The sequence below is a fragment of the Pseudomonas sp. RA_15y_Pfl1_P11 genome, from assembly GCF_963970975.1.
Taxonomy (GTDB): Bacteria; Pseudomonadota; Gammaproteobacteria; order Pseudomonadales; family Pseudomonadaceae; genus Aquipseudomonas; species Aquipseudomonas tritici.
This window is the reverse complement of record NZ_CAXAOY010000002.1, coordinates 344,705-402,222: the sequence shown is the minus strand read 5'-3', so window position 1 is coordinate 402,222 and position 57,518 is coordinate 344,705. Positions and strand designations below refer to the sequence as shown.

At 60.3% G+C, this 57,518-nt stretch carries 50 protein-coding genes (1 of these 50 cut by a window edge); 39 read left to right on the top strand and 11 right to left on the bottom strand.

The window, feature by feature from the left end; genetic code table 11:
• The 7 genes from AACY44_RS03930 to AACY44_RS03900 all read left to right on the top strand — a co-directional run.
• A protein-coding gene (locus tag AACY44_RS03930; protein ID WP_339415484.1) for an OFA family MFS transporter crosses the window boundary here: on the top strand, positions 1–1,162 show its 3' portion. The gene continues 500 nt to the left of window position 1, outside the view; only the last 1,162 of its 1,662 coding nucleotides appear in the window; its start codon lies off the left edge, out of view; the stop codon is at positions 1,160–1,162.
• Positions 1,163–1,346: 184 nt separating this feature from the next.
• Positions 1,347–1,940, top strand: a complete 594-nt coding sequence (gene hisB, locus AACY44_RS03925; protein WP_003218037.1) for an imidazoleglycerol-phosphate dehydratase HisB — start codon at positions 1,347–1,349, stop codon at positions 1,938–1,940.
• Positions 1,940–2,578 carry an imidazole glycerol phosphate synthase subunit HisH gene (gene hisH, locus AACY44_RS03920; protein ID WP_339529819.1) on the top strand — a complete coding sequence of 213 codons (639 nt, stop codon included), beginning with the start codon at positions 1,940–1,942 and terminating at the stop codon, positions 2,576–2,578. The genes hisB and hisH overlap by 1 nt, the downstream gene beginning before the upstream one ends.
• A complete protein-coding gene (locus AACY44_RS03915; protein ID WP_012721747.1) occupies positions 2,578–2,835 on the top strand; it encodes a DUF2164 domain-containing protein in 258 nt (85 codons plus the stop codon). The genes hisH and AACY44_RS03915 overlap by 1 nt, the downstream gene beginning before the upstream one ends.
• Positions 2,836–2,874: 39 nt before the next feature.
• Positions 2,875–3,612 (top strand): 1-(5-phosphoribosyl)-5-[(5-phosphoribosylamino)methylideneamino]imidazole-4-carboxamide isomerase, encoded by a 738-nt coding sequence (gene hisA / locus AACY44_RS03910; RefSeq protein ID WP_003187784.1) that lies wholly within the window; start codon positions 2,875–2,877, stop codon positions 3,610–3,612.
• 9 nt (positions 3,613–3,621) lie between these two features.
• Positions 3,622–4,392: an imidazole glycerol phosphate synthase subunit HisF gene (gene hisF / locus AACY44_RS03905; RefSeq protein WP_017138643.1), complete on the top strand. Its 771-nt coding sequence runs from the start codon at positions 3,622–3,624 to the stop codon at positions 4,390–4,392.
• A 66-nt stretch (positions 4,393–4,458) separates the two neighbouring features.
• The gene (locus AACY44_RS03900; protein ID WP_339415490.1) at positions 4,459–5,214 is read left to right on the top strand and encodes a substrate-binding periplasmic protein; all 756 of its coding nucleotides are present in this window, start codon (positions 4,459–4,461) and stop codon (positions 5,212–5,214) included.
• 176 nt (positions 5,215–5,390) lie between these two features.
• On the opposite strand, the gene AACY44_RS03895 is transcribed toward AACY44_RS03900, so the two are convergent.
• From AACY44_RS03895 to AACY44_RS03885, 3 genes are read right to left on the bottom strand one after another with little or no spacing between them, the layout of a single operon-like run.
• Positions 5,391–6,164, bottom strand: coding sequence for a divergent polysaccharide deacetylase family protein (locus AACY44_RS03895; RefSeq protein ID WP_339427306.1), 774 nt, complete (start codon positions 6,162–6,164; stop codon positions 5,391–5,393).
• Position 6,165: 1 nt separating this feature from the next.
• Positions 6,166–7,482 (bottom strand): S41 family peptidase, encoded by a 1,317-nt coding sequence (locus tag AACY44_RS03890; protein WP_339427305.1) that lies wholly within the window; start codon positions 7,480–7,482, stop codon positions 6,166–6,168.
• 31 nt (positions 7,483–7,513) lie between these two features.
• Positions 7,514–8,809: a murein hydrolase activator EnvC family protein gene (locus AACY44_RS03885; protein WP_339427304.1), complete on the bottom strand. Its 1,296-nt coding sequence runs from the start codon at positions 8,807–8,809 to the stop codon at positions 7,514–7,516.
• Positions 8,810–8,845: 36 nt separating this feature from the next.
• Between AACY44_RS03885 and AACY44_RS03880 the strand changes: the two genes are divergently transcribed.
• The gene (locus AACY44_RS03880; protein ID WP_339427303.1) at positions 8,846–8,998 is read left to right on the top strand and encodes a hypothetical protein; all 153 of its coding nucleotides are present in this window, start codon (positions 8,846–8,848) and stop codon (positions 8,996–8,998) included.
• Between the two features lie 8 nt (positions 8,999–9,006).
• Here the strand turns inward: AACY44_RS03880 and gpmI are convergent, their stop codons facing one another.
• Positions 9,007–10,533: a 2,3-bisphosphoglycerate-independent phosphoglycerate mutase gene (gpmI, locus tag AACY44_RS03875; protein ID WP_339415495.1), complete on the bottom strand. Its 1,527-nt coding sequence runs from the start codon at positions 10,531–10,533 to the stop codon at positions 9,007–9,009.
• 151 nt (positions 10,534–10,684) lie between these two features.
• Between gpmI and AACY44_RS03870 the strand changes: the two genes are divergently transcribed.
• Genes AACY44_RS03870 through secB form a run of 3 tightly spaced genes read left to right on the top strand, consistent with a single transcriptional unit; the run spans position 10,685 to position 11,876 of the window.
• Positions 10,685–11,098, top strand: a complete 414-nt coding sequence (locus AACY44_RS03870) for a rhodanese-like domain-containing protein (RefSeq protein WP_049710466.1) — start codon at positions 10,685–10,687, stop codon at positions 11,096–11,098.
• A 1-nt stretch (position 11,099) separates the two neighbouring features.
• The gene (gene grxC / locus AACY44_RS03865; protein ID WP_010213876.1) at positions 11,100–11,354 is read left to right on the top strand and encodes a glutaredoxin 3; all 255 of its coding nucleotides are present in this window, start codon (positions 11,100–11,102) and stop codon (positions 11,352–11,354) included.
• A gap of 42 nt (positions 11,355–11,396) precedes the next feature.
• On the top strand, positions 11,397–11,876 hold the full coding sequence (gene secB / locus AACY44_RS03860) for a protein-export chaperone SecB (protein WP_024072893.1): 480 nt from the start codon (positions 11,397–11,399) through the stop codon (positions 11,874–11,876).
• Between the two features lie 124 nt (positions 11,877–12,000).
• On the opposite strand, the gene AACY44_RS03855 is transcribed toward secB, so the two are convergent.
• Complete coding sequence (locus AACY44_RS03855) at positions 12,001–12,456, bottom strand: tRNA (cytidine(34)-2'-O)-methyltransferase (protein WP_339415497.1); 456 nt, start codon at positions 12,454–12,456, stop codon at positions 12,001–12,003.
• Between AACY44_RS03855 and AACY44_RS03850 the strand changes: the two genes are divergently transcribed.
• The gene (locus tag AACY44_RS03850; protein WP_339415498.1) at positions 12,455–12,895 is read left to right on the top strand and encodes a hypothetical protein; all 441 of its coding nucleotides are present in this window, start codon (positions 12,455–12,457) and stop codon (positions 12,893–12,895) included. The genes AACY44_RS03855 and AACY44_RS03850 overlap by 2 nt on opposite strands.
• A gap of 472 nt (positions 12,896–13,367) precedes the next feature.
• Here AACY44_RS03850 and ntrC read toward each other — a convergent pair whose 3' ends face one another.
• The 4 genes from ntrC to glnA form a co-directional block, all read right to left on the bottom strand.
• Positions 13,368–14,804, bottom strand: a complete 1,437-nt coding sequence (ntrC, locus tag AACY44_RS03845) for a nitrogen regulation protein NR(I) (protein ID WP_339415499.1) — start codon at positions 14,802–14,804, stop codon at positions 13,368–13,370.
• Positions 14,801–15,886 carry a nitrogen regulation protein NR(II) gene (glnL, locus tag AACY44_RS03840; RefSeq protein ID WP_339427302.1) on the bottom strand — a complete coding sequence of 362 codons (1,086 nt, stop codon included), beginning with the start codon at positions 15,884–15,886 and terminating at the stop codon, positions 14,801–14,803. The genes ntrC and glnL overlap by 4 nt, the downstream gene beginning before the upstream one ends.
• 325 nt (positions 15,887–16,211) lie before the next feature.
• Positions 16,212–16,748 (bottom strand): chorismate mutase, encoded by a 537-nt coding sequence (locus AACY44_RS03835; RefSeq protein ID WP_339427301.1) that lies wholly within the window; start codon positions 16,746–16,748, stop codon positions 16,212–16,214.
• 182 nt (positions 16,749–16,930) lie between these two features.
• A complete protein-coding gene (gene glnA, locus AACY44_RS03830) occupies positions 16,931–18,337 on the bottom strand; it encodes a type I glutamate--ammonia ligase (RefSeq protein ID WP_339529816.1) in 1,407 nt (468 codons plus the stop codon).
• Between the two features lie 332 nt (positions 18,338–18,669).
• Between glnA and thiI the strand changes: the two genes are divergently transcribed.
• A complete protein-coding gene (thiI, locus tag AACY44_RS03825) occupies positions 18,670–20,124 on the top strand; it encodes a tRNA uracil 4-sulfurtransferase ThiI (protein ID WP_339415503.1) in 1,455 nt (484 codons plus the stop codon).
• A gap of 139 nt (positions 20,125–20,263) precedes the next feature.
• The gene (gene typA, locus AACY44_RS03820; protein ID WP_307420828.1) at positions 20,264–22,084 is read left to right on the top strand and encodes a translational GTPase TypA; all 1,821 of its coding nucleotides are present in this window, start codon (positions 20,264–20,266) and stop codon (positions 22,082–22,084) included.
• Between the two features lie 200 nt (positions 22,085–22,284).
• On the opposite strand, the gene AACY44_RS03815 is transcribed toward typA, so the two are convergent.
• Positions 22,285–22,719, bottom strand: a complete 435-nt coding sequence (locus AACY44_RS03815) for a YkgJ family cysteine cluster protein (RefSeq protein WP_049710458.1) — start codon at positions 22,717–22,719, stop codon at positions 22,285–22,287.
• Positions 22,720–22,959: 240 nt separating this feature from the next.
• On the opposite strand from AACY44_RS03815, the gene AACY44_RS03810 reads away from it, so the two are divergent.
• From AACY44_RS03810 to AACY44_RS03785, 6 genes are all read left to right on the top strand, one after another.
• Complete coding sequence (locus tag AACY44_RS03810; RefSeq protein WP_339457309.1) at positions 22,960–25,410, top strand: glycogen/starch/alpha-glucan phosphorylase; 2,451 nt, start codon at positions 22,960–22,962, stop codon at positions 25,408–25,410.
• 169 nt (positions 25,411–25,579) lie between these two features.
• A complete protein-coding gene (locus tag AACY44_RS03805; RefSeq protein WP_339497324.1) occupies positions 25,580–29,098 on the top strand; it encodes a DUF2339 domain-containing protein in 3,519 nt (1,172 codons plus the stop codon).
• Positions 29,098–30,453 (top strand): DUF3999 domain-containing protein, encoded by a 1,356-nt coding sequence (locus AACY44_RS03800; RefSeq protein WP_339529814.1) that lies wholly within the window; start codon positions 29,098–29,100, stop codon positions 30,451–30,453. The genes AACY44_RS03805 and AACY44_RS03800 overlap by 1 nt, the downstream gene beginning before the upstream one ends.
• Positions 30,454–30,562: 109 nt before the next feature.
• Entirely contained in the window at positions 30,563–31,573 is a 1,011-nt protein-coding gene (locus AACY44_RS03795; protein ID WP_057008551.1) for a class 1 fructose-bisphosphatase, read from the top strand.
• Between the two features lie 176 nt (positions 31,574–31,749).
• Positions 31,750–32,004, top strand: a complete 255-nt coding sequence (locus tag AACY44_RS03790; protein WP_049710452.1) for a lipoprotein — start codon at positions 31,750–31,752, stop codon at positions 32,002–32,004.
• A 30-nt stretch (positions 32,005–32,034) separates the two neighbouring features.
• Positions 32,035–32,604 carry a lipocalin family protein gene (locus AACY44_RS03785; RefSeq protein ID WP_339427297.1) on the top strand — a complete coding sequence of 190 codons (570 nt, stop codon included), beginning with the start codon at positions 32,035–32,037 and terminating at the stop codon, positions 32,602–32,604.
• 67 nt (positions 32,605–32,671) lie between these two features.
• Here AACY44_RS03785 and AACY44_RS03780 read toward each other — a convergent pair whose 3' ends face one another.
• Complete coding sequence (locus AACY44_RS03780) at positions 32,672–34,036, bottom strand: formimidoylglutamate deiminase (RefSeq protein ID WP_339415509.1); 1,365 nt, start codon at positions 34,034–34,036, stop codon at positions 32,672–32,674.
• 147 nt (positions 34,037–34,183) lie between these two features.
• Between AACY44_RS03780 and hutC the strand changes: the two genes are divergently transcribed.
• The 19 genes from hutC (at position 34,184) to AACY44_RS03685 (ending at position 57,367) form a co-directional block, all read left to right on the top strand.
• Positions 34,184–34,894: a histidine utilization repressor gene (gene hutC, locus AACY44_RS03775; protein ID WP_339427383.1), complete on the top strand. Its 711-nt coding sequence runs from the start codon at positions 34,184–34,186 to the stop codon at positions 34,892–34,894.
• Positions 34,891–35,451, top strand: coding sequence for a HutD/Ves family protein (locus AACY44_RS03770; protein WP_339415511.1), 561 nt, complete (start codon positions 34,891–34,893; stop codon positions 35,449–35,451). The genes hutC and AACY44_RS03770 overlap by 4 nt, the downstream gene beginning before the upstream one ends.
• A 342-nt stretch (positions 35,452–35,793) precedes the next feature.
• Positions 35,794–37,464, top strand: a complete 1,671-nt coding sequence (gene hutU, locus AACY44_RS03765) for a urocanate hydratase (RefSeq protein WP_339427295.1) — start codon at positions 35,794–35,796, stop codon at positions 37,462–37,464.
• A gap of 85 nt (positions 37,465–37,549) precedes the next feature.
• Entirely contained in the window at positions 37,550–39,007 is a 1,458-nt protein-coding gene (locus AACY44_RS03760) for a purine-cytosine permease family protein (RefSeq protein ID WP_339427294.1), read from the top strand.
• A gap of 69 nt (positions 39,008–39,076) precedes the next feature.
• Entirely contained in the window at positions 39,077–40,042 is a 966-nt protein-coding gene (locus AACY44_RS03755; protein WP_339427293.1) for an ABC transporter substrate-binding protein, read from the top strand.
• 72 nt (positions 40,043–40,114) lie between these two features.
• Positions 40,115–40,966 carry an ABC transporter permease gene (locus tag AACY44_RS03750; RefSeq protein WP_339415515.1) on the top strand — a complete coding sequence of 284 codons (852 nt, stop codon included), beginning with the start codon at positions 40,115–40,117 and terminating at the stop codon, positions 40,964–40,966.
• Positions 40,963–41,787: a quaternary amine ABC transporter ATP-binding protein gene (locus AACY44_RS03745; RefSeq protein ID WP_339415516.1), complete on the top strand. Its 825-nt coding sequence runs from the start codon at positions 40,963–40,965 to the stop codon at positions 41,785–41,787. The genes AACY44_RS03750 and AACY44_RS03745 overlap by 4 nt, the downstream gene beginning before the upstream one ends.
• Before the next feature lie 136 nt (positions 41,788–41,923).
• Entirely contained in the window at positions 41,924–43,432 is a 1,509-nt protein-coding gene (locus AACY44_RS03740; RefSeq protein WP_339427382.1) for an HAL/PAL/TAL family ammonia-lyase, read from the top strand.
• A 33-nt stretch (positions 43,433–43,465) separates the two neighbouring features.
• Positions 43,466–45,004, top strand: coding sequence for a histidine ammonia-lyase (gene hutH, locus AACY44_RS03735; protein ID WP_339529811.1), 1,539 nt, complete (start codon positions 43,466–43,468; stop codon positions 45,002–45,004).
• A gap of 150 nt (positions 45,005–45,154) precedes the next feature.
• The gene (gene hutI / locus AACY44_RS03730) at positions 45,155–46,360 is read left to right on the top strand and encodes an imidazolonepropionase (RefSeq protein WP_339438077.1); all 1,206 of its coding nucleotides are present in this window, start codon (positions 45,155–45,157) and stop codon (positions 46,358–46,360) included.
• 11 nt (positions 46,361–46,371) lie between these two features.
• On the top strand, positions 46,372–47,172 hold the full coding sequence (gene hutG / locus AACY44_RS03725) for an N-formylglutamate deformylase (RefSeq protein ID WP_339427291.1): 801 nt from the start codon (positions 46,372–46,374) through the stop codon (positions 47,170–47,172).
• 211 nt (positions 47,173–47,383) lie between these two features.
• On the top strand, positions 47,384–48,319 hold the full coding sequence (gene choX / locus AACY44_RS03720) for a choline ABC transporter substrate-binding protein (RefSeq protein WP_339415520.1): 936 nt from the start codon (positions 47,384–47,386) through the stop codon (positions 48,317–48,319).
• A gap of 38 nt (positions 48,320–48,357) precedes the next feature.
• The gene (locus tag AACY44_RS03715; RefSeq protein WP_339457303.1) at positions 48,358–49,287 is read left to right on the top strand and encodes an alpha/beta hydrolase; all 930 of its coding nucleotides are present in this window, start codon (positions 48,358–48,360) and stop codon (positions 49,285–49,287) included.
• A 103-nt stretch (positions 49,288–49,390) separates the two neighbouring features.
• Positions 49,391–50,362 carry a prolyl aminopeptidase gene (gene pip, locus AACY44_RS03710; RefSeq protein WP_339415522.1) on the top strand — a complete coding sequence of 324 codons (972 nt, stop codon included), beginning with the start codon at positions 49,391–49,393 and terminating at the stop codon, positions 50,360–50,362.
• Complete coding sequence (dtd, locus tag AACY44_RS03705) at positions 50,359–50,796, top strand: D-aminoacyl-tRNA deacylase (protein WP_339415523.1); 438 nt, start codon at positions 50,359–50,361, stop codon at positions 50,794–50,796. Before pip ends, dtd begins: the two co-directional genes overlap by 4 nt.
• A gap of 267 nt (positions 50,797–51,063) precedes the next feature.
• Positions 51,064–52,800 carry a glucan biosynthesis protein G gene (locus tag AACY44_RS03700; RefSeq protein ID WP_339415524.1) on the top strand — a complete coding sequence of 579 codons (1,737 nt, stop codon included), beginning with the start codon at positions 51,064–51,066 and terminating at the stop codon, positions 52,798–52,800.
• A complete protein-coding gene (gene mdoH / locus AACY44_RS03695; RefSeq protein WP_339415525.1) occupies positions 52,793–55,363 on the top strand; it encodes a glucans biosynthesis glucosyltransferase MdoH in 2,571 nt (856 codons plus the stop codon). Before AACY44_RS03700 ends, mdoH begins: the two co-directional genes overlap by 8 nt.
• A gap of 186 nt (positions 55,364–55,549) precedes the next feature.
• Positions 55,550–56,350: a transporter substrate-binding domain-containing protein gene (locus tag AACY44_RS03690; protein ID WP_339415526.1), complete on the top strand. Its 801-nt coding sequence runs from the start codon at positions 55,550–55,552 to the stop codon at positions 56,348–56,350.
• 219 nt (positions 56,351–56,569) lie between these two features.
• On the top strand, positions 56,570–57,367 hold the full coding sequence (locus tag AACY44_RS03685; RefSeq protein ID WP_339415527.1) for a transporter substrate-binding domain-containing protein: 798 nt from the start codon (positions 56,570–56,572) through the stop codon (positions 57,365–57,367).
• Positions 57,368–57,518: the final 151 nt, after the last annotated feature.

The window sequence follows — 57,518 nt, the reverse complement described above, 5'->3', positions numbered from 1 at the left end:
GGTATCGACCCTGATCAAGTGGTTCCCGGACAAGCGTGGCATGGCCACCGGTATGGCGATCATGGGCTTCGGCGGTGGTGCGATGGTTGGCGCCCCGTTGGCAGCCGCATTGATGGGTCACTTCGCAACGCCAGACAGTGTGGGTGTATGGCAGTGCTTCCTGGTGATGGCTGCGATCTATTTCGTGTTCATGATCGGCGGCGCCTTGTCCTACCGCGTTCCACCCACCGGCTGGAAACCTGAGGGCTGGACCGCACCGGCGAAAAAAGCCAGCAACGCGATGATCACCCACCGCCACGTGCACGTGAACGTGGCGTGGAAAACCCCGCAATTCCGCCTGGTTTGGCTGGTGCTGTGCCTGAACGTATCCGCCGGTATCGGCATCCTCGGCATGGCTTCGCCACTGCTGCAGGAAGTGTTCGGCGGCAAGCTGCTGGGTGTGGATGTACCGTTTGGTCAGCTGGATGCCGGTCAATTGGCGTCCATTGCCGCCATCGCAGCAGGTTTCACGGGGCTGTTGAGCCTGTTCAACATCGGTGGCCGATTCTTCTGGGCGTCGTTCTCCGACTACCTGGGGCGTAAAAACACCTACTTCGTGTTCTTCGCCCTGGGCTTTGCCCTGTACGCGTTGATCCCGAACCTGGGGCATTTGGGTAACGTGGCGCTGTTTGTGGCGGCGTTCTGCATCATCCTGTCGATGTACGGCGGTGGTTTTGCGACCGTTCCGGCCTACTTGGCTGACCTGTTCGGTACGCAAATGGTCGGCGCGATCCACGGTCGCCTGCTGACCGCCTGGGCCGCTGCGGGCGTATTGGGCCCGGTGTTGGTGAACTACCTGCGTGAGTATCAGCTGAGCATTGGCGTTGAACGCGCTGCGGCCTACGACATCACCTTGTACATCCTGGCCGGCCTGCTGGTGCTGGGTTTCATCTGCAACCTGCTGGTTCGTCCGGTGGCCGACAAGTATTTCATGACCGATGCCGAATTGGCCGCCGAACAGGCGCTGGGCCATGACAAAGGCGCGGATGCGACCACTTCCCTGGAGTGGAAAGCGGCGTCCGGCACTGTGCCTTTGGCCATTGCTGCCTGGCTGGTGGTGGGTATTCCGTTGGCGTGGGGTGTGTGGGTGACCCTGCAGAAGACGGCGGTACTGTTCCGCTAACACCAAGTGTGTAGTGAGCGGGGCAGCCCGCTCACTGCACGACTGGCGCTCACATGTATACACATGTCTATCCCCGACATCTCTCGCTTCAACTCGTCAGTCTTATCCCCTCCGATGTTTCTGTTTAGCGCCCGCGCCCCTATAATGGCTGCCTTTTTCGCCCAATGATTTTGCGGAGCTGGTGATGGCCGAACGTAAGGCGTCTGTCGAGCGCGACACTCTGGAAACCCAGATCAAAGCCTCGATCAACCTGGATGGCACCGGAAAGGCCCGATTTGATATCGGTGTCCCTTTTCTTGAGCACATGCTGGACCAGATCGCCCGTCACGGGCTGATCGACCTGGATATCGTCAGCAAGGGCGACCTGCATATCGACGACCACCACACGGTGGAAGACGTTGGCATCACCCTTGGCCAGGCGTTTGCCAAAGCCATCGGCGACAAAAAAGGCATCCGTCGCTACGGCCACGCCTATGTCCCGCTGGACGAAGCGCTGTCGCGCGTAGTCATCGACTTCTCCGGCCGCCCAGGCCTGCAGATGCACGTGCCCTACACCCGCGCCACCGTGGGCGGCTTCGACGTCGACCTGTTCCAGGAGTTTTTCCAGGGTTTCGTCAACCACGCACTTGTCAGCCTGCACATCGACAACCTGCGCGGCACCAACACCCACCACCAGATCGAAACCGTGTTCAAGGCTTTCGGCCGCGCGCTGCGCATGGCCGTCGAGCTGGATGACCGCATGGCCGGGCAAATGCCTTCGACCAAGGGCGTCCTGTAATGCAGACGGTCGCGGTTATCGATTACGGCATGGGTAACCTGCACTCGGTGGCCAAGGCCCTCGAGCACGTCGGTGCCGGCAAGGTGCTGATCACCAGCGATGCCAACGTGATTCGCGAAGCCGATCGCGTGGTGTTCCCCGGTGTTGGCGCGATTCGCGATTGCATGGCCGAGATCCGCCGCCTGGGCTTTGACAGCCTGGTGCGCGAAGTCAGCCAGGACCGTCCGTTCCTCGGCATCTGCGTGGGCATGCAAGCCTTGCTCGACAGCAGTGAAGAGAACGACGGCGTCGACTGCATCGGTTTGTTCCCGGGCCAGGTGAAGTTCTTCGGCAAAGGCCTGCATGAAGACGGCGAACACCTGAAAGTCCCGCACATGGGCTGGAACGAAGTCAGCCAGGCGGTGGATCACCCGCTGTGGCACGACATTCCGGACATGGCACGCTTCTACTTCGTGCACAGCTACTACATCGCCGCCGGTAAGCCGGGCCAGGTGGTGGGTGGCGGGCACTACGGCGTCGATTTCGCCGCTGCGCTGGCCGAAGGCTCGCGGTTTGCCGTGCAGTTCCACCCGGAGAAGAGCCATACCCATGGCCTGCAATTGCTGCAGAACTTCGCCGCCTGGGACGGGCGCTGGTAATGGCCAGGAAGCCGAAGCAGCCGGTCTTGAACCTCACGCCTGAACAGGAGAGTGAGGCTACCCTCAAGATCAAGCGTTTCATGGAAGATCGCTTCGAGCTCAAGCTGGGCTCGTTCGAGGTCGCCGAGATCCTCGAACTGTTCACCACTGAAGTGGCTCCGCATTATTACAACAGGGCGATTTTCGACACGCAGACGCTCCTCAAAGAAAGGTTCGAAAGCATCGAAAGCGACCTGTGGTCGCTTGAGAAACCCTGATTTCCCAAGCATTGCTGAATATCGAATAAGGTTTGCCAGATGCTGATTATCCCCGCTATCGATCTCAAGGACGGTGCCTGCGTACGTCTGCGCCAAGGCCGCATGGAAGACTCCACCGTATTCTCCGACGACCCGGTGAGCATGGCCGCCAAATGGGTCGAAGGGGGCTGCCGTCGCCTGCATCTGGTGGACTTGAACGGCGCTTTCGAAGGCCAGCCGGTGAACGGTGAAGTGGTCACCGCCATTGCCAAGCGTTACCCGAACCTGCCGATCCAGATCGGCGGCGGTATCCGCTCTCTGGAAACCATCGAGCACTACGTCAAGGCCGGCGTGAGCTACGTGATCATCGGCACCAAGGCGGTGAAAGACCCGGCCTTCGTCGCCGAAGCCTGCCGCGCCTTCCCCGGCAAGGTGATCGTGGGCCTGGACGCCAAGGACGGTTTCGTTGCCACCGACGGCTGGGCTGAAATCAGTACCGTGCAAGTGATCGACCTGGCCAAGCAATTTGAAGCCGACGGCGTCTCCGCCATCGTTTATACCGACATCGCCAAAGACGGCATGATGCAGGGCTGCAACGTGCCGTTCACCGCTGCGCTGGCGGCCGCCACGAAGATCCCGGTGATCGCTTCCGGCGGTATCCACAACCTGGGCGACATCAAGTCGCTGCTGGACGCCAAGGCGCCCGGCATCATCGGCGCCATTACCGGCCGCGCGATCTACGAAGGGACCCTGGACGTCGCCGAAGCCCAGGCTTACTGCGATGCCTACAACGGCTGAGGACTGACCATGGCGCTGGCCAAACGCATCATCCCTTGCCTGGACGTCGACAACGGTCGCGTGGTCAAGGGCGTCAAGTTCGAGAACATCCGCGACGCCGGTGACCCGGTGGAAATTGCCCGTCGCTACGATGAGCAAGGTGCCGACGAAATTACGTTCCTCGACATCACCGCCAGCGTCGACGGCCGCGACACCACGTTGCATACCGTCGAGCGCATGGCCAGCCAGGTCTTCATCCCGCTGACCGTGGGCGGTGGCGTGCGTACTGTGCAAGACATCCGCAACCTGCTCAATGCCGGCGCGGACAAAGTCTCGATCAACACGGCGGCGGTGTTCAACCCGGAGTTCGTGGGCGAGGCCGCGCAGCACTTCGGCTCGCAATGCATTGTCGTTGCCATCGACGCCAAAAAAGTCTCCGGCCCTGGCGAAACCCCGCGATGGGAGATCTTCACCCACGGCGGTCGCAAGCCGACCGGCCTGGACGCGGTGGAGTGGGCAATGAAGATGGAAGCCCTCGGCGCCGGTGAAATCCTGCTGACCAGCATGGACCAGGACGGCATGAAAAACGGCTTCGACCTGGGCGTGACCCGCGCCATCAGTGATGCGCTGGGCATTCCAGTGATTGCTTCCGGCGGCGTCGGCAACCTGCAGCATTTAGCCGATGGTGTGATCGAAGGCCACGCCAGCGCAGTGCTGGCGGCGAGTATTTTCCACTTTGGCGAATACACCGTTCCCGAGGCCAAGGCCTACATGGCGGCGCGCGGTATCGTCGTTCGCTAAACGCTGCTGGACACCATGGCAAGTGCGCGGCACTCTCTGCGCTTGCCATGGACTCCGGTAGCCTTCATGTTCAAGACCCTGCTGCTCGCCCTCGCCAGTACTTCCCTCCTGTTGGCAGGTTCGGCCAACGCCGAAGAACCGTCTGACGCCTCCCTGGTGTTGCTGACGGAAAACTTCCCGCCCTACAACATGGCGAAAAACGGCAAGAACTTCGCCAAGGACGAGAACATCGAAGGCATCGCCGTGGACATCGTGCGGGAAACCTTCAAGCGTGCCGGCATTTCCTACAACCTCACCCTGCGTTTTCCTTGGGAGCGCATCTACAAGCTCGCCTTGGAAAAACCTGGCTATGGCGTATTCGTGATGGCCCGTTTGCCGGATCGAGAGGCACTGTTCAAATGGGTCGGCCCTATCGGTCCGGATGATTGGGTGCTGCTGGCCAAGGCCGATAGCAAGATCCAGCTCGACGACCTCAAGCAGGCGCACCGCTATAAGATCGGCGCCTACAAGGGCGACGCCATCGCCGAGACCCTGGAAAAGCAGGGCCTCAACCCGATTGTGGTGCTTCGCGATCAAGACAACGCGCAAAAGCTGCTGGATGGCCAGATCGACCTGTGGGCCACTGGCGATCCCGCGGGCCGCTACCTGGCGCGCCAGGTGGGCGTGAGCGGGCTCAAGACCGTGCTGCGGTTCAACAGTGCGCAGCTCTATCTTGCTTTGAACAAGGACGTGCCGGACGAACTGGTGGCCAGGCTTCAGGCCGCACTGGATCAGTTGCGTAAAGACGGCGCCGTCGACGAGATCATGTCTAAGTATCTGTAATTTATAGGAAGCCCTGAGCTGACTTGCCAGCGATACACACTCAAATGTAATCGTGGCTCGCTCGAGATGTGTAGAGACCTGTGCAGCAATAGCGGCCTTTCAGTCACGCGTCAGGTTGCTGATGCACCAGCTATCGCTGGCAAGCCAGCTCCAACAGTGGATCGTCGCTGTCTTCCCTAGCGATAAACCCCGTCCTTCCCGTGTCCGGCCATCGCCCGGTTGCTGCGCACGCTGATCATCAACTTGATGTCGATCCAATCGACGCCCTGGGCCTTGAGTTTGGGCAGCTCGCGCTCCAGCACGGCCAGGGTTTGCGGGTAAGGGTGACCGATCATCACGGCCGAACCCTGCTTGTGGGCCAGCTTGATTGCGGTCTGCAATTGTGTGGTGATCGCCGCTTCAGTGCGCTCGTCATCGAGGAATACGTCCCGCGAGACGCTGGCCAGGCCGATCTTCTGAGCCTCGGCGGCGGCGACTGTCTTGGCGCTGGTGCGGCTGTCGACAAAGAATTTGTTGCGCCGTTGCAACTCGCCCATCAACCAGGCCATGGCCTCGGGCTGGGCGGTCATGCGACTGCCCATGTGGTTGTTGATGCCGGCAGTGTAGGGCACTGCCTGAAAGGCGGCGTCCAGGCGCTTGCCGAGCTCCTCGATGGACAGTTCCGGGTGCCAGGCGAACGGGCCGGTGGCCGGGTCCATGGGCATATGCAGGATCACGATCTTGCCGGCTTTGTGGGCTTCGCGGGCAAATTCGGCGGCGTGGGGTGTGTCGGGCATGATCGCCGTGGTGACCGGCCCAGGCAGGGCCAGCACGCGACGATCCCGGGGCAGGTTCTGCCCGAGGTCGTCGATGATCAGGGTCAGGTAGGCTTTGTGCGGCTCGCCGGTAGGCGTCGCATGGGCGACGCCTGCCAGGCTGCACAGCACAGCGATGATCAGGGCAAAACGCATATCAACGGCTGCGCGTGATGCTCAGGCCTTTGAGCAGGCTCAGCGCCTGGGCCAACTGGTAGTCGTCGTCCTGTGGCATCGGCTTGGCTTTGGCGCGGCTGCCGGTGGGTTGGTCAGCGCCGCCGTTGCCATTGCCCAAGTGACCTTGCAGGTCCGCTTCTTTGTAGTACTCGCTGTCGATCTCGTTGGTGATCTTGGCCTTGCGCACCTCAATGTCCGGCACGATGCCCTGAGCCTGGATCGAGCGACCGTTCGGCGTGTAGTACAGCGCTGTGGTGATCTTCAGCGCACGCTCGTTGTTCAGCGGCAGCACGGTTTGTACCGAGCCTTTGCCGAAGCTGGTGGTGCCCATCAGTACGCCGCGTTTATGGTCTTGCAGGGCGCCGGCGACGATTTCCGACGCCGAGGCGCTGCCGCCGTTGATCAGCACGGCCAGTGGCACGTTTTCGCTGAGGTCGTTGCCGGTGGCCGAGAAGCGCAGTTCGGAGTTGGCAATACGGCCCTTGGTGTAGACGATCAGGCCCTTGGTGATGAAGTGATCAACCACTTCCACCGCCGATTGCAGCACGCCGCCTGGGTTGTTGCGCAGGTCGAGCACGATGCCGCTGAGTTTCTTGCCGTTGTCCTTGCGCAGCTTGGCCAGGGCCTTGGCCACTTCGTCACCGGTCTTGACCTGGAACTGGGTGATACGGATGTAGCCGTAGCCCGACTCCAGCAGTTGGCTCTTCACGCTCTTGACCACAATGGTCGCGCGGGTCAGCGTTACATCGAACGGGTTGCCGCCGTCGCGCACCAGGGTCAGGGTGATTTTCTGGCCGATCTTGCCGCGCATCTTGTCGACGGCTTCGGTCATGGTCTGGCCACGGGTCGGCTGGCCGTTGATCTTGACGATAAAGTCGCCGGCCTGGATACCCGCCTTGGATGCCGGCGTGTCATCGATCGGCGAGACCACCTTGATGTTGCCGTCTTCGGCGCCGACTTCAATGCCCAGGCCGCCGAATTCGCCGCTGGTGCTTTCCTGCAGCTCAGCGAAATCTTCCGGGCCCAGGTAGGCGGAGTGTGGGTCGAGGTTGCTGAGCATGCCCTTGATGGCATTCTCCAGCAGGGTCTTGTCGTCTACGGGTTCGACATAGGCTGCCTTGATCCGGTCCATGACCTCGGCAAAGGTGCGCAGTTCGTCCAGCGGCAATGGCGCCTTGGTGGTGGCGGCTGTGGTGGCAGGCGCAGCCGGGGCGGCCTGGTCGGCGAAAGCCAGGGGCGCGCCGATCACTAGGACGATCGTCAGGGCCAGCGAAGTGAGGCGGGACAAATGCAGCATGTCGAACGAACTCCTAATGTAGATGCGACCCTTATCCTTGGGTTCTGCACCATTGTGCAGGATCGCTCGGGCGACCCTGCTGACGAATAGCGAAGTACAGCGCCGGGGTTTCCTGGCCGCCACTGTTACCCACAGTGGAGATGGATTCACCGGCTTTTACAACATCTCCTGCCGACTTGAGTAAAGTCTGATTGTGGCCGTAAAGGCTCAAATAGCCATTACCGTGGTCGAGAATTACCAATAAACCGGCGCCGCGCAGCCAATCGGCAAATACCACGCGCCCACCGTGAACAGCGTGGACCTGGCTGCCGGCAGAGGCGCTGATCATCACCCCGTCCCACTTGGCGCGGGTGTCATCGCCACGGGTTTCACCGAAGCGTGCCAGTAATCGACCATCAACCGGCCATGGAAGTTTGCCGCGCGCTGAAGCAAAAGGGCCGCCGAACGACTCGCCGGCGCTGGAAACCAGCGGCCCAGAGGCTGCATGCGCCGGTTTACGGGGTGCCGGGGCGTCCGAGGTGGCCGCCAGTTCGGCCTCACGCTGGCGCTTTTTTTCGGATTCCTGCTGGGCGATCAGCGCTTTCTGCCGCGCTTCTTCGGCCTCACGTGCCTGGCGAGCCAGGGTTTCCTCGATAGTCTTGAGGACCTTGGCCAAGTCGGCCTGGTCCTGCTCGCGGGCCTGCAGCTTGGCGTCGCGGGCCTTTACGTCGTCATTGAGCTTGGCCAGGGCCAGCTGGCGCTCCTTGCGGACCTTGTCCAGCTCGTTGCGCTGGGTGTCGAGCGCGCTTTTCTGGTCCTGCAGCTGCGATTGCTGGTTGGCGATTTCCTGTTCGACATTGACCAACTGACGCAGGGTCTCGTTGAAGCTTTTCAATTGCTCCATGCGGGCCTTGCTCAGGTAATCGTAGTAGGTGAGGGTGCGCGCGAACTTCTCCGGGTTTTGCTGGTTGAGCAGCAGCTTGAGGTATTCCTGGCGGCCGTTCTGGTAGGCGGCGCGGGCCTGGATCGCGATCAGGCGTTGCTGTTCAACGCGTGCGCTCTGGAGTTTTTTTTTCTCAGCGTCGAGTCGCTCCAGTTCCGACTCGCTCTTCTTTAATTCTTTTTGTAGCTCCTGGACCTGCTTCTCCAGCTTGCCCATCTCGGTTTCCGTGCCGCGCAGGTCTTTCTGCACCCCGGATTTTTCTTCCTGGAGCTTGCCGAGCAGTTTCTTCAGCTCGGTAATGTCCTGACGCGTAGCGTCCAACTGTTGTTGGGTTTGTGCGCGCTCATCGGCAAACGCCGGTTGGAGCAGGCAGATAAGAGCAAGGGTAATCAAGGCGCGAAGCATAGAGGCGGGCGACACCAGGGAAATGGACGGCCTAGTATGCCCGCCAAGCGCGGCAAAAAAAACGCCCAATTCGGGCTGGAAGGCAAGATAGGTGCCGAGTGGCACTGGTATGGCGAAAAGATATCTTCCAAACAGCGCAAAACCAGTGTGGGAGCGGGCAAGCCCGCTCCCACACTGGTTTTGTGGTGAGGTTGGAATTAAACCAGAATCGAAGTCCCCGTCATCTCCGCCGGTTTCTCCAGCCCCATCAACATCAACATCGTCGGTGCTACATCCGCCAGTACGCCGCCTCCACGCACTTTAAAATCGCGCTTGCCGACATAGATGAACGGTACCGGTTCAGTCGTGTGGGCGGTGTGGGCCTGGCCGGTAGATTCGTCGGACATTTGCTCGCAGTTGCCGTGGTCGGCAGTGATCAGCGCTTCGCCGCCGACTTTTTCCAGGGCATCGACGATGCGGCCGACGCACAGGTCCAGGCATTCCACGGCTTTGGTGGCGGCTTCCAGGTTGCCGCTGTGGCCGACCATGTCGCCGTTGGCGTAGTTGACCACGATCACGTCGTAACGCTGGTGTTCGATGGCGTCGACGATCTTGTCGGTGACTTGCGGCGCGCTCATTTCCGGCTGCAGGTCGTAAGTGGCGACTTTTGGCGACGGGATCAGGATGCGCTCTTCGCCCGGGAACGGCTCTTCACGGCCACCGGAGAAGAAAAAGGTCACGTGGGCGTATTTTTCGGTTTCGGCGATGCGCAGTTGGGTCTTGCCGTTTTTTGCCAGGTAGTCGCCCAGCACGTTATCCAACGTGCCTGCTGCAAAAGCGGCGGGAGCCGGGATGCTGGCGGCGTATTGGGTCAGGCCCACGTACTGCACGTTTGGCTGACGCGCGCGCTCGAACTCCTTGAAACCGTCTTCGACAAACACGCGGCTCAGTTCGCGGGCGCGGTCGGCGCGGAAGTTCATGAACACCACGGCGTCGCCGTCTTCGACTGTCACCGGCTCACCGATGGTGGTGGCTTTGACGAATTCATCGCTCTCGCCACGGGCGTAGGCAGCTTCGAGGCCTTCCTGTGCGGTGGCGGCGTGGAATTCGGCCTGGCCGTCGACGATCAGGTTGTAGGCCTGGGCTACGCGGTCCCAGCGGTTGTCGCGGTCCATGGCGAAGTAACGGCCGACCAGGCTGGCGATACGGCCTTTGCCCAAGGCCGCGAAAGTGGTGTCGAGCAGTTCGATGGACGATTGCGCGCTTTTCGGCGGGGTATCACGGCCGTCGAGGAAGGCGTGCAGGTAAATCTTGTCGGCGCCGCGCTTGAACGCCAGTTCGGCCATGGCCACCAAGTGGTCCTGGTGGCTGTGGACGCCACCCTCAGACAACAAACCCATGAAATGCACGGCTTTACCGGCAGCCACTGCTTTATCGACCGCCGCGCAGATGGTCGGGTTCTCGAAGAACTCGCCATCGCGGATCGCTTTGGTCACACGTGTGAAGTCTTGATAGACCACTCGTCCGGCGCCGAGATTCATATGGCCGACTTCCGAGTTGCCCATCTGGCCGTCCGGCAGGCCCACGTCCATGCCCGAGCCGGAGATCAGGCCGTTCGGCACGGTGGCAGTCAAACGATCGAGTACCGGCTTCTTGGCCGCGTACACCGCGTTGTCGTGGTGGCTTTCACTGTGTCCGAAGCCATCGAGAATTATCAGGACCAAAGGTTTGGGCGTAGTAGTCATAGATCCTCTCGCGGCGTTAATAAAGGAAGACAATTGAAAAGGGAGTGGCAGTTTAAAGCGAAGTTCCGAACACGTCACCGCTTTACGGGGGTTGGCCCCCCCTGACGGCTGTGTATACTTACCGCCATTTTAACGCTCTGGAACCTCCTTGATGGTTGATCACCTGATTGCATTTGCCACTGCCCATTACCTGCTTGTGGGTGCCTTCGTCATCCTGCTGGCGCTGCTGATCGCTCACGAATTGAGCCGCGGTGGCCGCAGCCTGAGCACGGCGGAGCTGACCGCACTGGTCAACAAGGATGAGGCCGTTGTCGTGGATATCCGCCCGGCCAAGGATTTCGCCGCTGGCCATATCGTCGGCGCCCTGAACATTCCTCAGGACAAGCTGATCGCGCGCCTGGCCGAGCTGGAAAAACACAAGGCCAAGACCATCATCCTGGTCGACGCCCAAGGCCAGCACTCCGGTACCCACGCCCGCGAGATGCTCAAGTCCGGTTTCACCGCCGCCAAACTGTCCGGTGGTATTGGCAGCTGGAAGGCCGATAACCTGCCGCTGGTGAAGTGATATGAGCCAGGTTGTCGTGTATTCCAGCGATTGGTGCCCTTACTGCATGCGGGCCAAGGCCTTGCTGGAGAAAAAGGGCGTTGCCTTCGAAGAGATCAAGGTCGACGGCAAACCCCAGGTGCGTGCCGAAATGGCCCAGAAGGCGGGGCGCACGTCCGTGCCGCAGATCTGGATCGGCGCCAAGCACATCGGTGGCTGCGATGACCTGTTCGCCCTGGAGCGCGCCGGTAAACTCGATGCGCTGCTGCTCGTCTGACTTCTAAACCCTTAAAGACCCCAAGATAGAGAAGGATCTGCGATGACTGATCAACAGAACACCGAAGCAGCAGAAGCCCAAGGCCCACAGTTCTCGCTGCAGCGGATCTACGTGCGTGACCTGTCGTTCGAAGCGCCGAAAAGCCCGGCGATCTTCCGCCAGGAATGGACCCCAAGCGTTGCGCTGGACCTGAACACCCGTCAAAAAGCACTGGAAGGCGACTTCCATGAAGTCGTGCTGACTCTGTCGGTTACCGTCAAGAACGGCGAAGAAGTTGCCTTCATCGCTGAAGTGCAACAGGCCGGTATCTTCCTGATCCAGGGCCTGGACGAAGCGTCCATGAGCCACACCCTGGGTGCGTTCTGCCCTAACATCCTGTTCCCGTATGCCCGTGAGACCCTGGACAGCCTGGTCACTCGGGGCTCGTTCCCGGCGCTGATGCTGGCACCGGTGAACTTCGATGCCCTGTACGCGCAAGAGCTGCAGCGCATGCAACAGGAAGGTGCGTCGACGGTTCAGTAATTTCGAACCCGACACAGAACTAAATGTGGGAGCGGGCTTGCCTGCGATAGCATCACCGCGGTGTGACTGACACACCGAGGTGCCTGCATCGCGGGCAAGCCCGCTCCCACATTTGTTATGTGTGCTACTTGAAGCCCAGCTGGCGCCAGCCTTCGTAGACGGCAACGGCGACGGTGTTTGATAAATTCAAACTGCGGCACCCCTCGCGCATCGGCAAACGCAGGCGATGGCCGTCCGGCAGTGCGTCCAGCACCTCCGGTGGCAGACCCCGGCTTTCCGGGCCGAACAGGAACGCGTCGCCTTCGGCAAAGCTGGCATCGTGGAACCGTCGCGAACCCTTGGTGGTGAACGCGAACAGCCGTGGGTGCCCCAGGCTTTCCAGGCAACTCGCCAGGTCGGCATGGCGCTGGAGGGTGGCGTACTCGTGATAGTCCAGCCCGGCGCGGCGCAGGCGCTTGTCGTCCATGTCGAAGCCCAGGGGCTCGATCAAATGCAGGTGGCAGCCACTGTTGGCGCACAGCCTGATAACGTTGCCGGTATTCGGCGGAATTTCTGGTTGAAAAAGGATGACGTGAAACATGCACGGCTCCGAAGGCAAAGATGCGCTGCATTCTACCCCCGAAGAGGACCCAAGGCCGAAGCTTATGCCGCGGGTCATGGGCTCTTTGGCGATTGTCGGCTTGCTGACCGGCTTGATGATTGGCCGACTGACCACGCCGGACCCGGTCGAACTGCAACAGGTTGAGGCCGCAAAAGACGGCGTGGTGGTGTGGTTCAACCGCGAACCCAAGCTGCACGGCGAGCCTATCGACGGTACGGTGGCGCTGCTGTTCGACGCGCAAGGCAAGGCTGCCAGTGGGCAACTCAAGATCAATGAAAGGGGCGTGAATTGGCGCGTGCGCAAGACCGACGGCGGCCTGCTGCTGAACCTGGTGGCGGCTCGGCCTTTGCGTGGGGAGTGGAAAGGTGAGAAGGCCGATGGTCGCTGGCGGCTGGAGATCCATCTCCAAGAGCAATAAAAGAGGGAATCCCCGGCCTGCCTGTACCAAGGTCCCCAAAACGGGCTGGAGCTATGGGCGCTGCGCCACATAAGCCCCGGGTGTAAAGAAGGGAGTTCCCGGCCTGCCTGTACCAGGGCTCCCAAAACGGGGTGAAGCCTTGAGGGCTTCGGTGTTAAAGAGGGGATTCTCGGCCTGCCTGTACCAAGGTCCCCGAAACTGGGTAGTACAAGGGTTATTGCAGGGCGCGTGCCAGAGTGGCCAAGGTGTGCCAAAAAATCTCTTCAAAAAGCGCAAAGCCCCGGAATACGGGGCTTTGCGCTTTTTGGTTTTCAGATTTTTCTCAGCGAGGCCGCAGGTTCGGGTTTTGGATTCGTGCCCGATGCCGGTTCAGGGTGCATTGAAGCGGTGCACGTTCCCGACACCCTGCGCAGATCCAACTATGGGAGCGGGCTTGCTCCCACACTGGATCTTCAGTGGATTTTAGAGGGTGTCAGCCCTCATCACCCTCATCGTCATCCCCACCATCCACCTTCATCCCCAACTCCTTGATCTTGCGAGTCAGCGTATTACGGCCCCAGCCCAGCAACACGGCGGCATCACGCCGGCGGCCGGCGGTGTGCTTGAGGGCCGTCTCGATCATGATCCGCTCAAACGCCGGTACGGCGCTGTCCAGCAGGCTGGACTGGCCGCGAGCCAGGGCCTGATCCGCCCATTGGCGCAGCGCCTGCTCCCAGTTGGTCACCGGCGCAGAGTCCTGCGGCAGGCTGAGCAGCTCCGGTGGCAGGTCGCTGACATGCACTTCGCGCCCGGACGCCATCACCGTGATCCAGCGGCAGGTGTTCTCCAGCTGGCGCACGTTGCCCGGCCACGGCAGGTTCTTCAGGTATTCCTCGGTCTCGCTTTTGAGCAGCTTCGGCTCAACCGCCAGCTCTTGCGCGGCGCGGGCAAGGAAGTGGCGGGCGAGCGTCGGGATGTCTTCGCGACGGTCCGACATCCGCGGAATGTGGATGCGGATCACATTGAGGCGGTGGAACAAGTCCTCACGGAATTTGCCCGCATGCACCAGGGTTTCCAGGTTCTGGTGGGTCGCCGCGATGATACGCACGTCGACCTTGACCGGCGTGTGCCCGCCAACCCGGTAGAACTCGCCGTCCGCCAGCACGCGCAGCAGGCGGGTCTGGGTGTCGGCCGGCATATCACCGATTTCATCGAGGAACAGCGTGCCGCCGTCCGCCTGTTCAAAACGTCCGCGACGCAGGTTGGCGGCGCCGGTAAACGCGCCTTTTTCATGGCCGAACAACTCGGACTCCATCAAGTCCTTCGGGATAGCCGCCATGTTCAACGCAATAAATGGCGAAGCCGCTCGTGGGCTGTGACGGTGCAGGGCGTGGGCCACCAGCTCTTTACCAGTCCCCGATTCGCCATTGATCAGCACGGTGATGTTGGAGTGGCTCAAACGCCCGATGGCGCGAAACACTTCCTGCATCGCCGGCGCTTCGCCGATGATTTCCGGGGTGCGGGTCAAGGCCGGTGGGGCTTCCTGGTTCTGCTGTTCCTGGGCGTGTTGGTTGGCGCGTTTGACCAGCGCGACTGCCTCGTCCACGTCGAACGGCTTGGGCAGGTATTCAAAGGCACCGCCTTGATAGGACGCCACAGCGCTGTCCAGGTCCGAGTGCGCGGTCATGATGATCACCGGCAAACGCGGGTGCTGCTCGCGAATCCGCGCCAACAGGTCCAAGCCACTGGCGCCGGGCATGCGGATGTCAGAAATGATCACGTCGGGCTGCTGGCGAGCCAGGCGGCTCATCACTCCGTCGGCGCTGTCGAAGCTCTGGGTGGTCATGCCTTCCTGTTGCAAGGCTTTCTCGAGGACCCAGCGGATAGAACGGTCGTCATCGACGATCCAGACAGTTTCACTACGGCTCATGTCGATGGGGCTCCTTTTTCCAGAGGCAGAAAGATCGAGAACGTGGTGTGGCCAGGATGGCTCTCACATTCGATCAGACCCTGGTGCTGGCTGATGATGTTCTGGGTAATGGCCAGGCCCAACCCGGTACCGTCCGGGCGGCCGCTGACCATGGGAAAGAAAATGGTTTCCTGCAGTTCCGCAGGAATGCCCGGGCCGTTGTCGATGATCTCGACCTTGGTCACCAGGCGATGGCGCACATGGCCGATGGTGAACTGGCGCAGGGCGCGGGTGCGCAGGCTGATGCGGCCCAGGCGCAGCTCGTTATGGCTGCTGATGGCCTGCATGGCGTTGCGCACGATATTGAGCACCGCCTGGATCATCTGCTCGCGGTCGATCAATACGTCGGGAATGCTCGGGTCGTAATCGCGCACCAAGGTGATGCAGCCCTGGCTTTCGGCCTCGACCAGATGACAGACGCGCTCAAGTACTTCGTGCACGTTGGTCATCGCAAGGGACGGCAGCTTGTTGGAGCCGAGCATGCGGTCCACCAGGTTACGCAGGCGGTCGGCTTCTTCGATGATGACGTTGGTGTAGTCCTTGAGGTGTTCCTCCGGCAGCTCGCGGGCCAGCAGTTGCGCTGCACCGCGAATGCCGCCGAGGGGGTTCTTGATCTCATGGGCCAGGCCGCGCACCAGCATCTTGCTGGTTTCCTGTTTGGACAGCTGCGCTTCTTCCTTGGTAATGCGCAGCAGGCGATCGCGAGGATGCACTTCAAGCAACAGCAGGGTGGCGCCGTTGCTCAGGATCGGGGTCACCGCGTAGTCGACAGTCAGCGTCTGGCCGGTGAGGGCGGTGAGCATCGCTTCACGCTTGGTGAATGGATGTGCCTGCTCCACCGCCTGGCGCAGCGAGCTCAAGGCTTCGGCCGACTCGGTGAACAGCTCGCTGATGAACTGCCCATGGCTGCGCTGGCCGCTGATGGCCAGGAGCATTTCCGCCGCCGGGTTCATGTACTCAAGACGCAAGTCGCCATTGAGCAGGATGGTCGCGGTGGTCAGGTTGTCGAGTAACAAACGGTGCAGTGCATCACTGATGGTCATCAGGACCTCTTTTGGAGCAAGGCGCGGGCTTGAGGCACACGCTGATACAAGGAAAATGCAAAAACCAAACCAAGGCTCCGAAAAGAAGCGTGCAAGCCCTGAAATGGCGGGTTAAGGCGCGAAACTGTGGCGTTCTGCCAGCTTGCTCGGGTAGTTTCGAACCAAAATGGGCTGAACAGGTGGGAAGGGTGCAGCGTATCGCACCAATATAGTGCGGACTTGTGAAGGTTGTTCAGGAGGCGCCCGATATAGTTCTTGAATGCACCCAATCAAAAATGTGGGAGCGAGCAAGCCCGCCCCACCTTTTTGATTGGGTTTGCAGGCTTTAGCCTTTGAAGATGCACAGCTCGGCGGTGGCACGGATCATTGCCAGTTGGCGCAGAGGGTCGTTCAGCGGCTCGTGTACCGCCTGGGCCAGCCATTGCGGGCACTGCGGGTCAGTGCGCTGGGGAGTGAAATCGGCTAGTTGCTGCAGCAGGTGTTTTTGCAGTTCATCCAGCTGCGGGCGAATCTGCTTGACCAAGTCCGGGCGTGGATCGTCAGGCGCCTTGCCTTGGAACTGCCAATCGGACAGGTGGGTGTACTGCACCAGTTTGTTCGCTTCGATCTGCGCCGAGAAAAACTGCTCGGCGGCGCCAGGGTCCAGCTTGTAGCTCGGTGCCTGGGCGACCACGCTGGCGATTACCTCTTGCTCGCGCTTTTTGTCTTCTACGGGCTTTTTGCTGTCCCATTTGCTTAACGCCACTTGGTCGGCAATCTCCAGTCGCTCGGCGATGCTGTTGAGCAGCGGATCAAGGGTAGGCGGCGCGGCGTTCGCACCGGCACTGACGAATAGCAGAGCGAACAAAAGTCGGTATTTCAAAGGTGATCTCCTGCGGGAGCGGGCTTGCCCGCGATGGCGGTGGGTCAGTCATACATCAGGTGGCGGGCAGTACGCTATCGCGGGCAAGCCCGCTTCCACATTTTTCACCTATTGCGGGCAAAAAAAAGACCTCCGCGAAGGAGGTCTTTTTTCATCACGCCACCTTAAGCAGCGCTACCGGATCAGCAGCTGTAGTACAGCTCGTATTCCAGTGGGTGTACGAAGGTGCGAACCTTGATTTCTTCTTCGCTTTTCAGGCCGATGTAAGCGTCGATGAAGTCGTCGCTGAACACGCCGCCTTTGGTCAGGAACGCGCGGCCCTTGTCCAGCTCTTCCAGGGCTTCTTTCAGGCTGCCACACACTTGTGGGATCTCTTTGGCCTCTTCAGGCGGCAGGTCGTACAAGTTTTTGTCGGCGGCGTCGCCTGGGTGGATCTTGTTCTGGATGCCGTCCAGGCCAGCCATTACCAAGGCAGCGAAGGCCAGGTATGGGTTAGCTGCTGGATCCGGGAAGCGCGCTTCGATACGGCGAGCACGAGGGCTGGAGACGTAAGGAATACGGATCGAGGCGGAACGGTTACGTGCCGAGTAAGCCAGCATTACCGGTGCTTCGAAACCTGGGACCAGACGCTTGTAGGAGTTGGTCGATGGGTTGGTGAAGCCATTCAGGGCCTTACCGTGCTTGATGATGCCGCCGATGAAGTACAGGGCGGTGTCGGACAGGCCGGCATAACCTTCGCCAGCGAAAGTGTTCTTGCCCTCTTTGGCGATGGACAAGTGAACGTGCATACCCGAACCGTTATCGCCGTACAGCGGCTTAGGCATGAAGGTCGCGGTACGGCCGTAAGCCACGGCAGTGTTGTGTACGCAGTACTTCAGGGTTTGAACTTCGTCAGCCTTGGCCACCAGGGTGTTGAACTTCACACCGATTTCGTTCTGACCGGCAGTGGCCACTTCGTGGTGGTGCACTTCGATGACCAGGCCCATGTCTTCCATGGCGTTGCACATGGAGGTACGGATTTCGTGGTCATGGTCGAATGGCGGAACCGGGAAGTAGCCACCTTTGATACCTGGACGGTGGCCATGGTTGCCGCCTTCGACGTCCTGGTCGGACATCCACGAACCTTGTTCGGAGTAGATCTTGAACATCGAACCGGCGATGTCGGACTTGAACTTGACCTGGTCGAAGATGAAGAATTCTGGCTCCGGGCCTACGAATACGGTGTCGCCGATACCGGTGGACTTCAGGTATTCCTCGGCACGCTTGGCGATCGCACGTGGGTCGCGGTCGTAGCCTTGCATGGTCGAAGGCTCGATCACGTCGCAAACCAGGATCAGGGTTGGCTCTTCGGTGAACGGGTCCAGCACGGCAGTGCTGTCGTCCGGCATCAGGATCATGTCGGAGGCTTCGATGCCTTTCCAGCCAGCGATGGAGGAGCCGTCGAACATTTTGCCTTCTTCAAAGAAAGCATCATCCAGCGCGTCGCGAGCCGGCATGGTCACGTGGTGCTGAGTGCCTTTGGTGTCCGTGAAGCGCAGATCAATCCATTTAACGTCATGATCTTTGATGAGTTGAACCGACTTCGACATAGTGTCCTCCGGGTGGCTTCGGGCTGGATAGTGGAGTAGCCCTTAGAATGTGGGTGATGCCGGCGCGGATACTCCGCCATGGCAACCTGCCTCACAAGAGAGCAAATTGCATGCCAGTGCGCCAACATGGGTTTTTTGATCTAAAAACGCCCCTATAAAGGTGCATTGCGACAAAAGCGTAAAATCTGCGCACTGCAATGTGGCGCAGCGGAGGGTTGGCGCACCTATTTAGTGCGCTGTCTGTGCTTTGCATATTAACTGGTTAAACCGTGAGCGATTTCCGCTATAATCCGCGCCCCCCTTTTTCAGCAGGCCCGGCGCGCGCTGTTTCCATGAAATTAATCGTTAAAGTCTTCCCCGAAATCACCATCAAAAGCCGACCGGTACGGATGCGTTTCATCCGTCAATTGGCCAAGAACATCCGTGCCGTGCTCCGCGATCTGGACCCGGCTGTGGTGGTGAATGGTGTGTGGGACAACCTCGAGCTGGAAACCCGTATTACCGAGCCCAAAGCCTTGAAAGACATGACCGAGCGCCTGAGCTGCATGCCGGGCATCGCGCATTTCCTGCAGGTGGACGAGTACCCGCTGGGCGACTTCGACGACATCACCGAGAAGTGCAAACAGCACTTCGGCAGCGAGCTTGAAGGCAAGATTTTTTCGGTGCGTTGTAAGCGTGCCGGCAAGCACACCTTCAGCTCCATGGACGTCGAAAAATACGTTGGCAGCAAGCTGCGTCGCGAGTGCGGCGCCGCTGGAATTTCCCTCAAAGCGCCGCAAATTGAAGTGCGCATGGAAATTCGCGACCAACGGTTGTTTGTGATCCACAGCCAGCACAACAGCATCGGTGGCTACCCGCTGGGCGCCCTGGAACAGACCCTGGTATTGATGTCCGGCGGTTTCGATTCCACGGTGGCGGCTTACCAGATCATGCGCCGCGGCCTGATGAGCCACTTCTGCTTCTTTAACCTGGGCGGGCGTGCACACGAATTGGGCGTGATGGAAGTTGCGCACTTTATCTGGAAGAAATACGGCAGCTCCCAACGCGTGCTATTTGTAAGCGTGCCGTTTGAGGAAGTGTTGGGCGAAATTCTCGGTAAAGTCGATAACAGTCATATGGGCGTAGTTTTGAAGCGTATGATGTTGCGCGCTGCGTCGCGAATCGCCGATCAGTTGCAGATCGACGCGCTGGTGACCGGTGAGGCGATCTCCCAAGTGTCCAGCCAGACGCTGCCGAACCTGTCGCTGATCGACTGCGTGACCGAAAAGCTGGTGCTACGCCCGCTGATCGCCAGTCACAAGCAGGACATCATCGACCTGGCCGAAGAGATCGGTACCGCTGATTTCGCCAAGCATATGCCGGAATATTGCGGGGTCATCTCGGTGAACCCCAAGACCCACGCCAAGCGCAACCGCGTGGAGTACGAAGAACAACAGTTCGACATGGCGATTCTTGAGCGTGCGCTTGAGAACGCCAAAATGGTCCCGATCGATCGCGTAATCGACGAACTGGGCCAGGACGTGAAGATCGAAGAAGTCAGCGAAGCCCTGGCTGGCCAGATCGTCGTCGACATCCGTCACCCGGATGCCGCCGAGGATGAGCCGCTGGAAATCGCCGGCATCGACGTACAAACGCTGCCGTTTTATGCATTGAACGCGCGTTTCAAGGAACTGGATAACAGCCGTCAGTACCTGTTGTATTGCGACAAAGGCGTGATGAGTCGCCTGCATGCCCACCATTTGCTCAGTGAGGGGTATGCCAATGTGCGCGTTTATCGACCGAGCTAAGAGCCCGGGGCTGTTTGCCTGTGGCCTGCGTCACCGGCCCCCCGACTCTGCCGTCAAGCTGTAACGGCAAGGCCTGACTCTACTGTAAATCGCTGCCACGACCTGTCAGCACACCGAATCCTCTGATCGAGATACACAAGTGATCGAAAATCTACGTAACATCGCCATCATTGCTCACGTTGACCATGGTAAAACCACCCTGGTAGACAAACTCTTGCGTCAATCCGGCACCCTGGAGCGCAACGAGCTCAACGACGAGCGCGTGATGGACTCCAACGACCAGGAAAAAGAGCGCGGTATTACCATCCTGGCTAAAAACACCGCTATCAACTGGAACGGCTACCACATCAACATCGTGGATACCCCGGGCCACGCCGACTTCGGCGGCGAAGTAGAACGCGTAATGTCGATGGTTGACTCCGTTCTGCTGCTGGTTGACGCTCAAGACGGCCCTATGCCGCAAACCCGTTTCGTGACCAAGAAGGCTTTCGAAGCCGGCCTGCGTCCGATCGTGTGCATCAACAAGGTTGACCGTCCAGGCGCACGTCCGGACTGGGTTCTGGACCAGATTTTCGACCTGTTCGACAACCTGGGTGCTACCGAAGAGCAACTGGACTTCCAGGTTATCTACGCCTCGGCCCTGAACGGTATTGCCGGTCTGGAACACACCGCCATGGCGGAAGACATGACCCCGCTGTACCAGGCGATTGTTGACCACGTTCCACCACCGAAGGTTGACCGTGAAGGCCCGTTCCAGATGCAAATCTCGGCACTGGACTACAACAGCTTCCTGGGTGTTATCGGCGTTGGCCGTATCGCTCGTGGTAGCGTCAAGCCGAACACCCCGGTTGTCGCCATCGGCGCCGACGGCAAGAAGCGTAACGGCCGTATCCTGAAGCTCATGGGTCACCACGGTCTTCACCGTATCGACGTTGAAGAAGCTTTCGCAGGCGACATCGTTTGCGTGAGCGGTATGGACTCGCTGTTCATCTCCGACACCCTGTGCCAGCCGGACAACGTCGAGGCGATGAAGCCTCTGACCGTTGACGAGCCAACCGTTTCCATGACCTTCCAGGTAAACGACTCGCCTTTCTGCGGTAAAGAAGGCAAGTTCGTGACTTCCCGTAACATCAAGGAACGTCTGGACAAAGAGCTGCTGTACAACGTTGCTTTGCGCGTTGAAGAAGGCGACTCGGCTGACAAGTTCAAGGTTTCCGGCCGTGGTGAACTGCACCTCTCGGTACTGATCGAAACCATGCGTCGCGAAGGCTTCGAAATGGGCGTTGGTCGTCCAGAAGTGATCATCCGTCAGGTTGACGGCGTGAAGCAGGAACCGTTCGAAAACGTCACCATCGACACCCCGGAAGAATCCCAGGGCAAGGTGATGGAAGAGATGGGTCTGCGTAAGGGCGACCTGACCAACATGGTGCCGGATGGCAAAGGCCGTGTACGTCTGGAATACAACATCCCTGCGCGTGGTCTGATCGGTTTCCGTAACCAGTTCCTGACCCTGACCAACGGTGCTGGCATCCTGACCTCGATCTTCGATCGCTACGACACCATGAAGTCCGGCGATATGTCTGGCCGTCAGAACGGTGTTCTGGTCTCGGTTGAAACCGGCAAGGCACTGACCTACTCCCTGGAAACCCTCCAGGCGCGTGGCAAGCTGTTCGTTGAACACGGTCAAGAGATCTACAACGGCCAGATCGTTGGTCTGAACAGCCGTGACAACGACATGGGCGTCAACCCAACCAAAGGCAAGAAGCTCGACAACATGCGTGCTTCGGGTAAAGACGAAACCATCGCTCTGGTTCCACCTGTTCGCTTCACCCTGGAACAGGCCCTGGAATTCATCCAGGACGACGAGCTGTGCGAAGTTACGCCTAAGTCGATCCGCCTGCGTAAGAAGATCCTGGACGAAGGCGAGCGTACCCGCGCTGCCAAGAAAGCCAAGAACTGAGTCAACTCAGGCTGAATGAAAAACGCCCCCGGTCGAAAGGCCGGGGGCGTTTTTTTATGTCTGCAGTTTGTGTGGTGTTTGTGCCGACCCTTTCGCGAGCAAGCCCCCACACATTCGACCGCGTTGTTTCAGGATGAGCGCGGTCAAGTGTGTGCGGGCTTGCTCGCGAAGAGGCCCGTCAGAACACCACAAAATCCAGATCAGAATTTGTCGAGGGTCTTGAACTTAGTCTCGCGCACTACTTCTTTCGGCTTATACGCGCAATACCCAGGCCGCGGCCCGATCTTCGGGTGATTGCGGCAAGTATCCGGGCGTTTGTCATAAATAGTGCAGAAGCGCGTCTTACGATCCAGGTACAGGCAATCGTTGTTGCTCATGCGCTGCAGGGTGAAAATTTCTGACTTGGAATTGAAACGCTCGACGATGCCTTCCTTCTGCAAGCGCTTGGCGATGTTCTTCGCCGGGTCGCCCAGTTCGAACTCATCGACGATGCCGATGCGGATCAGGTCTTTGATCTTCACTTCGACCGGCAGCGTGCAGCAGCTGGACACGCAACCACCGCACATGTGCGCGGAATATTTCTGCCACGTTTCAAGGCGGTCGAGTTCCGCGGCGGCGATCAGTTGAGGCTTCATCAGGGTTCCAAAAAGGTGGGGCTGTGTCCGGGCGCGCGATGATACCGGGATTGGTGATTTTTTGAACAATATTTTCCGGGTTTCTGCTCGAAGGTGGGTAGGGGTAAAAGCAGGCACGGCCCCTGCATTAAAATCCTGTATAGGTGAATGCGTTAAAAAACTGACGAACCAGAGCGTCTACCTTCTGTCAGACCGTCTAGGCTCTAGCAACTCCTTCTATCTCGCCCGAGGTCGCAATTGATGTCTCAGGAACCACTTGCACGAGAAGCAGAGGTAGCCGCATTTCGCGATGCCGTCTTGACCAAACTCACCTACGCGGTGGGCAAGGACCCGGATCACGCCTTCGACCACGACTGGTTCGAAGCCATTGCCCTGGCCGCACGCGACCAGATGGTCGACCACTGGATGGACCATACGCGGCGCATTTACCGCAAAGGTCAAAAGCGCGTTTATTACCTTTCCCTGGAATTCCTCATCGGTCGTTTGCTCTACGACAGCCTGAGCAACCTTGGCGTGCTGGAGATCGCGCGCGACGCACTCTCGGAGCTGGGCGTCGATCTTGAGCGCATCCGCCTGCTGGAGCCCGATGCGGCGCTTGGCAACGGTGGTCTGGGCCGCCTGGCCGCGTGCTTTATGGAAAGCATGTCGACGTTGGGCATTGCGGGTCACGGTTATGGCATTCGTTATGAGCACGGCCTGTTCCGCCAGGCGATTGTCGATGGCTGGCAACAGGAGCAAACCGAACGCTGGCTGGATTTCGGCAACCCATGGGAATTCGAACGGGCCGAAGTGATTTACCCGATCGGTTTTGGCGGCAGCGTCGAAACCCTGCCGGATGCTTCCGGCAAGCTGATCCAAGTGTGGACGCCGAGCGAAACCGTACGCGCGGTTGCCTACGACACACCGGTGGTCGGCTGGCGCGGCGCGAGTGTCAATACCTTGCGCCTGTGGCGTGCTCGCGCAGTGGAAGACCTGCACCTGGAACGTTTCAACGCCGGTGACCACCTGGGCGCCGTCGCCGAAGTGGCCCGCGCTGAAAGCATCTCCCGGGTGCTTTACCCTGCGGACAGCACCGAAGCGGGGCAGGAACTGCGCCTGCGCCAGGAATACTTCTTCGTCTCGGCCTCGCTGCAGGATCTGCTGCGTCGTCACAAGAACATGCACGGCTCGGTGCTGAGCCTGGGCGAACACGCCGCGATCCAGCTCAACGATACCCACCCGTCCATCGCCGTGGCCGAGTTGATGCGCCAATTGGTCGACTTGCACGACATTCCGTGGGAAGCGGCGTGGGACGTCACCGTCGAAACCCTTTCCTACACCAACCACACCCTGTTGCCCGAGGCATTGGAAACCTGGCCTGTCGGCTTGATGGAACGCATGCTGCCCCGGCACATGCAGATCATCTACCTGATCAACGCCCAGCACATCGACTCGCTGCGCGCCAAGGGCGTCCACGATTTCGACGTATTGCGCGCCGTATCGCTGATTGAAGAAGACAACGGCCGCCGCGTGCGCATGGGCAACTTGGCATTCCTCGGCTCCCATAGCGTCAACGGTGTGTCGGGTTTGCACACCCAGTTGATGCGCAACACGGTGTTCTCCGAGCTGCACAAGCTGTACCCGGAGCGCATCAACAATAAAACCAACGGCATCACCTTCCGCCGCTGGCTGTACCAGGCCAACCCGAAACTCACGTCGATGCTCGTGGGCGCATTGGGCCCGGACATTCTCGACAACATGGAAACGCGCCTGGGCGAGCTGGAAACCTTCGCCGAGAAGCAGACCTTCCGCAAAGCCTTCGCCGATCAGCGCCTGCACAGTAAGCGCGCACTGGCGGACCTCATTCACGAACGGCTGGGGATCGCGATCAACCCGGCGGCGATGTTCGACGTGCAGGTCAAGCGGATTCACGAATACAAGCGCCAACTGCTGAACCTGCTGCACACGGTGGCGCTCTACCAGGCTATCCGTGCCGAACCGGGCACCGACTGGGTGCCGCGTGTGAAGATCTTCGCGGGTAAAGCGGCGGCGAGTTATCACCAGGCCAAGTTGATCATCAAGTTGACCAACGACATCGCGCGAACCGTTAACAACGACCCGACCGTGCGCGGTTTGCTCAAGGTGGTGTTCCTGCCCAACTACAACGTCAGCCTGGCGGAAAGCATCATCCCGGCAGCGGATTTGTCGGAGCAGATTTCCACCGCCGGCTTTGAAGCCTCGGGCACCAGCAACATGAAGTTCGGTCTCAACGGTGCGTTGACCATCGGCACCATGGACGGCGCGAACGTGGAAATGCACGAGCGCGTCGGCGCCGAGCATATGTTTATCTTCGGCCTCAGCGCGCAGGAGGTGGAAGCGCGTAAACACGCCGGTGAATTCAACGCCGGGCAGGACATTGCAGCGTCCAATCGCCTCAGCGATGTGCTGCAAGCGATTCGCGGCGGGGTGTTCTCGCCGGATGATCCGGGCCGGTATGTCGGGCTGATCGACGGGTTGATCGACTACGACCGCTTCCTGGTGTGTGCCGACTTCGACTCGTACTGGGACGCCCAGGCGCGGGTCGAAGCGCATTGGCATGATTCCAAGGCGTGGTGGCGTTCGGCGGTGCTCAATACCGCGCGGATGGGTTGGTTCTCTTCGGACCGGACGATCCGCGAGTACGCCACAGAGATCTGGAAAGCGCTCGACTAAACGCTGCAATACAAAATGTGTGCGGGCTTGCTCGCGAATACGCTGTATCAGTTAACGAGTATGTCGGCTGATACACCGCTTGCGCGAGCAAGTCGAATCTTCGCACCGCCGCTCCCACATTGAGTCCGCGTCGATATACTAGGCCACGGTTTGCTTAGGGATATCGACCATGCAATGGATTTTCATGCTGATTGGCCTTGCGCTCGGCTGGACGCTCGATGAGTCGTTCAGTGACGCGGGCATCGGTGCGCTGTTGGGGCTCGGCATCGGCCAGGCAATTCGCCTGGCTAAGCTGTCGGCCCAAGCGGACCAGCAGGCGCGTCAGTTGGAAACCACGCAAAAGTCGCTGATAGCGCTGGGCGAACGCTTGCGGCAACTGGAAGTGCCCGCGCCGACGAGCAGTGTCATCGCCGAAACACCCATCCCCGAGCCGACACCTATTACCCAAGCCCCAGAGCTTGTTTGGGAGCTGCCTGCCGACATCACACCTGTCGCCACGGTCGCCAAACCGAGCCAGCCGCTGCCGGCCGACGCCTGGACGCCTGCCCCGACTCCGCGCCCTCAAGCACCTGCCATTCCTCGTGGCCCCAACTTGATCGAACGCGCCATCAGTGGCGCCCGCAATTGGCTGTTTGGCGGCAATACCGTGCTGCGGGTTGGCGTGGTGCTGCTGTTTCTCGGCCTGGCCTTCCTGCTGCGTTACGCCACCGAAGGCATGGTGGTGCCGATTGAGGTGCGTTACGCCGGGGTTGCCGCTGCGGCGTTAGGCCTACTCGGCCTGGGCTGGTGGCTGCGGCGGCGTAACAGCAGCTACGGCTTGATGTTGCAAGGCACCGGGATCGCAGTGTTGTACCTGACGGTGTTTGCTGCGATGCGTTTGCATCCGTTGATAGACCCGAGTGCGGCGCTGGGTTTGCTGGTGGCCGTCACGGTGTTTTCGGCGATCCTGGCAATCACCCAGGATGCCTTGGGGCTGGCCTCTGCGGCGGCGCTCGGCGGCTTTGCGGCGCCCATCCTCACGTCTACCGGTGCCGGTAACCATGTCGCGCTATTCAGTTACTTCGCCCTGCTGAATGCCGGCATCCTCGCCATCGCCTGGTTCAAGGCCTGGCGTTTGCTCAACCTGATCGGCTTTGTCGGCACCTTTGGTATCGGCTTCGCCTGGGGGCTGCGCTCCTACACGCCGCAATTGCTGTGGAGCACCGAACCGTTCCTGATTCTGTTTTTCCTGATGTACCTGACCATCGGCCTATTGTTCGCCCGGCGAAAATTGCTGGAGATGAGCGACGCGCCCGAGGATGACAGCCGTGGCGCGCTGCTGCGCTGGTCGGCGGCCAAGGGTGATTATGTCGACGGCAGCATGTTGTTCGGTCCGCCGCTGGTAGGTTTTGGCTTGCAGTTCGCGCTGGTGCAGCACGTGGAATTCGCCGCCGCCTTCAGCGCGCTGGGCTTGGGCGTCATCTACATGGGGTTGGCTCGGCTGCTGAGCGGCGGGCGCGCCTTGCTCTTGGCGGAGACCTGCCTGGCCCTGGGTGTGATCTTCGCCAGCCTGGCGATTCCCCTCGGGCTGGATGCGCGCTGGACGGCTGCGGCCTGGGCGGTGGAGGGCGCTGGGATTTTCTGGCTCGGCTTGCGTCAACAGCGGCCACTGGCGCGAGCATTTGGCGTGTTACTGCAATTGGGTTCGGCGCTGGCTTTTCTCCGTGAACTGCACCTCGGCGAACATAGCTTGCTCGCCGGCGCGCCATTAGGCGCGGTGCTGCTGGGCGCGGCGTTGCTGTTCAGCTTTGATCAGTTGCGCAAGGCATCCTCCGAACAGGCGACAGATTGGGAGCGCAAAGGCCTGGCCGTGCTGGCGGGCCTTGGCTTGAGCTTTTTGTACCTGCTCGCACCCTTGCTGCTGAATACTCAAAGCACGGCCGTCAGTTGGGCAATCGCCGGCCTGGCGACGCTGTTTGTCGGCCTGCGCATTGGTTCGCGGACCTTCCTGTTCAGCGCATTCGCCGTGCAGTTGCTGGGCGGCGCGTTGTTCCTGCTGCGCTTGCAGGGCGGTGACGGGGCGGCGGTATTTAATGCGGGTTGGAGTGGCTTGCTCACGGCCTCGCTGATCGGCCTGGCGTTGATTGGCGGCATGCTCCTGGCTGCGCGCGATGACATGGTTCGCAGCGACGTGCGGCTGCTGCGTGGCTTGTCGGTGGTTCTGCTGGCGGGTCTTGTACTGATCAATCTCGCGGTGCTGTTCGTCTTGCCTTGGGAACGCGCGAGCGGCGTGTGGGCGGCCAGCGGTTTGTTGATCATCTGGCTGAGCCTGTACCTGCAACAACGCGTCAGCTTTGTGTTCGGCTTGCTGCTGCAAGTGATCGGCGGCGGCTCGTTCCTATTGGCGGTGCCGGAGTTGCTTGGCCCGTTGACCCGTGAGGGTCTGCGTCCGTTGGCCCACAGCGGTTTCTGGACGCCGATGGTGCTGGGCCTGGCGGCACTGGTCGGTGCCTGGCGCTTGCAGCGCAAACCCCACGCGCCGGTGTTTGCCGTGTTGAAACTGCAGCGCCTGTCCGACGTGCTGCTGGTGTGGGGCGCGGCCTGGTGGACGCTGGCATTGGTCGGTGAAGTGTTGCGGTTTATCCCGCAAGCACTGCAGGGCTCGTTTTTGCTGGGCATCGCAGCGGTAAGCGTGGCGATCTGGGCGTTTCTGTCCGAGCGACTGCGCTGGGCGTCGTTGGGCATGCTCTGCACTTTGTTGATGCCGGCGGCCGGTGCGGTGTTGCTGGTGTCTGCGCATAACTATTACCACCCGGCGGCGCAGTACGGTTGGCTGGCTTGGTTAGCGGTGTTCGTGGTGCATTTCATCTCGCTGCGGCGTTTGGCGGCGGTGGTTCCTTCCAAGGTACTGAGCGCGGCGCACGTAGTGGGCTGCTGGATGCTGATCGGCGTGCTGGCGCTGGAGGTGCGTTACGGCCTGCTGGTGCTGTCGAGCGAGTACAACGCCTGGCGCTGGCTGGGCTGGGCGATTCTGCCAAGCCTGTACCTGGTGCTGGCCGCCGCGCCACGCCGTTGGCCATGGCCGGTGTCGGCGTACCCAAGGGAATACCGTGTGCTGGCCGCGCTACCGCTGGCAGTGCTGATGTTGGGGTGGTTCTGGCTGGCGAACAGCTTCAGCGACGGCACGGCCGAGCCGTTGCCTTATGTTCCGCTGCTCAACCCGTTGGATCTGGGCTTGTTGTTCGCGCTGCTGGGCATTTACCTGTGGTCGCGCAGTGCGGCGCCTGAGCGTGGGCCGCGTATTGAATTGATCGCCCAGGGCGTGGCGGGTGTCTCGCTGTTCGCCTTCTTTACGGCGTTGGTGATGCGCACCGCTCATCATTGGGGCGGCGTGCCGTTTCAATTGGATGCGTTGCTGGCGTCGATGCTGGTGCAGGCCGGCCTATCGATCGTCTGGACCTTGATCGCCCTTGGCCTGATGATCGGCGGTCACCTGCGCCATCGTCGCGAAGTGTGGCTGATCGGCGCGGCGCTGATTGCGGTGGTGGTGGCCAAACTGTTCTTTGTCGAACTGAGCAACCGTGGCGGCCTGGCGCGGATTGTGTCGTTTATCGGTGTGGGCGGGTTGTTGCTGGTGGTGGGCTACTTTGCGCCGCTGCCGCCAAAACGCGTTGAACCTGTGACTGAAACCGAGGGAGCGTCTTCTTGATGGGCAAGCTGAAACTGAGTGGGTTGGCGGTATGGATGGCGTGTTCGGCAGCCTTTGCACAGGAAGGTCCGTCCGACTTCACCACCCAGGTGCCGCTGGCCGTGAGCGGCAGCGGGCCCTGGTATCGCCTGGAACTGCCACTGGCCGTGCAATTGAGCGCGCGCCAGGCTGATCTCAGCGATGTGCGGGTGTTCAACGCCGCCAGCGAGCCGCAGGCCTATGCGTTGTCGCGCCAATCTTCGCAGCGCACCGAAAGCCGCAACGTCACCGACGTTAAGTGGTTCCCGCTGTACGCCGCCGACACCCAGCAAGCCCTGCCCGACGTGGTGATGAAAGCCACCACCACAGGCACCTTGGTGGAAATAAAACCGTCTACCGCGCCAAAACCCGGCAAGCAAGTGCTGCGCGGCTGGGTATTGGACGCCAGTGCGATCAAGGCACCGTTGCAGCGATTGAGCCTGGACTGGAGCCGCGAGCAAGAGGGCTTCCAGCGTTTCAGCATTGAGGCCAGTGATGACTTGCAGCACTGGCAAGCCTGGGGCGATGGGCAGGTGGCGCGCTTGTCATTCGCCGACGAACGGGTCGAGCAGCATGACGTGAACTTGCCTGGGCAATCGGCGCGTTACCTGCGTCTTGTCTGGCAAGGCCAGGCGGCGCCGCTGCTGACCTCGGCAAAGCTGGTGAGCGCGACCAGCAGCAGCCTGCCGATGCCGTTGGTGTGGTCGCAACCCTTGGCGGGTACACGGTTAAAGGCTGGGGAATACAGCTGGCAGTTGCCCGCGGGGCTGAGCATCGAGCGGCTGCGCATCGAATTGAAGCAAGCCAACACGCTGGCGCCCGTTACGCTGGCGGGGCGTAGGGACAGCAAACAGGCGTGGCAGCCCCTGAGCAATGGCGTGCTGTATCGCCTGACCCAGAATGGCCGGGACGTGGTGCAGGATGAATTGCAGCTGCCGGGCCAAACGGTCGCCGAACTCAAGTTGGCAGTGGATGAACGCGGCGGCGGCCTGGGCATTGAAGCGCCAGCGCTGCGTTTTGCGGTGCGCGCCACGCAGTTGGTGTTCCTGGCCCGGGGCGAGCCGCCGTTTACACTGGCGCTGGGGAATGCGTCGGTCAAGGGGGCGAACCTTGCGCTTTCGACCCTGATCCCTGACTACAGCGCCGAGCGTCTCAAGACATTGGGACAAGCGAAAGTCGCCGGGGAAGTCGCCGTGACGTCGCCGCCGATCGTAGCGGCTGCCGATGCCGGCACGAACTGGAGAAAACTCGGGCTTTGGGCCGTGTTACTGCTCGGCGTGGCGGCACTGGGCGCAATGGCCTACAGTTTGCTGCGCAAGCCGCCGGTGGCACGTTAAATAAAGTCCATGAACTCTATTGGGTTTAAATCCTCTGATAGGAGGAAATACGCCCCGACTCGCGCTAAACTGCGCGGGTTTTCAAGCCCCCCATTCTCCGGAGCCTTACATGTCCCGCGTTACCTTGAGTCGCTATTTGATCGAGCAGACCCGCAGCAACAACACGCCTGCCGATCTGCGCTTCCTTATCGAAGTGGTGGCGCGTGCTTGCAAGGAAATCAGCCACGCCGTGTCCAAAGGCGCACTGGGTGGTGTCCTGGGCAGCATGGGCACTGAAAACGTGCAGGGCGAAGTGCAGAAGAAGCTCGACGTCATCTCCAACGAGATCCTGCTCGAAGCTAATGAATGGGGCGGTCACCTGGCCGGCATGGCGTCCGAAGAAATGGACAATGCCTACCAGATCCCGGGCAAGTACCCGAAAGGCGCGTACCTGCTGGTGTTCGACCCACTGGACGGCTCGTCCAACATCGACATCAACGCTCCCGTCGGCACCATCTTCTCGGTACTGCGTTGCCCTAACGAGTACTTGAGCCAGAACGAGGCCCTGAACGAAAAGGCCTTCCTGCAGCCAGGCACCGAACAGGTCGCGGCGGGTTACGCGATCTACGGCCCGCAGACCATGCTGGTACTGACCCTGGGCGACGGCGTCAAAGGCTTCACCCTGGACCGAGAAATGGGCAGTTTCGTACTGACCCACGAAGACATCACCATTCCTGCGTCCACCCAGGAATTCGCGATCAACATGTCCAACCAGCGCCACTGGGAAGAACCTGTGACCCGCTACGTGGGCGAGTTGATGGCCGGCGAAGAAGGCCCGTTGAAGAAAAACTTCAACATGCGTTGGGTCGCCGCGATGGTGGCCGACGTGCACCGCATCCTGACCCGTGGTGGCTTGTTCATGTACCCACGCGACAGCCGCGAGCCGTCCAAGCCAGGCAAACTGCGCCTGATGTACGAAGCCAACCCGATGTCCTTCCTGGTTGAGCAGGCAGGCGGCGCGTCCACCGACGGCCACCAGCGTATCCTCGACATTCAGCCTGAAGGCCTGCACCAGCGTGTGGCGGTATTCCTGGGTTCGAAAGAAGAAGTTGAGCGTGTGACGGCTTACCACAAGCAGTAAGTTGCGGCGATAAGTGATCGGCGTTTTTGGGCGCCGGTTCACCCTTAAAGAAGCCCCGAAACGTTTCAGCGTTTTCGGGGCTTTTTTGTTTTCGTTCGTCGGGAACCAGAAACCCCTTTTCCCTTCTAAGCTTCTGGCAGACCCCCATTCTGCTTAGTCCCTCCAGGAGTTTTTCCATGTCGTTACGTCGTCTCGCCTTGCTGACCTTTTGCGTGCTGTTGGCCGCTTGCAGCAAGGTCAACCAAGAAAATTACGCGAAGCTTTCCGCTGGCATGCCTAAGGCTGAAGTGGAATCACTGCTGGGTCAGCCGACTGACTGTTCCGGCGCACTGGGCATGTCCAGCTGCACCTGGGGCGATAAAAACAGCTTTATCAGCGTGCAATATGCCGGTGACAAGGTTCTGATGTTTTCCGGGCAAGGCCTGAAGTAAACCGGGGCGAAAGCCTGCGGGAGAAGAAGAATGATCCGTTTTGTTTTGTTCCTTTGCGCCAGCCTGTTTTTGGCGGGCTGCGCCAGCCATTCTGGCGATGATCTGCAACCCAAGACTGCGAACAACGTCAACCTCAAGCGTTATCAGGGCACTTGGTATGAGTTGGCCCGATTGCCGATGTACTTCCAGCGCAACTGCGCGCAGTCCGAAGCCCGCTACACATTGCTGCCTGATGGCGACATGTCGGTGTTCAACCGCTGCCTGACGACCGAGTGGAAGTGGGAAGAAGCCAAGGGCACGGCTACGCCGCAAGTGCCGGGCAAGACTGACAAGCTTTGGGTGGAATTCAATAACTGGTTTACCGCACTGTTGCCGGGCGTTGCCAAGGGCGATTACTGGGTGCTGTATGTCAGCGATGACTACAAGACCGCGATTGTTGGCAGCCCGAGCCGGCGGTACATGTGGATTTTGTCGCGCACGCCTACGGTGAGCGCCGACACTCGCGAAGACCTGTTGAGCAGGGCGCGGCAGCAGGGTTATGACACCACGCGGTTGATCTGGCGCATGTCGGACAAGCAGATGGCGAAGACTTCGCAGTAACCCGAAAACACCGTTTTTCAAATGTGGGAGCTGGCAAGCCAGCTCCCACATGTGTTTTAGGGGGTTATTAACTCAGCAAATCTCTCAAGACTTGGGTGAAGGCCCGGCTACTTTCTTCCTCGCCGGCATGCCGCCCATCCCGCACCACCCACTTCCCGTTCACCAGCACATCACGCACCTGCCGATCCCCACCGGCAAACAACCAGCGATTCAAAATCCCGTCTTCGCTTGCCGTCGCCAGGTACGGATCATTGCCATCCAGTACCAGCCAATCCGCACGTTTACCCACTTCCAATCGGCCAATCGGCTGTCCCAATGCCTGGCCGCCGCCGTCCAGCGCCGCGTCAAACAGCGTGCGACCCACCATCGGTTGATCACTGCGATACAGGCGGTTACGCCTTTGATCGCGCAGGCGCTGGCCATATTCGAGCCAGCGCAATTCCTCCACCACGCTCAGTGACACATGGCTATCGGAACCGATGCCCAAGCGTCCGCCTTGGGCGAGAAAATCCACGGCCGGGAAAATCCCGTCACCCAGGTTAGCCTCGGTAGTCAGGCACAAACCGGCAATTGCGCGGCTCTTGGCCATGCGCGTGACCTCTTCAAGATCTGCATGCGTGGCATGCACCAGGCACCAGCGTTCATCCACCTCGACATTGTCATACAGCCATTGCAGCGGGCGCTTTCCGCTCCAGGCCAGGCAGTCGTCGACTTCTTTCTGCTGTTCGGCAATGTGGATGTGCACCGGGCACGCCTTGTCGCTGGCGGCCAGCACTGCATGGATTTGCTCGGGCGTGACGGCGCGCAGCGAGTGGAAACACAACCCTAACTGCTGCGCCGGCTGTGCCGCCAGGATCGGTTTCAGCCGCGCCTGCAGGTCCAGATAGTTTTCAGTGCTGTTGATAAACCGCCGCTGGCCTTCATTCGGTGCCTGGCCGCCAAACCCGGAGTGGGTGTAAAGCACAGGCACCAATGTCAGGCCAATGCCACTGCTGGTCGCTGCCTGGCTGATCTGCCGCGACAGCTCCGTGCGGTCGGCATACGGCTGGCCGTTGACATCGTGGTGCACATAGTGAAATTCGGCCACCGAGGTGTAACCGGCCTTGAGCATCTCGATGTACAGCTGGCGCGCGATGACGTGCAATTGCTCCGGACTGATCTTGCCGACCATGCGGTACATCAAATCGCGCCAGGTCCAGAAACTGTCATTCGGGTTTCCGGCCACTTCTGCCAAACCTGCCATTGCGCGCTGGAAAGCGTGGGAGTGCAGGTTCGGCATGCCCGCCAACACCGGGCCTCTCAGCCGTTCCGCAGCGTCTGCGCTGGCATTGGCCTCAACTCTTGTCAGCACCCCATCTGCGCTGATTTCAAGACGTACATCGTTGGCCCATCCATTAGGCAGCAGCGCGCGTTCGGCAAAGAAAGCGGACATGATCAAGGCACCCCAGTCGTGTGTTTATTTGTATATACATATACAGACGTTTGCCTGCTCGGTAAACTCCGGCAATCTATGCATCTTTTTCCCCTGCAAGGATTCCCTGTGCCGACTCCGCCTGCCAAGTCTTCGCTGGCTGCCCACATGGACGAAAGTCCGGCGCCCTTGTATGCCCGCGTCAAACAAATGATCAGCCAGCAGATCCTCCACGGCAACTGGCCGCCTCACTACCGTGTGCCGTCGGAGAGCGAACTGGTCAGCCAGTTGGGTTTCAGCCGCATGACTATCAACCGCGCCCTGCGCGAGCTCACCGCCGAGGGCTTGTTGGTGCGCATGCAGGGCGTCGGTACCTTCGTCGCTGAGCCCAAGAGCCAGTCCGCGCTGTTTGAAGTGCACAATATTGCCGATGAGATCGCTTCTCGCGGTCATCGACACACCTGCCAAGTCATCACCTTGGGCGAAGAAGCTGCCGGTTCCGAGCGCGCCGTCGCGCTGGAAATGCGCGAAGGCGGGCGGGTGTTCCACTCGTTGATCGTGCACTTCGAGAATGATATTCCCGTGCAAATCGAAGACCGTTTCGTCAATGCACTGGTCGCCCCGGAATACCTGCAACAGGATTTCACCCAGCAAACGCCCTACGCCTACTTGAACCAGGTTGCACCGTTGACCGAAGGCGAGCACGTGGTCGAAGCGATCCTCGCTGACGCCGCCGAATGCAAGTTGCTGCAGATCGAGCCCAGCGAACCGTGCCTGTTGATCCGTCGACGCACCTGGTCGGGCCGCCAGCCGGTGACGGCCGCACGTTTGATCCACCCCGGCTCGCGTCACAGCCTGGAAGGACGTTTCAGTAAATGAGTTCCGTAAAAGTCTGGCGCGCTGCCGATTATGTGCGCATGCCCTGGAAAAACGGCGGCGGCAGTACCGAAGAAATTGCCCGTGATGCCGGCGTAGACCTGGATGGCTTTGGCTGGCGCCTGTCGATTGCGGATATTGCGCAATCGGGCGGTTTTTCCATCTTCGCCGGCTACCATCGGGTGATCACCGTGATCAAAGGCGCCGGCATGGTGCTGACCGTGGATGGCGAAGAACAGCGCGGGTTGTTACCGCTGCAACCTTTTGCGTTCAAGGGTGACAGCCAGGTGGAGTGCCGATTGATCACAGGGCCCATCCGCGATTTCAACCTGATCTATTCGCCGCAGCGTTACCACGCGCGGCTGCAATGGACCGACGGTGTGCAGCGTTTCTTCAGTACGGCGCAGACGGTGTTGGTGTTCAGCGTTGCCGATGAGGTGAAGGTGCTGGACGAGAAATTGGGGCATCACGATTGCCTGCAAATCGACGGTAACACTGGCCTATTGGATATTTCCGTCGCCGGCCGTAGCTGCATCATCGAACTGACCGCACGCGGTTAAAAAATGTGGGGGCTGGCTTGCCAGCTCCCACAATTGTTTTGTGGGGAACATTAAATCTGTTTCCAGTCTCTGCACCAGTTTGTTACTGAATGCCCCAGCGTGGCGCAGAACTACATTGTCGTGACAAACCTCCCTCGCAGCAAAAGCCTTCCGTAAGAAATTTCATCAAGCCTATAAGGCTTAATTTCCAAGGCTCGAGCACGCATCACCAAAAATTCTCGACAGCTCTCTTAGAAAGTTGGCCGCTTGATTGCATATGCTTGTATGTACAAGTAAAGGTGTGTGCGTAAGAGCCCACTTCGCACCCACAAAGTATGCGCATCAATCGCCGAGGAGTTTTTTGTGACTAAGCCAACCAAGTACCGTGACGTAGAAATCCGCGCCGCCCACGGTAACAAGCTCACCGCCAAAAGCTGGCTGACTGAAGCGCCGCTGCGCATGCTGATGAACAACCTCGACCCACAAGTGGCCGAGAACCCTAAAGAACTGGTGGTATACGGCGGTATCGGCCGTGCGGCGCGTAACTGGGAGTGCTATGACCAGATCGTCGAGAGCCTCACCAACCTGAATGATGACGAAACCCTGCTGGTGCAATCCGGCAAGCCGGTTGGCGTGTTCAAGACCCACAGCAACGCCCCGCGCGTGCTGATCGCCAACTCCAACCTGGTGCCGCACTGGGCCAGTTGGGAACACTTCAACGAGTTGGATGCCAAGGGCCTGGCCATGTACGGCCAGATGACCGCCGGCAGCTGGATCTACATCGGTAGCCAGGGCATCGTCCAAGGCACCTACGAAACCTTCGTCGAAGCCGGTCGCCAGCATTACAACAGCGACCTGACCGGCCGTTGGGTCCTCACCGCCGGCCTCGGCGGCATGGGCGGCGCGCAACCACTGGCTGCAACCCTGGCCGGCGCGTGCTCGCTGAACATCGAGTGCCAGCAGGTCAGCATCGATTTCCGCCTCAGCAGCCGCTATGTCGACGAGCAAGCCACAGACCTCGACGACGCCCTGGCGCGCATCGCCAAATACACCCAGGAAGGCAAGGCTATCTCCATCGCCCTGTTGGGTAACGCCGCAGAGATCCTGCCTGAACTGGTCAAGCGTGGCGTGCGCCCGGACATGGTCACCGACCAGACCAGCGCCCACGACCCACTCAACGGCTACCTGCCGGCCGGCTGGACCTGGGACGAATACCGCGCCCGCGCCAAGACCGAACCGGCTGCCGTAATCAAGGCCGCCAAGCAGTCGATGGCCGTGCACGTCAAAGCCATGCTGGAATTCCAGAAACAAGGCATCCCGACCTTCGACTACGGCAACAACATCCGCCAGATGGCCCAGGAAGAAGGCGTAGAAAATGCCTTCGATTTCCCAGGTTTTGTACCGGCGTACATCCGCCCACTGTTCTGCCGTGGCATCGGCCCGTTCCGTTGGGCTGCACTGTCCGGCGACCCGCAAGACATCTACAAGACCGACGCCAAAGTCAAAGAGCTGATCCCCGACGACGCGCACCTGCACAACTGGCTGGACATGGCCCGCGAGCGCATCAGCTTCCAGGGCCTGCCGGCGCGTATCTGCTGGGTTGGGCTGGGCCAGCGCGCCAAGCTCGGCCTGGCGTTCAACGAAATGGTACGCAGCGGCGAGCTGTCGGCACCGGTGGTGATTGGTCGTGACCACCTCGATTCCGGCTCGGTCGCCAGCCCGAACCGCGAAACTGAAGCCATGCAGGACGGTTCCGACGCCGTGTCCGACTGGCCGCTGCTCAACGCCTTGCTCAACACTGCCAGTGGCGCGACCTGGGTTTCGCTGCACCACGGCGGCGGCGTGGGCATGGGCTTCTCCCAGCACTCCGGCATGGTCATCGTCTGCGACGGTACCGACGAAGCGGCTGAGCGGATCGCCCGCGTGCTGCATAACGACCCGGCCACCGGGGTGATGCGTCATGCGGATGCGGGTTACCAGATCGCGATCGACTGCGCCAAGGAGCAGGGCCTCAATCTCCCGATGATCAAATAACCCATGTGGGAGCGGGCAAGCCAGCTCCCACAAAAAAGCGGTTTTACACAGGCTTTATGAACAATCCATCAGAGGTTGAACATCCATGGTTGCAAATGACGCACGTGCAAGCACCACCCCGTTGATCGAAAGGCGTTCGATCGACTACATCCCGGAAGCGGAAAGACACGGTCGTCTATTGAGCCAGTTCACCCTGTGGATGGGTGCCAACCTGCAAATCACCGCCATTGTCACCGGGGCCCTGGCCGTGGTGCTGGGCGGTGATGTGTTCTGGTCGTTGATCGGTTTGCTGATCGGCCAACTGATTGGCGGCGGCGTGATGGCGCTGCATGCGGCGCAAGGGCCCAAGCTGGGCCTGCCGCAGATGATCTCCAGCCGGGTGCAGTTCGGTGTGTATGGCGCGGCTATTCCGATTGTGCTGGTCTGTTTGATGTACCTCGGTTTTACCGCCACCGGCACCGTGCTGTCCGGTCAGGCGCTGGGCCAGTTGTTCGGTGTCAGCGACAGCGTCGGGATCCTGATCTTCGCCAGTGTCATCGTGCTGGTCACGGTGCTGGGTTACCGGGTGATCCATTTCATTGGGCGTGTCGCCAGCGTCATTGGGGTGATTGCCTTTATCTACCTGTTCAGCCGTCTGATAGGCCAGACCGACGTTGGCGCGCTCCTGCAAATCCGCCACTTCAGCTGGAGCAGCTTCCTGCTGGCGGTGTCGCTCGCGGCCTCCTGGCAGATCGCCTTCGGCCCTTATGTGGCTGACTATTCACGCTATCTGCCGAGCAAGACGTCTTCGGTGAAGACATTTTTCGCGGCTGGCGCGGGGTCGGTGATTGGGGCACAGGTGGCGATGACCCTTGGCGTGTTTGCCGCGGCCATGTCCAATGGGCAATTTGCCGGTCACGAAGTGGCCTACATCGTGGGGTTGAGCGGTACCGGCGCCACCGCTGCGCTGCTGTATTTCAGCATCGCGTTCGGCAAGGTCACCATCTCCACGCTGAACTCCTACGGCAGCTTCATGTGCATCGCGACCATCATCAGCGGCTTGCGTGGCCGCCTGGAGGTCACGCGCCTGCAGCGTCTGGTGTTTGTGCTGGTGATTGTCGGTACGGCGACCCTGATCGCGTTGCTCGGTCAGCACTCATTCCTCGGCGCGTTCAAGTCTTTCATCCTGTTCCTGCTGGCGTTCTTTACGCCATGGAGCGCGATCAACCTGGTCGACTACTACTGCATTACCCGCGAGCGCTATGACGTGCCGGCGCTGGCCGACCCTAACGGTCGCTACGGCCGTTGGAACCTGCTCGGTATCAGCGTGTATGTGTTCGGCGTGCTGGTGCAGTTGCCATTTATCTCCACCCAGTTCTTCACAGGTCCGCTGGTGGCTGCGCTGGGTGATGTGGATATCTCTTGGATCATCGGGCTGGTGCTTCCCGCAGCCTTGTACTACGTGTGTGCGAAAAAATGGCACGGCACGGTGCCCAATCAATTGATCCTGCCAGTAGAGCAGGGCGCCATACCAACAACAAACGGGCTGGCTGCACAAGCCTGATGGGACGTGGACAGGGCAGGACGCCTACTGACTGCCGTAATCCATTTCAAAATTGGGAGCGTCACAACAATGAAAATGCATAAGACCTTGTTGGCCACACTGTTCTCTGCGGGCGTGCTGGCGAGCGTTGGCGCCCAGGCGGCGGGCTGGTGCGAATCCGGCAAACCGGTGAAATTCGCCGGCCTGAACTGGGAAAGCGGCATGTTGCTTACTGACATCCTGCAAACCGTGTTGGAAAAAGGCTACGACTGCAAAACCGACAGCCTGCCAGGCAACTCCATCACCATGGAAAACGCCCTGAGCAGCAATGATATCCAAGTGTTTGCCGAAGAGTGGGTCGGCCGCAGCGAGGTCTGGAACAAGGCCGAGAAGGCCGGCAAAGTCGTCGGTGTCGGCGCGCCTGTTGTCGGTGCTATCGAAGGCTGGTACGTGCCGCGCTATGTGATCGAAGGCGACGCCAAGCGCAAGCTGGAAGCCAAGGCCCCGGGCTTGAAAACCATCGCCGACCTGGCCAAGTACGCCTCGGTGTTCAAGGACCAGGAAGAACCGTCCAAGGGTCGCTTCTACAACTGCCCGGCTGGCTGGACCTGCGAGCTGGACAACAGCGAAATGCTCAAGAGCTATGGCCTGGAAAGCACCTACACCAACTTCCGCCCAGGCACCGGCCCGGCGCTGGATGCGGCGGTGCTGTCGAGCTACAAGCGTGGCGAACCGATCCTGTTTTACTACTGGTCGCCGACCCCGCTGATGGGCCAGGTCGACCTGGTCAAGCTGGAAGAAAAACCCGGCGTGGATAAGAGCGTGAGCATCAAGGTCGGCCTGTCCAAGGCTTTCCACGAGCAAGCGCCGGAACTGGTGGCCGTGCTGGAAAAGGTCAACCTGCCGATCGACCTGCTGAACCAGAACCTGGGTCGTATGGCCAAGGAGCGAATTGAGTCGCCGAAACTGGCGAAAATATTCCTCAAGGAACATCCTGAAGTCTGGCATGCGTGGGTGAGCGAAGACGCAGCCAAGAAAATCGACGCGGCCTTGTAGGTCAAGCCTGTCCGGCTACCCTAAGGGGCTGGTCGGACAGCCGGCCACAACCCATTGGATCGAGAGCACGCTATGTTTCCTGAGAGTTTTACGTTTTCCATCGCCGACTGGGTCAACGGTTGGGTGGATTCATTGGTCACCAACTACGGTGATGTGTTCCGGCACATTTCCGATACCCTGCTGTGGGCCATCGTCAACCTGGAAGGGATGCTGCGTGCGGCGCCCTGGTGGTTGATGCTGACGATCGTCGGTGCGCTGGCCTGGCACGCCACGCGCAAGGTGGTGACCACGGCGGTTATCGTCGGTTTGCTGTTCCTGGTGGGCGCGGTTGGCCTGTGGGACAAGCTGATGCAAACCCTCGCATTGATGATGGTCGCCACCGTGATCTCGGTGTTGATCGGCATTCCGCTGGGCATTCTGTCGGCGCGCAGCAATCGCCTGCGTTCGGTGCTGATGCCGCTGCTCGACATCATGCAAACCATGCCGAGTTTCGTGTACTTGATCCCGGTGCTGATGCTGTTCGGCCTGGGCAAGGTCCCGGCGATTTTCGCCACGGTGATCTACGCCGTGCCGCCGTTGATTCGCCTGACCGACTTAGGCATTCGCCAGGTCGACGGCGAAGTCATGGAAGCCATCAACGCCTTTGGTGCCAACCGCTGGCAGCAACTGTTCGGCGTGCAACTGCCGCTGGCATTGCCCAGCATCATGGCCGGGATCAACCAGACCACGATGATGGCGTTGTCGATGGTGGTCATCGCCTCGATGATCGGCGCCCGTGGCTTGGGTGAAGACGTGCTCGTCGGCATCCAGACCCTCAACGTTGGCCGTGGTCTTGAAGCCGGGCTGGCGATCGTGATTCTCGCAGTGGTCATCGACCGCATTACCCAGGCCTATGGTCGTCCACGGCATGAGGCGAGCAAATGACTACTGTCAGCAAAATCGAAGTTAAAAACGTCTTCAAGATCTTCGGCAACCGATCCAAGGAGGCCTTGGCGATGGTTGGGCAGGGCAAGACCAAGGATCAGGTCCTGGCTGAGACCGGCTGCGTGGTCGGCGTGAATGACCTGTCGCTGAGCATCGGCACTGGCGAGATCTTCGTGATCATGGGCCTGTCGGGTTCCGGCAAATCCACGTTGGTGCGCCACTTCAACCGCCTGATCGACCCTACCAGCGGCGCGATCCTGGTGGACGGCGAAGACATTCTGAAACTGGACATGGAAGCCCTGCGCCAATTCCGTCGGCACAAGATCAGCATGGTGTTCCAGAGCTTCGGCCTGCTGCCGCACAAGAGCGTGCTCGACAACGTTGCCTACGGCCTGAAAGTGCGTGGCGAAACCAAGCAGGTGTGCGCCGAGCGCGCCTTGCACTGGATCGAAACCGTGGGCCTCAAAGGCTACGAAAATAAATACCCGCACCAGCTTTCCGGCGGCATGCGCCAGCGCGTCGGCCTGGCCCGTGCATTGGCGGCTGACACCGACATCATCCTGATGGATGAAGCCTTCAGCGCTCTCGACCCGCTTATCCGCGCCGAGATGCAAGACCAACTGCTGGAACTGCAAAAGACCTTGCACAAGACCATCGTGTTCATCACCCACGACCTCGACGAAGCCGTGCGCATAGGCAACCGCATTGCGATCCTCAAGGACGGCAAGCTGATCCAGGTCGGCACCCCGCGCGAGATTTTGCATTCGCCGGCGGATGAGTATGTGGATCGGTTTGTTCAGCGGCGGGCGGCGGTGGTCTGACCCGGGTTTTGTGGTGAGTTGGCCGGCCTCTTCGCGAGCAAGCCCGCTCCCACAGGGGGAACGCATTCCAAATGTGGGAGCGGGCTTGCCCGCGAAGAGGCCGGCAAAGCTGCACAAGAATGAAGAAGGTATGAAGATGTCCCAGGCAACAAAAATCACCATCGCCGATACGCCATTGCGCTGGCAAGACATAGTCGCCGTTGCCCGCCACGGCGCGATGCTTGAGCTGTCGGGCCAAGCCTGGGCGCGCATCGACAATGCCCAGGCCATCGTGCAGCGCATCGTTACCAGCGGCGAGCGCGCCTATGGGGTGAGCACCGGCCTGGGCGCACTGTGCAATGTGTCGCTCAAGGGCGAACAACTCAGCCAACTGTCGCGCAATACCCTGCTCAGCCATGCCTGTGGCGTCGGCCCGGTGCTCAGCGATGAACAGACGCGCGCGATCATCTGTGCCGCCCTCATCAACTACAGCCACGGCAAGTCCGGCCTGCATCCGCAGGTGGTGCATTCGCTGCTGGCGTTGCTCAACCACGGCATCACACCGCAAGTGCCGTCCCAGGGTTCGGTGGGTTACCTGACCCATATGGCCCACGTCGGTGTGGCCTTGCTGGGTGTTGGCACGGTGAGTTATCGCGGCCAGATCGTCTCGGCGCAAGAAGCCCTGGCGGCTGAACGTTTGCAGCCGGTGGTGCTTGGCGCCAAGGACGGCCTGTGCCTGGTCAACGGCACGCCATGCATGACCGGGCTGAGCTGCCTGACCCTGGCCGACGCGCATCACTTGCTGCAATGGGCCGACGTGATCGGTGCCATGAGCTTCGAAGCCCAGCGCGGTCAGATCGATGCCTTCGATGAAGAAATCATCGCGCTCAAGCCGCACCCTGGCATGCAACACGTGGGTATCAACCTGCGCGCCTTGCTCGATGGCAGTGAAGTGATTGCCAGCAGCCAAGGCATTCGCACCCAGGACGCGCTGAGCATCCGCTCAATCCCGCAAATCCACGGCGCGGCGCGCGACCAGGTGGAGCACGCCACGCGGCAGATTGAGACTGAACTCAACAGCGCCACCGACAACCCGCTGCTGCTCGGCACGCCGGACCACTACCGCGTGGTGTCCCAGGCCAATCCCCACGGCCAATCCGTCGCATTGGCGGCAGACATGCTCGCCATCGCCATGGCCGAAATCGGTTCGGTGGCCGAACGCCGCCTGGATCGCCTTATTAACCCGCACGTCAGTGGCTTGCCGGCGTTCCTGGTCAGCAACCCGGGAGTCAACTCCGGGATGATGATCGTGCAGTACGTCGCCGCCTCGCTGTGCGGGCAAAACCGCCAACTGGCGCAACCGGCGGTGCTCGACAACTTCGTCACCTCGGGCCTGCAGGAAGACCACCTGAGCATGGGCACCAACGCCGCGCTCAAGCTGCACCAAGTGTTGGCCAACGTGACGCAGATCCTCGCCATCGAGTACTTGCTGGCGGCCCAGGCGTTTGAGTTCCTCAAAGACCAGCGTTTCGGTGCAGGCACTGACCGCGCCTGGCGCCTGCTGCGTGACGTTGTACCTGCTTATGAGCAGGACCGTTGGCTGGCGCCGGATATTGCGAGCGCTGCCCAGCTGATCAAAGACACCGCTTTCCCTAATTTGCACTGAACACGTTATTCAAAAGAACAATTCACAAGGAGTATGAATGTGACTGCGCTAAATCTGATTCCAGGCCAACTGAGCCTTGCCCAACTGCGGGCCATCTACCAGCAGCCGGTAGCCCTCAGCCTGGATGACAGCGCCTCGGCCCAGATCGAAGCCAGCGTTGCCTGCGTGGAGCAGATTCTCGCCGAGAACCGCACCGCCTATGGCATCAACACCGGCTTCGGCCTGCTCGCCTCGACCCGCATCGCCAGCGAAGACTTGGAAAACCTCCAGCGCTCCCTGGTGCTGTCCCATGCCGCCGGTGTGGGTGAGCCGATCAGCGATGCGCTGGTGCGGCTGGTCATGGTGCTCAAGGTCAACAGCCTGAGCCGTGGGTTCTCTGGCATTCGTCGCCAGGTGATCGACGCGCTGATCGCGCTGATCAACGCCGAGGTGTACCCGCATATTCCGTTGAAAGGCTCGGTCGGTGCTTCCGGTGACCTGGCGCCGTTGGCGCACATGTCCCTGGTGCTGCTGGGCGAAGGCAAGGCGCGCTACAAAGGCGAATGGCTGGAAGCCACCGACGCGCTGAAAGTCGCCGGCCTCACGCCGTTGACCCTCGCCGCCAAAGAAGGCCTGGCGTTGCTCAACGGCACTCAGGTGTCCACCGCCTATGCCTTGCGTGGTCTGTTCGAAGGCGAAGACCTGTTCGCCGGCGCCCTCGCGTGCGGCGCCCTCACGGTGGAAGCGGTACTCGGTTCGCGCTCGCCGTTCGACGCACGTATTCATGCCGCACGTGGCCAGCGTGGGCAGATCGATTCAGCAGCGGCCTACCGTGACCTGCTGGGCGAAAACAGCCAGGTCTCTCAGTCGCACCAGAACTGCGACAAGGTGCAGGACCCGTACTCCCTGCGCTGCCAGCCACAAGTCATGGGCGCCTGCCTGACCCAGTTCCGCCAGGCCGCCGAAGTGCTGGTGGTGGAAGCCAACGCGGTGTCGGATAACCCGCTGGTGTTTGCCGCTGAAGGCGATGTGATTTCCGGCGGTAACTTCCACGCCGAACCCGTGGCCATGGCCGCTGACAACATGGCGCTGGCGATCGCTGAAATCGGTTCCCTGAGCGAGCGCCGTATCTCGCTGATGATGGACAAGCACATGTCGCAATTGCCGCCGTTCCTGGTGGGCAATGGTGGGGTCAACTCGGGCTTCATGATCGCTCAAGTCACTGCCGCCGCACTCGCCAGCGAGAACAAGGCGCTGGCTCACCCGCACAGTGTCGACAGCCTGCCGACTTCAGCCAACCAGGAAGACCATGTGTCAATGGCGCCTGCTGCCGGCAAGCGTCTGTGGGAAATGGCCGAGAACACCCGTGGCGTTCTGGCGGTTGAGTGGCTGGCGGCGTGCCAGGGGCTGGACCTGCGCGAAGGCCTGAAAACTTCGCCGAAGTTAGAAAAGGCGCGCGGCATTCTGCGCGAGAAAGTGGCGTTTTATGAAAAAGACCGCTTCTTTGCGCCGGACATCAATGCCGCCAGCGAACTGCTCGCCAGCCGTTGCCTGAATGAGTTGGTACCGGCCAACCTGCTGCCGAGCCTTTAAGCGCGACACCGGCCCCTTGTGGGCGCTGGCTTGCCTGCGATAGCAATCTGTCAGTTGATACATGTGTGACTGATACACCGCCAGCAAGGGCAGGCGCCCAAGGTCCATTACGACGCGGCTTTGTCTCATCGATAACTTAGGGAGGCGTTGATGAAAACGCTCTGGCAACACTGCCACGTCGCAACCATGGCCCAGGGCAAGTACTCGATCATCGAGGATGCCGCCATGGTGACTGCCGGTTCACTCATCCAGTGGATCGGCCCCCGCAGCCAGGTACCCACGGCGGATTACGCCCAGGTGCATGACTTGCAAGGCGCGTGGGTCACCCCCGGGCTGATCGACTGCCATACCCACACGGTGTTTGGCGGTAACCGTAGCGGCGAATTCGAGCAGCGCCTCGAAGGCGTGAGCTACGCTGAAATCGCGGCCAAGGGCGGTGGCATTGCCAGCACCGTGCGCGCTACCCGTGCCGCGACCGAGGATGAACTGTTTGCCAGCGCCCACAAGCGCTTGCGCAGTTTGCTGCGCGACGGCGTCACTACGGTAGAGATCAAGTCCGGCTATGGCCTGGACTTGGTCAACGAACGCAAAATGCTGCGGGTCGCCCGTCGCCTTGGCGAAGCGCTGCCGGTCAGCGTGCGTGCCACGTGCCTGGCGGCTCATGCGTTGCCGCCGGAGTACAAGGACCGCGCCGACGACTACATCGACCACATCTGCGCCGAGATGCTGCCGGCCTTGGCGGCAGAAGGGCTGGTGGATGCGGTGGATGCGTTCTGCGAATACCTGGCGTTTTCCACCGAGCAGGTGGAGCGCGTGTTCAAAGTCGCCCAGCAACTGGGCCTGCCGGTGAAGCTGCACGCCGAGCAACTCTCGTCGCTGCACGGCTCCAGCCTGGCTGCGCGTTACCACGCGTTGTCGGCGGACCACCTGGAGTTCATGACCGAAGAAGACGCCATCGCCATGGCCGCCTCTGGCACCGTCGCGGTATTGCTGCCAGGCGCGTTCTACTTCCTGCGTGAAACCCAATTGCCGCCCATGGAGGCCCTGCGCAAGCACGGTGTGAAAATGGCCATCGCCAGCGACCTCAACCCCGGCACCTCGCCGGCGCTGTCGGTGCGCTTGATGCTGAATATGGCCTGCACGCTGTTTCGCATGACCCCTGAAGAAGCGTTGGCCGGCGCCACGCAACACGCGGCCACCGCATTGGGCATGGGTGACACCCATGGTTCCCTGGAAGCGGGCAAGGTCGCGGATTTTGTTGCCTGGCAGATTGATCGTCCCGCCGACCTGGCTTACTGGCTGGGCGGCGAGCTGGATAAACGCGTCGTGCGCCATGGCGTCGATGTCACTGTCTGAGGAGTGTTGCTGTGGATAAGGTTCTGAACTTCAAACAAGGCCGCGTGCCGCTGCTGATCAGCATGCCCCACGCCGGCCTGCGCCTGACGCCCGCCGTGGAGGCCGGATTGATCCCCGAGGCGCAAAGCCTGCCGGATACCGATTGGCACATCCCCACGCTTTATGACTTTGCCGAAGAGCTGGGCGCCAGCACCCTGGCGGCGGAGTACTCGCGGTTTGTCATCGATTTGAACCGGCCGTCCGACGACAAGCCGTTGTACGTGGGCGCCACCACCGGCCTGTACCCGGCGACGCTGTTTGATGGCGTGTCATTGTTCCGCGAAGGGTTGGAACCGAGCGAGGCGGAGCGCGCCAGTTACCTGCAAAAGGTCTGGGGCCCGTATCACCGCACGCTGCAAGAGGAGCTGGCGCGACTCAAGGCCAAGTTCGGCTACGCCTTGCTGTTTGATGCGCACTCGATTCGCTCGGTCATCCCGCACCTGTTCGATGGCAAGCTGCCGGACTTCAACCTCGGCACGTTCAACGGTGCTGCCTGTGATCCCGAGCTGGCCAGCCAGTTGGAAGCCATCTGCGCCCAACATCCGCAATACACCCATGTACTCAATGGGCGTTTCAAGGGCGGGCATATCACTCGGCATTACGGGGATCCGGCGCAGGATATTCATGCGGTGCAGTTGGAGTTGTGCCAGAGCACCTATATGGAGGAGTTCGAACCGTTCCGCTATCGCCCGGATCTGGCCGAGCCGACGCGCGTTGTACTGAAGCAATTGCTGGAAGGGTTCCTGGCTTGGGGGCCAGCGCATTACCGGTAAATTTTCGGTGCTGCAGCGATAGCCTTCGCGAGCAAGCCCGCTCCCACATTTTGACCGCATTTTTATGCTGCAACTCGGTCAACCTGCGGGCTTGCTCGCGAAGGCGGCCTTACAGTCGCCGCAGTGCAATTGCCGGTCGCCACAGGTCGTGTCAACCAAGGCTTCACTGGGTAGGGTTGTGCATTAAAAACAGCCGAGTGAGCCCTTATCCATGAAAAGACTGTTGTTGACCCTCACCAGCGCCCTATTGATTGGTGCCAACGCCATGGCCGCCGAACCGGCCTCCTGCAAAAACATCCGCATGGGCGTGGTCAGTTGGACCGACGTGGTCGCCACTTCCGGCATGGCTGACGTGCTGCTCAATGGTCTGGGCTACGACAGCAAACAAACCAGCGCCGTGCAGCAGATCATTTTTGCCGGCATCCGCGACAAGCGCCTGGATATCTTCCTCGGCTACTGGAAGCCGGCGATGGACAACAACATCGCGCCGTTCCTGGCGGCCAAGCAGGTCAAAGTCTTCGACAAACCCAGCCTCACCGACGCCCAGGCCACCCTGGCCGTGCCGCAATACGTAGCGGATGCCGGCCTGAAGACCTTTGCCGACATTGCTCGCTTCAAGGACAAACTGGGCGGCAAGCTCTATGGCATCGAACCCGGCAGTGGCGCGAATACCGATATCCAGAAAATGATCGACACCAACCGCTTCGGCCTGGGCGGCTTCAAGCTGATTGCCTCTGGCGAAGCGGGGATGCTGGCGGCGGTGCAGCGCGCGGTGAATCGCAAGGAGTTCGTGGTCTTTGTCGGTTGGACGCCGCACCCGATGAACATCAACATGAAAATGGCTTACCTCACTGGCAGTGAAGATGTGTTCGGCCCCAGCGAAGGCCGCGCCACCGTCTCTACCGTCACTGCGCCAGACTTTGCCGAACGTTGCCCCAACGCCAACCGTTTGTTGGTAAACCTCACCTTCACTGCCGCCCAGGAAAGCCAGTTGATGGTGCCGATCATGGCGCGCGAATCGCCCCAGGACGTGGCCCGGCAATGGTTGCGCGATCATCCCGAGGACCTGCAGCGCTGGCTGGTCGGGGTCACGGCGTTTGATGGCACGGACGCAGTGGCAGCTGTACAAGCCAGCCTGGAGCTCTGAGAACCTGCACCGATCAACTGTGTCAGGGATATTGGCGCATGTATCCGATTTCTCCACAGCTTGCCGCGTTCGTCGCAAAAACCGAGTCCTTCGCCAGCGATGACTCATCGCTTGCTGGATTGCGCCAGGCCTACGACCGTATGTGCCAGGCATTCACCCCGCCGGCGCCCGACAACTTATCCATCACGGACTTTTCCCTGGCCGGCGTGGGCGTGCGCAGTTACATGCCCTTCACGCCGGCCCCAGCGGGTGGTTGGTCATGTCTTCTCTATATACACGGTGGCGGCTGGGTCGTCGGCGGCCTGGATTCCCATGACTTCATCTGTTTCGAACTCGCCAGCGCTCTGCAGGTGCTGGTGATCGCCATCGATTACCGGCTGGCGCCTGAGCATCCGTTCCCGGCCGCGTACGAAGATTGTCGTGCGGTGTGGCAGGCGATCCAGTCGGGGCAAGGGCCGCACGTTATCAATCAGCAACAACTGGTGGTGATCGGTGACAGCGCGGGCGGCAATCTGGCAGCGGCGTTATGCCTGGGGCTGCGTGATGATCGGCAACCGCTGCCCCGCGCCCAAGTGTTGATCTATCCGGGCCTGGGTGGCCCATCCGACCTGCCGTCGCGCCGCGACTGCATGGACGCGCCGCTGCTCAGCAGCGCCGACACCGAGAGCTATCTGGCGCTGTACCTGCGGGGCAGTGGCAACCCGTCGCCCTACGCCATGCCGCTGTTGGCCGAAGATCTCAGCGGTTTGCCCAAGGCATTCATTGCTGTGGCCCAGTTCGACCCACTGCGTGACGACGGCCTGCTCTACGCCGAACGCCTGCAAGCGGCGGGCGTGGTCAGCGTACTTTATCCAGGGAAGGGCCTTGTCCACGGCTGCCTGCGGGCGCGGTGGCAGGCGCCGGAGGTGGATCAGCTCTACGATTGCCTGCTGCAGTACCTGGGGAGAGAAGGGCTGACACAGGTCTAAGCGCGCAAGGACATGCTCATTGCACAATTCGGGTTTATAGTGCCAGACGGCAGAATAAAAGACGTCCCCCCAGGGATGAACCCGACCCCTTACGGAGCGCGCAATGCAGACTTGGTACCCGCAGATCAAACCCTACGCCCGGCACGATCTGGCAGTCGATGACACCCACACGCTGTACGTCGATGAAAGTGGCTCCCCCGAAGGCTTGCCCGTCGTCTTCATCCATGGTGGCCCAGGTTCCGGTTGCGACGCCCAGAGCCGCTGTTATTTCGATCCGAACCTTTACCATATTGTGACCTTCGACCAGCGGGGCTGCGGTCGCTCCACGCCTCGCGCCAGTCTGGAAAACAACACCACCTGGGATCTAGTCGCCGACCTCGAGCGTATCCGCGAACATTTGGGGATCGACAAATGGGTGCTGTTCGGCGGTTCCTGGGGCTCTACCCTGGCCCTGGCCTACGCGCAAACCCACCCGGAGCGCGTGCTTGGTCTGATCGTGCGTGGCATATTCCTGGCCCGTCCGCAGGATATCGAATGGTTCTACCAGGACGGTGCGAGCCGGCTGTTCCCGGATTACTGGCAGGATTACATCGCGCCGATCCCACCGGAAGAGCGCCACGACATGATCGCCGCTTACCACAAGCGCCTCACCGGCAACGACCAGATCGCCCAGATGCACGCGGCCAAGGCCTGGTCCGGCTGGGAAGGGCGCATGCTGGGCCTGTGCCCGAGCCCGCAGCACGTGGAGCGGTTTTCCGAACCGCAACGCGCCCTGTCCATCGCGCGGATCGAGTGCCACTACTTCACCAACAACTCCTTCCTGGAGCCCAATCAGCTGATCCGTGATATGCACAAGATCGCTCATCTGCCTGGCGTCATCATTCATGGACGCTACGATATGATCTGCCCATTGGATAACGCCTGGGAGCTGCACCAGGCCTGGCCCAACAGTGAACTGCAGGTGATTCGCGAGGCCGGTCATGCGGCGTCCGAACCCGGGATCACCGATGCGTTGGTGCGTGCGACCAGCGAAATGGCACGGCGCTTGCTCGACCTGCCGCCAGAAGAAGCATGAAGGGCCTGTTGCAACGGGTGCGTAGCGCCCGCGTAGAGGTGGCGGGCGAAGTCGTCGGCGCAATCGATCAGGGTTTGCTGGTGCTGGTGGCCGTCGAACCTTCAGATACCCCCGAGAGCGCCGACAAATTGCTGCACAAGCTGTTGAACTACCGGGTGTTCAGCGATGACGAGGGCAAGATGAACCTGTCGTTGAAGGACATCGGCGGTGGGTTGTTGCTGGTGTCGCAGTTCACGCTGGCGGCGGATACCAAGAGCGGGCTGCGACCGAGCTTCTCCACAGCGGCCCCACCGGCACTGGGAGCGGCGCTTTTTGATCACTTGCTGTTACAAGCGAAACAATTGCATGGCAAGGTGGCGTCGGGGCGTTTTGGCGCCGATATGCAGGTGCATTTGGTCAATGACGGGCCTGTCACCTTCCTCTTGCAGACGTGAATGTATTAAAAACGACTTTTAATGCCTAAAAACGCAGGGTTTCGCTACAAATACTTCGTTGTCCCTGATGCGTTGTCTCGCGGGCTACTAGATAATCGCGCGCTACGGGGATCAGCGTTGTTTGGTCCATTTTTGATTTAGGTAGAGACTTGTCCGACAACCCATGGGGAATCATTTTGTCCCAGGGGAGTCGGAACAATGCTCGCCAACCTGGCATATAGATAGCTGGCCGTTGGTTTTTTGATCTGTTTTCGGCGAGGGTTGCTCGTGATTGTTAGTCCCTGTAATGCACCAAAATTGTCTGCCAAACGGTTACGAAACGCACTGGTGACGGGCTCCGCCCTGTTTTGCCTGTTCGGCGCGGGTCAACTGTGGGCATTCAGTCTGGATGATGTGTCGGCCAAGGCAAAAGAGCTGGCCGGGCAGAAATACGAAGCTCCGCGCAGCAATCTGCCGAACGAATTCCGCGAAATGAAATTCGCCGACTATCAAAAGATTCGTTTCCGTAACGAAAAGGCCGAGTGGGCCGATCAGAACACCCCGTTCAAGTTGTCCTTCTATCACCAGGGTATGCACTTCGATACGCCGGTGAAAATCAACGAAGTCACCGCCGACAGCGTCAATGAAATCAAGTACGACCCGACGCGTTTCGATTTCGGTGACGTGAAATTTGATCCTAAAGCCACCGATCAGCTGGGTTATGCCGGTTTCCGTGTGCTTTACCCGATCAACAAGAACGACAAGCAAGACGAAATCATGACCATGCTGGGCGCCAGCTACTTCCGCGTGGTCGGCAAAGGTCAGGTCTATGGCCTGTCTGCCCGCGGCATGGCGATCGACACTGCATTGCCTTCCGGCGAAGAATTCCCGCGTTTCACCGAGTTCTGGATCGAGCGTCCGAAGCCGGGTGAAAAACACCTGGTGATCTTTGCCTTGCTGGACTCGCCACGCGCAACCGGCGCTTATCGCCTGATCCTGCGTCCGGGCACCGACACCATTGTCGATGTGAAATCCCAGATGTTCCTGCGCGACAAGGTCACCAAACTGGGCGTTGCCCCGTTGACCAGCATGTACCTGTTCGGCGCGAACCAGCCGTCCAAAGTGCTCAACTACCGTCGTGAGCTCCACGATTCCAGCGGTCTTTCGATCCATGCCGGCAACGGCGAGTGGATCTGGCGCCCACTGAACAACCCTAAACACCTGTCGGTCAGCAACTTCACCGTCGAGAACCCGAAAGGTTTCGGCCTGCTGCAACGTGGTCGCGACTTCAGCCACTACGAAGACCTTGACGATAACTACGACAAGCGCCCAAGCGCCTGGATCGAGCCTGAGGGCGACTGGGGCAAAGGCACCGTCAACCTGGTAGAAATTCCAACTGCCGATGAAACCAACGACAACATCGTTGCTTTCTGGAGCCCGGAAAAACTGCCGGAAGTGGGCCAGCCGCTGGACGTTTCCTACCGCATGCACTGGACCATGGACGAGAAAGCCTTGCACCCGGCCGACAGCGCCTGGGTCAAGCAGACCCTGCGTTCCACCGGTGACGTGAAGCAGTCCAACCTGATCCGCCAGCCGGATGGCAGCGTGGCCTACCTGGTCGACTTCGAGGGCCCGTCCCTCAAGGCTCTGCCGTCGGACGCCGCGGTTCGCAGCCAGGTCAGTGTCAGCGACAACGCCGAACTGGTTGAAAACAGCGTGCGCTACAACGAGCACACCAAAGGGTGGCGCCTGACCCTGCGCATGAAGATCAAGGACGCAGGCAAGCCGACCGAAATGCGTGCGGCACTGGTGCAGGACGTTGCCCCGCCTGCCCCAGAGCAGGACTCGAGCCACGTGCTCAAGGCCGACAAGGTTCTGGCCAAGCAACACGAGAAACAGGCCAAGAAAGACGCAAAAAACAAGGACGCCAAGCAGCCAGAAGCTGCCCCAGCCACACCGGAGCCGATCAAGACCGAGCAAGTCCTGACCGAAACCTGGAGCTATCAGTTGCCTGCCGATGAGTAATTCTCAAGCCATGCCCGAGACTCTGTCCGAGTACCTGGCGCATCTACCGATGACCGCTGAGCAGCGCGCCGAACTGGCGGGCTGCACATCCTTCACCGAGTTGCACGAGCGCTTGTCATCGTCGACGTTCGACGCGCCCATCGAAGCCGCCCAGGCGTCGGTTGGCCGCCGGTTGACCCTCAACACTGCCGAAGAGCTGCAAGACGCCGAAATGCTGGTGCTCGACGCCAGCGGTCGCGTGTGCCTCAAGGCCACGCCGCCGATTCGTCGTACCCGTGTGGTTCCGGAGCCGTGGCGCACCAATATCCTGGTGCGCGGCTGGCGCCGTATCACCGGCCGCAGCAATCCGCCGGCACCGCCTAAGGATGAACGCGTACTGCCGGCCGCCCGCTGGCGTACCGTCGGCTCGATCCGCCGTTACATCCTACTGGTGCTGATGCTCGGCCAGACCATCGTGGCCGGCTGGTACATGAAAGGCATCATGCCGTACCAGGGCTGGTCGCTCGTTGACTTCGACGAGATCCGCAACCAGACCCTGCTGCAAACCGCTACCCAGGTACTGCCTTACGCCCTGCAAACCAGCATCCTGATCATGTTCGGGATCTTGTTCTGCTGGGTGTCGGCCGGTTTCTGGACCGCGTTGATGGGCTTCCTGGAACTGCTCACTGGCCACGATAAATACCGCATCTCCGGTAAAAGTGCCGGTGATGAGCCGATCCCGAAAGACGCCCGCACTGCGCTGGTGATGCCGATCTGCAACGAAGACGTGCCCCGGGTATTTGCCGGCCTGCGCGCTACGTTCGAGTCGGTCGCCGCCACCGGTGACCTGGATCGCTTCGACTTCTTCGTGCTCAGCGACAGCAATGACGCCGACATCTGCATCGCCGAACAGCAAGCCTGGCTCGACGTGTGCCGCGAAGCCGGTGGTTTCGGCAAGCTCTTCTATCGCCGTCGTCGCCGTCGGGTAAAGCGCAAGAGCGGCAACCTCGACGACTTCTGCCGTCGTTGGGGCGGTGACTACAAATACATGGTCGTGCTTGACGCTGACAGCGTGATGAGCGGCGAATGCCTGACCAGCCTGGTGCGCCTGATGGAAGCCACGCCGGATGCGGGGATTATCCAGACCGCGCCACGCGCGTCGGGCATGGACACCCTGTATGCGCGCATGCAGCAGTTCGCCACGCGTGTTTATGGCCCGCTGTTCACGGCCGGCCTGCACTTCTGGCAGCTGGGTGAATCCCACTATTGGGGTCACAACGCGATCATCCGCATGAAGCCGTTTATCGAGCACTGCGCCTTGGCGCCATTGCCAGGTAAGGGCGCGTTCGCCGGTTCGATTCTGTCCCATGACTTCGTTGAAGCAGCGCTGATGCGCCGTGCCGGCTGGGGCGTGTGGATTGCCTACGACCTGCCGGGCAGTTACGAAGAACTGCCGCCGAACCTGCTGGACGAACTCAAGCGTGACCGTCGCTGGTGCCACGGTAACCTGATGAACTTCCGCCTGTTCCTGGTTAAAGGCATGCACCCGGTGCACCGCGCGGTGTTCCTGACCGGCGTGATGTCCTACCTGTCGGCGCCGTTATGGTTCCTGTTCCTGGTGTTGTCCACGGCGCTGCTGGCGGTGAACACGCTGATGGAGCCGCAGTACTTCATGGCGCCACGCCAGTTGTACCCGCTGTGGCCGCAATGGCATCCGGACAAGGCGGTGGCGCTGTTCTCCACCACCATCGTGCTGCTGTTCCTGCCCAAGCTGCTGAGCATCATTTTGATCTGGGCCAAGGGCGCGAAAGAGTTCGGTGGCAAGTTCAAGGTGACGATGTCGATGCTGCTGGAGATGCTGTTCTCTATGCTGCTGGCGCCGGTGCGGATGATTTTTCACACGCGTTTCGTGCTTGCCGCGTTCCTCGGCTGGGCCGCGACATGGAACTCGCCCAAGCGTGATGACGACTCGACTACCTGGGGTGAAGCCTTCAAACGCCACGGTACGCAAACCTTGCTCGGCTTCCTCTGGGCCTTGCTGGTGGTGTGGTTGAATCCAAGCTTCCTGTGGTGGCTGGTGCCGATCGTCGGCTCGTTGATGCTGTCGATTCCGGTGTCGGTGATTTCCAGTCGGGTCAACCTGGGCCTCAAGTCCCGCGACGAGAGCCTGTTCCTGATCCCTGAGGAATACAATCCACCGCAGGCGTTGCTGTCGACCGAGCAGTACACTCACGAAAACCGTTGGCACGCGCTGAACGACGGCTTTGTGCGCTCGGTGGTTGATCCACAGCAAAACGCCCTGGCGTGTGCCCTGGCGACCTCACGGCACCGTGAGTCCGAGCCGATCGAGCACCTGCGTACAGAGCGTGTGCGTCATGCGTTGAAAGTCGGCCCAGCCGGCCTTAACAACGGCGAACGCGTGGCATTGCTCAGCGACCCGGTAGCCCTGGCTCGCCTGCACGAGCAGGTGTGGAGCGAAGGCCATGCCGAGTGGCTCGCCGCCTGGCGGGACTCGATCAAGGCCGATCCGCACGCGCCGTTGCTACCCCTGCAACCGCTGCCATCCCAGGCCCAACCGGCCTGATTCAGACGCCCCCGAGGGCTCACCTCGGGGGCGTTCGAAACGCTGGTCCTACAGCGTTTCCAAGCTTTTCCCTCTCTCGTTAACCTTCTGTTATTTCGAAACAAAAGACCCTCGTCCAAGGCGTATTGCCGTGCCCGTGGCTGAGTTAGCATCGCCCCCGAATTTGACTCGGCCACTGGGGTATTCATGAGCAAAGGCTATTGTTCGGCGCTGTTGATAGGCGCTGTCGCATTGATTCACATAGGCCTGGCACAGGCAGGCGCGATTGACGACGCGGTTCGACGCGGTGTGCTGAAAGTCGGCACCACGCCCACTTACATGCCCTTTGAAATGACCGATAAACAAGGGCGCATCGTCGGCTTTGAAATCGACCTGCTCAAGGTCATGAGCCAGGCCTTGGGGGTTGATCTTGAATTGGTTGCAGTGCCTTACAACGAGTTGGTGGAGGGGTTGCAGGCGAAAAATTTTGACCTGATCGGCAGCGGTATGACCGTCACCCAGGAACGCAACATTAAGCTGAACTTCAGCGATTCGTTCATCGTGGTCGGTCAGTCAGTGTTGCTGCATCCACGTCTCATGGGCAAGGTCGCCAGTGTCGAAGACCTGGACGATGCCAGCTACCGAATCGCTACCGCCGAAGGCACCACCGGCGAGTCAGCGGCGCGACGGTTTCTGGGGGCGGCCCGGCTCAGCAGTTTTGCAACGCCGGAAGAGGGCGTGCGCCAAGTGGTGCAAGGCGAGGCCGATGCCTTTATTCATGACGCACCCTATAACCTCATCGCTTTGAGTCGCCCGGAAAACAGCGCGCTGCTGGCGCTTGAGCAACCCTTCACCTTTGAACCCCTGGCGTTTGGCTTGAAGAAAGGCGATTTCGACAGCCTCAACTGGATCAACCACTTCCTCAACCAGGTTGCCCTGGATGGGACCTACGATCGCTTGCACGACAAGTGGTTTAAGGACACGGCCTGGATGGCGGAAATCGACTGAAAGTCATAACTCTATACACATCAATCCGTTACTGCTGCGCTCTGCCCAAATGTCTATGCGTGCGCTTTGCCTTGGCGTTGCTGGGCTTTTGCGAGATACGCCGATAACAAATAGCCGTGAAACCTTTGTAGCGGGAGGCGAGTGGGTTAGGATCGCACCCCGAAATGGTGCAGCCCTTTTGCGCGCCGACCTTACAAGAATCGTTCAGGGGACTTGATGATGAAGAAGTATCTTTCGATGCTGCTGCTTGGCGTCACCGCGCTGGTCGCGGCCAACGCGGCCCAGGCCGGCGCAATCGATGATGCGGTCAAGCGTGGCACGCTGAAAGTCGGCATGGACCCGACCTACATGCCGTTTGAAATGACCGACAAGCGCGGTGAAATCATCGGCTTCGAAGTCGACATCCTCAAGGCCATGGCCAAGTCCATGGGCGTCAAGCTGGAGCTGGTATCCACTGGCTATGACGGCATCATCCCGGCCTTCCTGACCGGCAAGTTCGACATGATCGGCAGCGGCATGACCCTGACCCAGGAACGCAACCTGCGCCTGAACTTCAGCGAGCCCTTCATCGTGGTCGGCCAGACCCTGCTGATTCGCAAGGAGCTGGAAGGCACCATCAAGTCTTACAAAGACCTGAACGACGAGAAATACCGCCTGACCTCCAAGCTGGGTACCACGGGCGAGATGGTCGCCAAGAAGCTGATCTCCAAGGCCAAGTACCACGGCTACGATAACGAGCAGGAAGGCGTGCTGGACGTGGTCAACGGCAAGGCCGATGCCTTTGTGTATGACGCACCGTACAACGTGGTTGCCCAGAAGAAAGTCGGTAGCGGCAAGCTGGTGTTCCTCGAAGAACCGTTCACCTTCGAACCCCTGGCGTTTGGCCTGAAAAAAGGCGACTACGACAGCATCAACTTCATCAACAACTTCCTGCACCAGATCCGCAACGACGGCACCTACGATCGTATCCATGACAAGTGGTTCAAGCGCTCCGAGTGGCTCAAGGATATGGAATAAGCCAGGCTGAATACCGAGTCGCGCCCTTCGCGAGCAAGCCCGCTCCCACATTTGACCGAGTTCCAACATGAGAATGCGGTCGAAAGTGGGAGCGGTGGTTCGACGTTTCGACTTGCTCGCGAAGGCGGCCTCACAGGCGACACAAAACCCG

Excerpts from the sequence above, each read along its gene's own strand:
- hutH (WP_339529811.1), top strand. The coding sequence starts at position 43,466 with ATGAATGTGACTGCGCTAAATCTGATTCCAGGCCAACTGAGCCTTGCC.
- AACY44_RS03780 (WP_339415509.1), bottom strand. The coding sequence starts at position 34,036 with ATGTCCGCTTTCTTTGCCGAACGCGCGCTGCTGCCTAATGGATGGGCC.
- AACY44_RS03805 (WP_339497324.1), top strand. The coding sequence starts at position 25,580 with ATGCAATGGATTTTCATGCTGATTGGCCTTGCGCTCGGCTGGACGCTC.
- AACY44_RS03885 (WP_339427304.1), bottom strand. The coding sequence starts at position 8,809 with ATGCTTCGCGCCTTGATTACCCTTGCTCTTATCTGCCTGCTCCAACCG.
- AACY44_RS03685 (WP_339415527.1), top strand. The coding sequence starts at position 56,570 with ATGAAGAAGTATCTTTCGATGCTGCTGCTTGGCGTCACCGCGCTGGTC.
- mdoH (WP_339415525.1), top strand. The coding sequence starts at position 52,793 with ATGAGTAATTCTCAAGCCATGCCCGAGACTCTGTCCGAGTACCTGGCG.
- dtd (WP_339415523.1), top strand. The coding sequence starts at position 50,359 with ATGAAGGGCCTGTTGCAACGGGTGCGTAGCGCCCGCGTAGAGGTGGCG.
- AACY44_RS03895 (WP_339427306.1), bottom strand. The coding sequence starts at position 6,164 with ATGCGTTTTGCCCTGATCATCGCTGTGCTGTGCAGCCTGGCAGGCGTC.
- hisF (WP_017138643.1), top strand. The coding sequence starts at position 3,622 with ATGGCGCTGGCCAAACGCATCATCCCTTGCCTGGACGTCGACAACGGT.
- hisB (WP_003218037.1), top strand. The coding sequence starts at position 1,347 with ATGGCCGAACGTAAGGCGTCTGTCGAGCGCGACACTCTGGAAACCCAG.
- pip (WP_339415522.1), top strand. The coding sequence starts at position 49,391 with ATGCAGACTTGGTACCCGCAGATCAAACCCTACGCCCGGCACGATCTG.
- AACY44_RS03880 (WP_339427303.1), top strand. The coding sequence starts at position 8,846 with ATGCCCGCCAAGCGCGGCAAAAAAAACGCCCAATTCGGGCTGGAAGGC.
- thiI (WP_339415503.1), top strand. The coding sequence starts at position 18,670 with ATGAAATTAATCGTTAAAGTCTTCCCCGAAATCACCATCAAAAGCCGA.
- AACY44_RS03715 (WP_339457303.1), top strand. The coding sequence starts at position 48,358 with ATGTATCCGATTTCTCCACAGCTTGCCGCGTTCGTCGCAAAAACCGAG.
- ntrC (WP_339415499.1), bottom strand. The coding sequence starts at position 14,804 with ATGAGCCGTAGTGAAACTGTCTGGATCGTCGATGACGACCGTTCTATC.
- AACY44_RS03750 (WP_339415515.1), top strand. The coding sequence starts at position 40,115 with ATGTTTCCTGAGAGTTTTACGTTTTCCATCGCCGACTGGGTCAACGGT.
- hisH (WP_339529819.1), top strand. The coding sequence starts at position 1,940 with ATGCAGACGGTCGCGGTTATCGATTACGGCATGGGTAACCTGCACTCG.
- AACY44_RS03915 (WP_012721747.1), top strand. The coding sequence starts at position 2,578 with ATGGCCAGGAAGCCGAAGCAGCCGGTCTTGAACCTCACGCCTGAACAG.
- AACY44_RS03855 (WP_339415497.1), bottom strand. The coding sequence starts at position 12,456 with ATGTTTCACGTCATCCTTTTTCAACCAGAAATTCCGCCGAATACCGGC.
- AACY44_RS03800 (WP_339529814.1), top strand. The coding sequence starts at position 29,098 with ATGGGCAAGCTGAAACTGAGTGGGTTGGCGGTATGGATGGCGTGTTCG.
- AACY44_RS03900 (WP_339415490.1), top strand. The coding sequence starts at position 4,459 with ATGTTCAAGACCCTGCTGCTCGCCCTCGCCAGTACTTCCCTCCTGTTG.
- gpmI (WP_339415495.1), bottom strand. The coding sequence starts at position 10,533 with ATGACTACTACGCCCAAACCTTTGGTCCTGATAATTCTCGATGGCTTC.
- AACY44_RS03795 (WP_057008551.1), top strand. The coding sequence starts at position 30,563 with ATGTCCCGCGTTACCTTGAGTCGCTATTTGATCGAGCAGACCCGCAGC.
- AACY44_RS03755 (WP_339427293.1), top strand. The coding sequence starts at position 39,077 with ATGAAAATGCATAAGACCTTGTTGGCCACACTGTTCTCTGCGGGCGTG.
- AACY44_RS03890 (WP_339427305.1), bottom strand. The coding sequence starts at position 7,482 with ATGCTGCATTTGTCCCGCCTCACTTCGCTGGCCCTGACGATCGTCCTA.
- AACY44_RS03785 (WP_339427297.1), top strand. The coding sequence starts at position 32,035 with ATGATCCGTTTTGTTTTGTTCCTTTGCGCCAGCCTGTTTTTGGCGGGC.
- grxC (WP_010213876.1), top strand. The coding sequence starts at position 11,100 with ATGAGCCAGGTTGTCGTGTATTCCAGCGATTGGTGCCCTTACTGCATG.
- AACY44_RS03760 (WP_339427294.1), top strand. The coding sequence starts at position 37,550 with ATGGTTGCAAATGACGCACGTGCAAGCACCACCCCGTTGATCGAAAGG.
- AACY44_RS03815 (WP_049710458.1), bottom strand. The coding sequence starts at position 22,719 with ATGAAGCCTCAACTGATCGCCGCCGCGGAACTCGACCGCCTTGAAACG.
- AACY44_RS03740 (WP_339427382.1), top strand. The coding sequence starts at position 41,924 with ATGTCCCAGGCAACAAAAATCACCATCGCCGATACGCCATTGCGCTGG.
- AACY44_RS03690 (WP_339415526.1), top strand. The coding sequence starts at position 55,550 with ATGAGCAAAGGCTATTGTTCGGCGCTGTTGATAGGCGCTGTCGCATTG.
- secB (WP_024072893.1), top strand. The coding sequence starts at position 11,397 with ATGACTGATCAACAGAACACCGAAGCAGCAGAAGCCCAAGGCCCACAG.
- AACY44_RS03790 (WP_049710452.1), top strand. The coding sequence starts at position 31,750 with ATGTCGTTACGTCGTCTCGCCTTGCTGACCTTTTGCGTGCTGTTGGCC.
- hutC (WP_339427383.1), top strand. The coding sequence starts at position 34,184 with ATGGACGAAAGTCCGGCGCCCTTGTATGCCCGCGTCAAACAAATGATC.
- glnL (WP_339427302.1), bottom strand. The coding sequence starts at position 15,886 with ATGACCATCAGTGATGCACTGCACCGTTTGTTACTCGACAACCTGACC.
- choX (WP_339415520.1), top strand. The coding sequence starts at position 47,384 with ATGAAAAGACTGTTGTTGACCCTCACCAGCGCCCTATTGATTGGTGCC.
- hisA (WP_003187784.1), top strand. The coding sequence starts at position 2,875 with ATGCTGATTATCCCCGCTATCGATCTCAAGGACGGTGCCTGCGTACGT.
- AACY44_RS03745 (WP_339415516.1), top strand. The coding sequence starts at position 40,963 with ATGACTACTGTCAGCAAAATCGAAGTTAAAAACGTCTTCAAGATCTTC.
- AACY44_RS03850 (WP_339415498.1), top strand. The coding sequence starts at position 12,455 with ATGCACGGCTCCGAAGGCAAAGATGCGCTGCATTCTACCCCCGAAGAG.
- AACY44_RS03810 (WP_339457309.1), top strand. The coding sequence starts at position 22,960 with ATGTCTCAGGAACCACTTGCACGAGAAGCAGAGGTAGCCGCATTTCGC.
- hutI (WP_339438077.1), top strand. The coding sequence starts at position 45,155 with ATGAAAACGCTCTGGCAACACTGCCACGTCGCAACCATGGCCCAGGGC.
- AACY44_RS03870 (WP_049710466.1), top strand. The coding sequence starts at position 10,685 with ATGGTTGATCACCTGATTGCATTTGCCACTGCCCATTACCTGCTTGTG.
- AACY44_RS03770 (WP_339415511.1), top strand. The coding sequence starts at position 34,891 with ATGAGTTCCGTAAAAGTCTGGCGCGCTGCCGATTATGTGCGCATGCCC.
- glnA (WP_339529816.1), bottom strand. The coding sequence starts at position 18,337 with ATGTCGAAGTCGGTTCAACTCATCAAAGATCATGACGTTAAATGGATT.